The sequence below is a fragment of the Myxococcus sp. AM009 genome (genome assembly GCF_013372605.1).
Lineage (GTDB): Bacteria > Myxococcota > Myxococcia > Myxococcales > Myxococcaceae > Myxococcus > Myxococcus vastator.
In genome coordinates, this window is sequence record NZ_JABXEP010000062.1 from 1 (window position 1) to 45118 (window position 45118).

General features: G+C 70.4%; 39 protein-coding genes. 23 read left to right on the forward strand and 16 right to left on the reverse strand.

The features are described 5' to 3' along the window. On the forward strand, nucleotides 1–302 hold a 302-nt coding region (locus HV824_RS17135), incomplete at its 5' end, for a rhodanese-like domain-containing protein (protein WP_255208105.1). 15 nt (nucleotides 303–317) lie between these two features. On the opposite strand, the gene HV824_RS17140 is transcribed toward HV824_RS17135, so the two are convergent. Next, on the reverse strand, nucleotides 318–2618 hold the full coding sequence (locus HV824_RS17140) for a serine/threonine-protein kinase (protein ID WP_176415295.1): 2301 nt from the start codon (nucleotides 2616–2618) through the stop codon (nucleotides 318–320). A 254-nt stretch (nucleotides 2619–2872) separates the two neighbouring features. On the opposite strand from HV824_RS17140, the gene HV824_RS17145 reads away from it, so the two are divergent. The 14 genes from HV824_RS17145 (at nucleotide 2873) to HV824_RS17210 (ending at nucleotide 18274) form a co-directional block, all read left to right on the forward strand. Further along, nucleotides 2873–3334: a hypothetical protein gene (locus HV824_RS17145; protein ID WP_176423772.1), complete on the forward strand. Its 462-nt coding sequence runs from the start codon at nucleotides 2873–2875 to the stop codon at nucleotides 3332–3334. A gap of 176 nt (nucleotides 3335–3510) precedes the next feature. Next, the gene (locus HV824_RS17150) at nucleotides 3511–4872 is read left to right on the forward strand and encodes a hypothetical protein (RefSeq protein WP_176423773.1); all 1362 of its coding nucleotides are present in this window, start codon (nucleotides 3511–3513) and stop codon (nucleotides 4870–4872) included. A gap of 17 nt (nucleotides 4873–4889) precedes the next feature. Then, entirely contained in the window at nucleotides 4890–5603 is a 714-nt protein-coding gene (locus HV824_RS17155) for a VTC domain-containing protein (RefSeq protein WP_176423774.1), read from the forward strand. 6 nt (nucleotides 5604–5609) lie between these two features. Further along, nucleotides 5610–7310, forward strand: coding sequence for a dTMP kinase (tmk, locus tag HV824_RS17160; RefSeq protein ID WP_176423775.1), 1701 nt, complete (start codon nucleotides 5610–5612; stop codon nucleotides 7308–7310). A gap of 9 nt (nucleotides 7311–7319) precedes the next feature. Further along, nucleotides 7320–8030, forward strand: coding sequence for a DUF4956 domain-containing protein (locus HV824_RS17165; RefSeq protein ID WP_176415290.1), 711 nt, complete (start codon nucleotides 7320–7322; stop codon nucleotides 8028–8030). Continuing rightward, complete coding sequence (locus tag HV824_RS17170) at nucleotides 8027–8812, forward strand: hypothetical protein (protein WP_176415289.1); 786 nt, start codon at nucleotides 8027–8029, stop codon at nucleotides 8810–8812. The genes HV824_RS17165 and HV824_RS17170 overlap by 4 nt, the downstream gene beginning before the upstream one ends. 129 nt (nucleotides 8813–8941) lie before the next feature. Continuing rightward, the gene (locus HV824_RS17175; protein WP_176423776.1) at nucleotides 8942–10582 is read left to right on the forward strand and encodes a metallophosphoesterase; all 1641 of its coding nucleotides are present in this window, start codon (nucleotides 8942–8944) and stop codon (nucleotides 10580–10582) included. 131 nt (nucleotides 10583–10713) lie between these two features. Next, complete coding sequence (locus HV824_RS17180) at nucleotides 10714–12132, forward strand: RsmB/NOP family class I SAM-dependent RNA methyltransferase (RefSeq protein WP_176415287.1); 1419 nt, start codon at nucleotides 10714–10716, stop codon at nucleotides 12130–12132. A gap of 29 nt (nucleotides 12133–12161) precedes the next feature. Further along, entirely contained in the window at nucleotides 12162–13940 is a 1779-nt protein-coding gene (locus HV824_RS17185) for a M61 family metallopeptidase (RefSeq protein ID WP_176423777.1), read from the forward strand. Between the two features lie 11 nt (nucleotides 13941–13951). After that, complete coding sequence (locus tag HV824_RS17190) at nucleotides 13952–15418, forward strand: B-box zinc finger protein (protein ID WP_176423778.1); 1467 nt, start codon at nucleotides 13952–13954, stop codon at nucleotides 15416–15418. A gap of 116 nt (nucleotides 15419–15534) precedes the next feature. After that, nucleotides 15535–15795 carry a hypothetical protein gene (locus HV824_RS37410; protein WP_255208107.1) on the forward strand — a complete coding sequence of 87 codons (261 nt, stop codon included), beginning with the start codon at nucleotides 15535–15537 and terminating at the stop codon, nucleotides 15793–15795. A gap of 331 nt (nucleotides 15796–16126) precedes the next feature. Continuing rightward, entirely contained in the window at nucleotides 16127–17008 is an 882-nt protein-coding gene (locus tag HV824_RS17200; protein ID WP_176423779.1) for a ribonuclease HII, read from the forward strand. After that, complete coding sequence (locus HV824_RS17205; RefSeq protein WP_176415282.1) at nucleotides 17005–17640, forward strand: hypothetical protein; 636 nt, start codon at nucleotides 17005–17007, stop codon at nucleotides 17638–17640. The genes HV824_RS17200 and HV824_RS17205 overlap by 4 nt, the downstream gene beginning before the upstream one ends. Before the next feature lie 4 nt (nucleotides 17641–17644). Then, entirely contained in the window at nucleotides 17645–18274 is a 630-nt protein-coding gene (locus HV824_RS17210) for a histidine phosphatase family protein (RefSeq protein WP_176415281.1), read from the forward strand. 30 nt (nucleotides 18275–18304) lie between these two features. Here HV824_RS17210 and HV824_RS17215 read toward each other — a convergent pair whose 3' ends face one another. From HV824_RS17215 to HV824_RS17225, 3 genes are all read right to left on the reverse strand, one after another. Further along, on the reverse strand, nucleotides 18305–19657 hold the full coding sequence (locus HV824_RS17215; protein ID WP_176423780.1) for an aminotransferase class I/II-fold pyridoxal phosphate-dependent enzyme: 1353 nt from the start codon (nucleotides 19655–19657) through the stop codon (nucleotides 18305–18307). 292 nt (nucleotides 19658–19949) lie between these two features. Beyond that, complete coding sequence (gene acs / locus HV824_RS17220; RefSeq protein WP_176423781.1) at nucleotides 19950–21905, reverse strand: acetate--CoA ligase; 1956 nt, start codon at nucleotides 21903–21905, stop codon at nucleotides 19950–19952. Between the two features lie 55 nt (nucleotides 21906–21960). Then, nucleotides 21961–22455, reverse strand: a complete 495-nt coding sequence (locus HV824_RS17225) for a hypothetical protein (protein WP_176415400.1) — start codon at nucleotides 22453–22455, stop codon at nucleotides 21961–21963. Nucleotides 22456–22516: 61 nt separating this feature from the next. Between HV824_RS17225 and HV824_RS17230 the strand changes: the two genes are divergently transcribed. From HV824_RS17230 to HV824_RS17245, 4 genes are all read left to right on the forward strand, one after another. Then, a complete protein-coding gene (locus HV824_RS17230; protein ID WP_176415278.1) occupies nucleotides 22517–22939 on the forward strand; it encodes an NUDIX hydrolase in 423 nt (140 codons plus the stop codon). Nucleotides 22940–22954: 15 nt separating this feature from the next. Next, nucleotides 22955–24088 (forward strand): RIP metalloprotease, encoded by a 1134-nt coding sequence (locus HV824_RS17235; RefSeq protein WP_176415277.1) that lies wholly within the window; start codon nucleotides 22955–22957, stop codon nucleotides 24086–24088. 335 nt (nucleotides 24089–24423) lie between these two features. Continuing rightward, nucleotides 24424–25659: a CmlA/FloR family chloramphenicol efflux MFS transporter gene (cml, locus tag HV824_RS17240; protein ID WP_176423782.1), complete on the forward strand. Its 1236-nt coding sequence runs from the start codon at nucleotides 24424–24426 to the stop codon at nucleotides 25657–25659. Between the two features lie 48 nt (nucleotides 25660–25707). Further along, nucleotides 25708–26511, forward strand: coding sequence for a hypothetical protein (locus HV824_RS17245; protein ID WP_176415275.1), 804 nt, complete (start codon nucleotides 25708–25710; stop codon nucleotides 26509–26511). A gap of 9 nt (nucleotides 26512–26520) precedes the next feature. On the opposite strand, the gene moaD is transcribed toward HV824_RS17245, so the two are convergent. The 11 genes from moaD to HV824_RS17300 all read right to left on the reverse strand — a co-directional run bounded on the left by moaD (nucleotide 26521) and on the right by HV824_RS17300 (nucleotide 37618). Next, nucleotides 26521–27201: a molybdopterin converting factor subunit 1 gene (moaD, locus tag HV824_RS17250; protein ID WP_176423794.1), complete on the reverse strand. Its 681-nt coding sequence runs from the start codon at nucleotides 27199–27201 to the stop codon at nucleotides 26521–26523. Nucleotides 27202–27209: 8 nt separating this feature from the next. Further along, on the reverse strand, nucleotides 27210–29045 hold the full coding sequence (locus HV824_RS17255) for a PKD domain-containing protein (protein ID WP_176415273.1): 1836 nt from the start codon (nucleotides 29043–29045) through the stop codon (nucleotides 27210–27212). A gap of 7 nt (nucleotides 29046–29052) precedes the next feature. Continuing rightward, on the reverse strand, nucleotides 29053–29781 hold the full coding sequence (locus tag HV824_RS17260; RefSeq protein WP_176415272.1) for an MXAN_2562 family outer membrane beta-barrel protein: 729 nt from the start codon (nucleotides 29779–29781) through the stop codon (nucleotides 29053–29055). Then, nucleotides 29778–30692 (reverse strand): MXAN_2561 family MXYO-CTERM-anchored protein, encoded by a 915-nt coding sequence (locus tag HV824_RS17265; protein ID WP_255208109.1) that lies wholly within the window; start codon nucleotides 30690–30692, stop codon nucleotides 29778–29780. The genes HV824_RS17260 and HV824_RS17265 overlap by 4 nt, the downstream gene beginning before the upstream one ends. Before the next feature lie 125 nt (nucleotides 30693–30817). Next, nucleotides 30818–31852, reverse strand: coding sequence for an aspartate-semialdehyde dehydrogenase (locus HV824_RS17270; RefSeq protein ID WP_176423783.1), 1035 nt, complete (start codon nucleotides 31850–31852; stop codon nucleotides 30818–30820). Between the two features lie 52 nt (nucleotides 31853–31904). Further along, complete coding sequence (gene tsaB / locus HV824_RS17275; protein WP_176423784.1) at nucleotides 31905–32642, reverse strand: tRNA (adenosine(37)-N6)-threonylcarbamoyltransferase complex dimerization subunit type 1 TsaB; 738 nt, start codon at nucleotides 32640–32642, stop codon at nucleotides 31905–31907. Between the two features lie 11 nt (nucleotides 32643–32653). Beyond that, nucleotides 32654–33157: a septal ring lytic transglycosylase RlpA family protein gene (locus HV824_RS17280; protein ID WP_176423785.1), complete on the reverse strand. Its 504-nt coding sequence runs from the start codon at nucleotides 33155–33157 to the stop codon at nucleotides 32654–32656. A gap of 7 nt (nucleotides 33158–33164) precedes the next feature. Further along, nucleotides 33165–34796 (reverse strand): RIP metalloprotease RseP, encoded by a 1632-nt coding sequence (gene rseP / locus HV824_RS17285; protein ID WP_176423786.1) that lies wholly within the window; start codon nucleotides 34794–34796, stop codon nucleotides 33165–33167. Nucleotides 34797–34880: 84 nt separating this feature from the next. Further along, a complete protein-coding gene (locus HV824_RS17290) occupies nucleotides 34881–35711 on the reverse strand; it encodes a phosphatidate cytidylyltransferase (RefSeq protein ID WP_176415267.1) in 831 nt (276 codons plus the stop codon). Further along, nucleotides 35708–36499, reverse strand: coding sequence for an isoprenyl transferase (locus HV824_RS17295; RefSeq protein ID WP_176415266.1), 792 nt, complete (start codon nucleotides 36497–36499; stop codon nucleotides 35708–35710). Before HV824_RS17295 ends, HV824_RS17290 begins: the two co-directional genes overlap by 4 nt. Before the next feature lie 165 nt (nucleotides 36500–36664). Further along, nucleotides 36665–37618, reverse strand: a complete 954-nt coding sequence (locus HV824_RS17300; protein WP_176423787.1) for an SDR family oxidoreductase — start codon at nucleotides 37616–37618, stop codon at nucleotides 36665–36667. Nucleotides 37619–37744: 126 nt separating this feature from the next. On the opposite strand from HV824_RS17300, the gene HV824_RS17305 reads away from it, so the two are divergent. From HV824_RS17305 to dinB, 4 genes are all read left to right on the forward strand, one after another. Beyond that, complete coding sequence (locus HV824_RS17305; protein WP_176423788.1) at nucleotides 37745–38728, forward strand: YafY family protein; 984 nt, start codon at nucleotides 37745–37747, stop codon at nucleotides 38726–38728. Between the two features lie 1236 nt (nucleotides 38729–39964). Further along, nucleotides 39965–41107 carry a serine/threonine-protein kinase gene (locus tag HV824_RS17310; protein WP_176423789.1) on the forward strand — a complete coding sequence of 381 codons (1143 nt, stop codon included), beginning with the start codon at nucleotides 39965–39967 and terminating at the stop codon, nucleotides 41105–41107. Further along, on the forward strand, nucleotides 41104–42054 hold the full coding sequence (locus tag HV824_RS17315) for an RluA family pseudouridine synthase (RefSeq protein WP_176423790.1): 951 nt from the start codon (nucleotides 41104–41106) through the stop codon (nucleotides 42052–42054). The genes HV824_RS17310 and HV824_RS17315 overlap by 4 nt, the downstream gene beginning before the upstream one ends. A 122-nt stretch (nucleotides 42055–42176) precedes the next feature. Next, nucleotides 42177–43385, forward strand: a complete 1209-nt coding sequence (gene dinB / locus HV824_RS17320) for a DNA polymerase IV (RefSeq protein WP_176423791.1) — start codon at nucleotides 42177–42179, stop codon at nucleotides 43383–43385. A 131-nt stretch (nucleotides 43386–43516) separates the two neighbouring features. On the opposite strand, the gene pcnB is transcribed toward dinB, so the two are convergent. Beyond that, nucleotides 43517–45118 (reverse strand): polynucleotide adenylyltransferase PcnB (pcnB, locus tag HV824_RS17325; RefSeq protein ID WP_176423792.1); only part of this gene is annotated, 1602 nt, incomplete at its 5' end.

Below are 45118 nucleotides of genomic sequence, written 5' to 3' on the forward strand. Positions count from 1 at the left end.
TCGCCGAGCTGCTCGCCGGCCCCGCGGAGTCCCGCCCCGCCCTGCTCGACGTGCGCTTTGCTTCGGAGAATGCCTGGGTGGCCCTGCCGGACTCGCTGCTGATTCCCCTGCCGGAGTTGGAGGAACGCGCGGAGGAGCTGAAGCCCTTGCGCGGCCGGCCCGTGGTCGTCTACTGCCACCATGGCGTGCGCAGCCTGGACGGCGCGGCCTACCTGATGTCGCTGGGCATCGACGCGGTGTCGCTGCGAGGCGGCATTGACTTGTACTCCCGGCAGGTGGACCCCCGCCTGCCCCGCTACTGACGGGGCGGCACGCCGCTAGCCCACGAAGGCGGACAAGTCTTCGGTCTGCTTGTTGATGAGGCCGGGCTTGATGTCGACCTCGAACATGAAGGGCTCCTTCAGCGGCCCGCCCTGCAGCTCCAGCTTGTGGCGGCCCTCCATGAGGTCGAGCTTCATGCCCTTGTTGCCCAGATAGGGCCCCAGGTCCTGGCCATTGCGCTTCACGGAGATGCCGCGCAGACCGTCCGGCTTCAGCGTCAGCTGGAGCTGGCCCCGGCGGAACTCGTAGGTGAAGGACTTGGCCTGACCGGGCTCACCGAAGGCGAGCGTGTCGACCTCCTCCTTGTAGATGCCCTGCTGCTCATTCACCAGGATGAGCGTGTCCTGGAGATGGGCGCCCGCCGCATTGACGAGGGGCGTCTCCCCCAGCTCCGTCACCGGCTGCTGGCTGCCGCAGCGCTCGGTGTGGCGCACCGAGACCTTCACCTTCTCGTTGGTGTTGACCGACAGCGTCACCGACTGCCCGTCTGAGGCGCGACTGTTGAGCACCGCGAGGATGGGCTTGTGGAACACCAACCCCACGGCCACCAGCCCCACGATGAACCCGACCGTGGCGATGTTGCGCCTGGCCACACCCGCGCGAGCGCTCCGCGCGGACTTCTCCAGCGCCCGGTCCACCTCGGCGTCCTCGGCGCGCGAACGCGCCAGGGCCACGCTCGACGTCCTCGAACGCGGCGGGGCCGACGGCATCTCCGCGCGGCTCGACGTGCGGCGGCGCGGCTGGGCCTCGGAGGGGTGGATTCCGGACTGCATCCCTGTCCGGCGGCGAGGGGGCGGCGGCGCGGGCTCCGGCGGAGGGAGCATGGTCCGCTCGTCGTCCAGCTCCTCGTCCTCCATCCGGGTGCGCTCGTCGACCGCCGCCATGCTCGCGCGCGAGCGGGACGGAGGCGGCGGCCCTGGATCATCCACGATGGGCGCGGCGCGCGTGGCGGAGCGACGAGGCGGGGGCGGCTCGCCCACGCCGGTCCGGCTCAGGTCCGAACGGGAGCTCGTCCGCGCAATCTGCGTGGAGTTGGGGTTGGACGGACGGCGCAGCTCCGCGGACGTCCTGCTCCGGCGCGGCGGAGGGGCCTCATCGACGCCAGACGGCGCCTCCCACTCCCCCTGCTCGTCGGGCTCCACCGCGGGCGCCGCGGCCGAGGTGCGACGGGGCCCCATGGACGTCCGGGAAGACGCGCCACGCTGACGCTCGCGAACCGAGGCCTCGCCCGGAGGCGCCTCCCAGTTCATGTCCGCGGCGGCGGAGGTGCGGCTGCGGCCACGCTCCTGCGGCGGCGGCGTGGGCGGCATGGGCGTGCCGGAGTTCGCGGAGTCCTCGCCCACGGGAACGACCTGCCCCTGGGCCTTCTCCTCGGCCAGACGGTCGGCGAAGAGCGTCTCCATCAGCTCGGAGATCTGCACCGAGCCGGCCACCCAGCGCTGCCCGACGAGAATCTCCTCCAGCGCCATCTGGAACTGGCGCGCGTCCCGGTAGCGGTCGTCCGAGTTCTTCGCGATGGCCCGCATCACCACCGGGTCCATCTCCTCCGGCACGTCCGCCACCTGTGAAGGCGCGGCGATGGCGCACTCCATGGCGGCCTGCAGCGTGGCCAGCTCCGAGTCGCGCTTCAACGGACGCACGCCCGTGAGCAGTTCGTAGAGCACCAGGCCGATGGCGAAGATGTCCGCGCGGCCGTCCAGCGGCTTGCCGGCGGCCTGCTCCGGCGCCATGTACGCGAACTTGCCCTTGATGGCGCCCGACTTCGTGAGCGACGCCTGATCCGCCGCCTTGGCGATGCCGAAGTCCACCAGCTTCACCGAGCCGTCGAAGCTGATCAGGATGTTCTGCGGCGAGATGTCGCGGTGCACCACGCGCAGGGGCCGGCCCGCGTCATCCGTGCGGCTGTGGGCGTAGAACAGGCCCTCGCAAGCGGCGGCGACGATGCGGATGGCCAGCGGCCGGGCCACCCACTGGCCCGTGCTGGCGGCCTTGCGCATCACCCGGCCCAGGTCCTCGCCGTGGATGAACTCCATGGCGATGTAGTAGGTGCCGTTGGCCTCGCCGAACTCGTAGACCTGGGCGATGTTCGGATGATTGAAGCGCGCGGCAATCAGCGCCTCGTTCCGGAACATCTCCACGAACTCACGGTCCTCCGCGAGGTGCGGGAGGATGCGCTTCACCACGAGGTTCTTGTGGAACCCCTCAATGCCCGTCTGGCGCGCCAGCCAGACTTCGGCCATGCCGCCCGTGGCGAGCTTCTTAAGAAGCTGATATTTCCCGAATGATTGAGGGTTCATCCCGGGACATTGCCGGCGGGGAGCAGGCTCAGGTGGAATGCAGCAGGGCAGCGCATCTTAGAGGACAGCCACTTCGGAGGCAAAGGCACCCCGGATTCAAATCCGGGTGGGTACTGCTCGCCAGCCTCCTCATTGCAACTACCACGGTTGCGGCTCCCGCGAACGATCAGATTCGCGTCGAACGCCGGGGGGACGTCCTGGAACTCCGCTGGTCCGACGCGGAGGAGCGGCTCCAGGGGACCATCCACCCAGCCATGCCAACGGAGGGTGAGCCCATCTCCGTGTCGTTGCATGTAGGCAACTTCGAGGGCCCCGAATTCGATGGCCCCCTCACCGTCACCTTCCACCCCACCGGGTCGCCGTCCCAGCAGACGAAGACGCTGACGCGGGACGGGGTCAACTGGCACACCCAGTTCACCCCGGACGAGCCCGGGCCGTGGGATTTGGAGGTGCGATACCGCGGCACCCACCTCAAGGTGATCACCGCGCGCTTCTCCGTGGCCCGCTCGCCCCTCCCCCGCGGCATGGGCTGGGGATTGGTTCTGGTGGGTGCTGGCACGGCGCTGGCCCTGGGCCTGCGCAACGTCCTGCGGCGCGTGAAGTCGTCCGGCGCCACCCCTGTGGCAACGGTGACTCCGCCTCCACCGGCGGCGCCCTCCACGCCGGAAGCGGGCAGCCCCCCCACCCCGCCGGCCGATCCTCCGTCCAGCCAGTAACTCCTTCCAACCGACGGGCATTCGTACAGGGTCGCCTGCCGCGACATTGGGAACTTTCGTTCCCTGTCACGGCAACGTGACGGCCTGGTCACGGGTTTTCTACACCGTCAGGCCTGCTTTTCGTCCGGAACCGGACCCCACCCAGCCCTCCGCGTCCGCTCATCGAACGGGCACCCGTGTTGCAGTGGACGCGCTCCGGTGGCGGTCGGGGAGGCGTGGACATGGGCGGGTGGCGGGTGAATGAGCGGACGAGGCGGAACCTGCTCGTCGCAATCTTGATGGGCATGCCAGCGTGGGCTGTCGCCAAGACACCTGGCCCGCGGGCGGAAGCAGCTGCCGCGACCGTGAAGGATGATCCGCTCTCAGGTGGCGTGGTGGACGGTGTGGAGCCTCCGGAGCTGTTGCTGCCGGAGGAGGACGGCGCCACGCAGGCGCAGCTCGAGGGCGCCATGGCCCAGGCCCTGCCGCCGCCGTCGAGGACGTCTCCCGGCGCGCAGCCGCCCTCCGTGAAGCCGCTCCCTGGAGCGGCTGACGGGGCGAAGGCCGAGCAGGACGCGAACCAGCGCAAGCCAAAGCAGCGGCCCGGTCAGCCGCAGGACGACTCGCTGGGCGAGAATCCGGACGCGATTGACGACAAGGCCAAGGGCGGGGCGCAGGCCATCCGCGTCATCGGACGCGTGTCCGCTCGGGCCCGCGCCGACGGGCGCACCCAGTACCAGCGCAACCTCTCCATCGCGGACGCACGCGTGGGCGTGCGCACGTCGCTGGCCAACCTGGAAGCCGAAGTGACGGCGGACCTGGCGGACTCGCAGATGCTCAAGGACGCCTTCGTGCGTCTGGCGGATGACCGCAAGCGCTTCCGCCTCTACGGCGGCCAGTTCAAGACGCCCTTCCTTCAGCGCTCGCTGGAGTCGTCGTGGGACCTGCCCATCCAGGCCCGCGGACTGGTGGAGGAGTACATCACGGAGACCCATCAGATGGGCGGCCGTCGCATGGGGCTGATGGGCGAGGTCCGGCTGAAGCAGGTCTGGGGGCTCAAAATCTCCGCGGGCTTCTTCCAGGGGGCCATCGACGAGGCGGGGGTGCGGCTGAAGGAGGACGCCGCCGCGCGCGTGAGCCTGCGGCCCTTCAACTTCAAGCCGCTCACCGTGGGCGTCAGCACCTACGTCTCCGAAGCCATGGACCTGGCGCGCAAGCACGCGGTGGCCGCGGACGCGGAGCTGAAGCTTGCGGGCTTCGTCTTCACCGGCGAGGCCATCTCCGGGCGGCTGCCCCTGGGGCCCTTCACGGCGCAGATGCTGCTGGCCCAGTACCTCATCCACGTGGGCGACGAATGGGCCATCCAGCCCGTCGCGGGCGTGGAGGCCCTGCAGCTTCGCGGCGACACGGTGCGGGGGGACGGACATTCGCTGGTGGGCGGCTTCAACGTGCTGCTCGGCACTCGCTTCCGGGCCCAGTTCCAGACGGAGCGCGCGCTGCGCCCCGGCGATGAATTCCCGGGGCTGCAGCACTCCATCGAACTCGGCGCACGCTTCTGAGCACGGAGACCCAAACGATGCTGTCGTTCGCGGAAGGTGAAGTCACCAAGCTCCGGCGGGAATTCAAGCTGGTGCTGGAGGAGAAGATGGCCTCGGCCCTGGGCACGCGCCTGTCGCTGGAGCTGGAGGGGCACCTGCCGCCTCCCACGCGCATCGTGTCCGTCTACTTCGACCGGCCCGGTGGCCCGCTGGCGGCGCGGGCCCTGCTCACGCCAGACGACTGTCTCAAGGTCCGGACGAAGGAGTACGCACCGGACCTGGGCGCGGACGGCGAGGCGCGCGTGGTGCTGGAGGTGAAACGGGAGCGCCGCGGCCTCACGCAGAAGCGCCGCGTCTGGGTGCCGCGCTCGGACCTGGGCCGCGTCCTTCGCGGCGGGGCCAGCCTGCTGCCGCTCATCGCCGGAGGCAGCCTCGGCCCGGTGCTGGCGGTGACGTACACGCGCCACGTGTACCAGTCGTCGCGGGCGTGGCGGGTGACGGTGGATCGGGACATTCGCTACCACCGGATTGCGCCGGAGCAGGCGCTGTCCCAGCTTGCGTTGTCGGTGGAGCGGCTGGAGCCCGCACAGTGGGTGGAGCCGCGAGTGGTGGTGGAGGTGAAGCACCTCGGGCAGGAGCTGCCCGAGTGGCTGGCGTCGCTCAATCCGGGCGGAGCGCCGGCCTACAGCAAGTTCGCAGAGGGAATGGCAAAGGTCCACGCTTTCGCCTCGGATGGCGTCGCAGGGGGATAGGGCACAGTGTTCATCGACTTCGAGGGAATTGACGGAAGCGGCAAGACGACGCTCTCCAACCTGCTGGCCGCGAAGCTGAAGCGGCTGGGCTACCGGGTGGCGCATGCGCGGGAGGGCGGCGAGTTGCAGGCGCCCGCGGCGCGGCGCATCCGGGAGCTGACGCGAGACTCCCGGCTGCTGGAGATGTCTCCACGCACGGAGTTCTTCCTCAACCTGGCGCGGGACGCCCAGCAGTTGGATGAAGTGGTGGCGCCCGCGCTGTCCCGGGGCGAGGTGTGCATCACCGACCGCTACCTGTACTCACAACTGGCGCTCAGCGGCGGAGGCCGCGGGCTGCCCATGGACGAGCTGCGGCCCGCGTGCGAGCTGGCCTCGCAGGGGCTGTGGCCGGACCTGGTCATCCTGGTGGACGTGGATCCAGACCTCGCCCGGCTGCGCAAGCGCCTGGGCAAGATCCAGAGCAAGCGCGCCAGTGACGGGGACAGCCGGAAGGGGCTGGTGGGCGCGGGCCTGGCGGTGCGCGTGCGCGAGTCCTTCCTGGAGATGGCGCGCAAGGACCCGCAGCGGTGGCTCATCCTGGAGAACAACGAAGTCCCCCTGCGTGTGCTGGAGCAGCGGCTGGTGGACGCCGTCGTCGCCCGGCTGGAGGGGCGCGAGCAGCAGGTGCAGCGCATCGTCCCGGCGCCGGCCCGGCCGCGCCATGCCAGCCCCACCACGCTCCAGAACCTGGAGGAGCGCTTCTTCCAGACGCTGGACACCGTGGAGCAGCGCGAACCGGCGCTCGCGGTGTGGATGTTGAGCGGAATCCCGGGCCTGGCAGCGCACCAGCAGCGCCTGGCCTTCGCGGAGCGCTTCCCGGGCCTCACCGCGCGCGGCATGGTGGGCCTGGCTGACGTGCCGGCCATGGACCTGCGCGAGTTGCTGTCGGACCTGGCGCCCGCGGAGGTGGCCTTCAGCCTCACGGGCCGCACGGACTCGCGCGCGGCCATGCTCCGTCAGCGGCTGTACGCGCGGGCCCCGACGGAGGTGCTGGCCAGCCTCAAGCAGGACGGCTCGGCCCCGGCGTGGGCCCTGCGTGAGCGCGCCATGCGGGACGGGCGGCTGGCGGACGTGCTCGCGGGGCTCGCGGGCCAGGACTGCGAGGAGTCCTGGGTGGTGCGCGAGGCGGGCATGCAGCGCAAGCTGTTCGCGGAGGTGGCGCGCAGCCTCACCTGTGTTCCGGGGGCGCGGGCGGATGCGCTGCGCGAAGTCCTGCTGCCGCATGACCGGCTGGCGGTGCTGCGCAGCACCCAGGGCCTGGACACGCCGGTGGCCCGGGGCCTGCGGGAGTCCCTGGCGGGCAAGGCGCTGAAGTTGGTGCTCCGCTCGCTGACGGGCCTGGACACCGAGGAGGCCTGGGCGCTGCGCGAGCGCGGCGCGCCGCAGACGAAGGAGGCGCTGGATTCGGTGGACGGCATGGCTGCCTCGCGGGCCTGGAAGCTGCGTGTGGACCACCTGGGCCGGTGGCCCACCACCGCGCTGTCCTCCTTGAAGGGACTGCCCCTGGGGCCTCACGCGCAGGCGCTCGTCGAGCGCGTGCTGGCGGAGCATCCAGACCGGCTGCCGGTGCTGCGCAACGCCTACGCCGTGGCCGCCACCGCACGGACGCTCTCTCAGCAGCCCGCGCGCACGCCCCGCGTGGACACCTCTTCCCGGGTGGAGGCCTAGGTCACCAACATGGACGCACCATTCTCAGCCCTGTTCGAAGGCGCGAAAGCGGAGTTCAGCGCGCTGTCCGTCACCGCGATTCTGCCGCGGATGCTGGCCGCGGCGCTCATTGGCACCCTGCTGTCGCTGAGGCCCTGGCGCCTGCTCATGAAGCGGGCGCTGCCCAAGGCGGACATGATTCAGGCGCAGGTGCTGCTGTGCGCCGCGGCGGCGGTCATCACCGCCGTCATCGGCGACAGCCTGGCGAAGGCCTTCGGGCTGGTGGGCCTGGGCGGCTTCGTGCGGTTCCGCTCGGGGCTGAAGGACCCGCGTGACGCGGCCATCCTCTTCCTGATGATTGGCCTGGGCATGGCGTGCGGCCACGGCAGCCTGGGGCTGGCCTCCGTCGGGATGCTGTTCGTGATGGCCCTGCTCTTCGTGCTGGACTGCTTCAACCGCGAGGAGGCGCCCCCCGCCACGGCGAAGCAGCGGCTGGTGCTGTCGGCGCAGTCGGATGACCTGGTGGGCGCGGAGGCCACGCTGCGCCGGGTCCTGGGTGAGCGGAACGTCATGGTGAAGAGCTGCGCGCTCGACTTCGACGGGCGACGGCTGGAGCTGGAAGTCGAGGAGCCCGAGCCGGGCTCCCTCGCCGCGGCGCTGGGCCGCACGGAGGGGGCGGCCCTGCGGGGCTTGCGGTGGACGGCGGTGAATCCGAGGAGCACACGGGAGGAGCGGGTATGAGGCGCAGCTGGGTGGCCGTGTTCGCGGCGGGATGGTTGGTGGCGTGTGGCGGCAACAGCCTGCCCGCGGGAGATTCGCAGGGCCCGACGCCCGGCGGAGGACTGCCGGGAGAGCCGGTGGTGCCGGGAGGACCGGGTGGACAGGGCAACGGAGAGGAGCCCACCGGGTCGCAGTCGCTGTGGCCGCTGACCGCGGGCAGCACCTGGACCTATGACATCCAGGACCCCGTCGAGGGCAACTTCCAGAAGCAGGTGACGGTGGTGGGCCCTGGCGAGGTCCCCGGCCAGGCGGGCATCAACGCCGTCCAGGTGCACAGCCGCCAGGACCGCGTGCTCAACGGCACCCTCTATGAGGAGTACTCGTGGCAGGTGGAGCTCACCAACGGGCTCGTCGTGCGCCTGCGCGAGGACGACTACCGCGACGGCCAGCAGGTCCGCTCCACCACCTGGTCTCCGGCCACGGTGAAGTCCGTGGCGCGAGTCCCGGACGCCCTGCCCTGGACGTACAAGAGCGACGTGCTCGAGTACATCACCATGGGCGACGGCTCGAAGGACCAGAAGGACCCGACGTACATCTGGAAGGTGCTCGAATCCGGCGTGACGGTGACGACGCGGGCGGGAACCTTCACCAACGCCGTCAAGATTCAGCGCGACAAGGTCAACAACAACGGCGAGGTGAAGCAGGACAAGACGCGCCTCTACTGGCTCGTCCCGGGCATCGGAAAGGTGCGTGAGGAAGGCGAACGCACCGAGGACCTGGCGTCCTACGACATCAAGCCTTGACGCCTGACCGGGGAGGAGGCGGACACACGGGGCCCTGCCCCGCCGCCTCCTCCTCTGGGCGGGGGCAGGATGAAGGTCAGCGGTTGAACGGTTGCGCCTCCATCCCGAGCTTGTTCGGGAGGAGGCCCCATGCACCGGATGACCCCCTTTCACCTTGCCCCCTGGGTGGCCGCGCTGATGCTGGTGGCGAGCACCGCGAGTGCAGGGACGCTGTATCGGGACCCGTATCTGCAGAAGGTGGGGCCGGACACGGCGACGATTGCCTTCCGGCTCGCCGCCAACTGCCAGGCGGAGGTGCGCTACGGCGAGGGAGCAACCAACCAGGCCGCCGTCTCCCAGGACGCTGGGAAGGTACATGCGGTGGTGCTGACCGGACTGGAGCCGGGCACCGAGTACACATACGAGGTGTCGGCGTGTGGCCTGCGCACGCCGCTCACCCGCTTCCGTACCGCGCCGGTGCCGGGGACCCGCAGCGTGCACTTCGTGACGGTGGGCGACTTCGGCACGGGCGGCTCGAACCAGAGGAAGGTCGCCGCGGCCCTGGTCAAGCGGGAGGCGGAGCTGTTCGTCGCGCTGGGGGACAACGCCTACGCCGATGGCACCGAGGCGGAGATCCAGAACAACCTCTTCGTGCCCATGGAGGCCCTGCTGGCCCGGGTGCCGTTCTTCGCGGCCATCGGCAACCATGAGTACGTGACGAACCAGGGGCAGCCCTACCTGGACAACCTCTACCTGCCCTCCAACAACCCCGAGGGCACGGAGCGCTATTACTCGTTCGACTGGGGCCACGTGCACTTCGTGGCGCTCGACTCCAACTGCGCCGTGGGGCTGGCGTCGGCGGACCGTTGCACGCGGGATGCGCAGAAGGCGTGGCTGGAGCGGGACCTTGCGGGGTCGACGCAGCCATGGAAGATTGTCTTCTTCCACCACCCACCCTGGTCCAGCGGCGAGCACGGCTCGCAGCTCTCCATGCGCCGTCACTTCGGCCCCATCATGGAGAAGTACGGCGTGGACCTGGTGCTCACCGGTCACGACCACAACTACGAGCGGAGCAAGCCCATGAAGGGTGACGCCGTCGCCGGATCCGGCGAAACGGGCATCCCCTACCTCGTGGTGGGCGGCGGCGGCGCGACGCTGAGGAAGCTCCCCGGCAGCAAGCCGGACTGGAGCGTCATCCGAGACAACCAGGCCTATGGATTCCTCGACGTGACGGTGGTCGACGGCACGCTCACCGCGCAGTTGCTCGGGGTGAACGGAGACATCGTGGACCGCTTCACGCTGCGGAAGGAGCTGCCGCCCCAGGAGCAGCTTCCCGAGGGGGCGCTGACGCTCCTCGTGGAGGGTGAGCGAGGCGTGGTGCCCCACCGCGCCTTCTTCCGGGCCACGCCGTCCTTCGAGGCCGCCACGGTGACCTGGGATTTCGGTGACGGCGGCGCGGCCGAGGGAGCGGTCGCCGAGCACGTCTTCGCCATTCCCGGGCAGTACACGGTGACGGCCACCGCCACCCAGGGCTCGGTGATGCAGACGGCCACCGCCCTGGTCCAGGTGGCGGCGACAGAGACGCCCGGTGAGGAGCCCCAGACGCCGGACTCCGACACGACAGACCCGGGCTCACCGGCCCCCCGTCCGGGGCTTCCGGACTCGCCCGGCCCCCCGGATGACGGCCTGAGCAGCGCGAGCGGAGGCTGCGCCGCGGGGCCCACCGCCACCCTCCTCCCGGCGGCCCTGGCCCTGCTTGCCGCGGGGCTGCTTCGCCGGCGCCGCAAATAGGGCCTCCCCCGCCCTGGTCGCCCGCTCCCCTCCTCCTGACGTCACCTGGAGGTGGGCCGGGCGTCCGCCAGGGCGGATTTGCTTTCCGCGCTTGTCAACCCGGCCCGAGGGATGCAAAGCCGCATTCCGTCATGGCCACCCAACGCAAGTCCCGCCCGCACTCGCGGTCGGCCCCGAAGAAGTCCGGCGCCCCGTCCAGGAAGAAACTCGCCCCCTCCGAGCGGCCCGAGCGGCCCCTGCGAGAAGACCTGGTCCTCCAGGCCTGCCTGGAGGCCTACGCCTCGGTCCGGCACGAGGGCCGCATGGCGGACCGCGCGCTGGACTTCACCCTGCGCCGCAAGGCCAACCTCTACTCCAACGAGCGCCGCGCCGTGGCCGAGCGCGTCTACGGCTTGCTGCGCCGCCAGCGGACGGTGGACTTCCTGCTGTCCCGCGCCCACCCTCGCTTCGACAGCCTGGACACGTCGCGGCAGGACGTGCTCCGGCTGGCCGCCTCGCGCGTCCTCTACGGCGAGCCCCAAGGTCTGGTGGCTCGCCAGTCCGCGCTGGCGCCCCCGGATGCCCAGGCCCTGAGTGCCCTCCCCGAAGCCGCCGCCGCCCTGGAGGCCCTGCCCGCCCGCGAGCGCTTCCCCATCGCCGCGTCGCTGCCGGACTTCCTCGCCGACCGCTTCCTCCAGACGTTCGGCCGGGATGCCGCGCGCGCCGCGGAGGCGATGAACGAGCGCGCCCCGCTGGTCGCCCGCGCCAACCTCCTCAAGGGGGACCGCGACGCGCTGGCGCAGCGGCTGAAGGCGGAGACGGTGGACGTCAAACCCACGCCGCTGTCGCCCATGGGCCTGGTGCTGGAGACGCGCATCAACGCCTTCTCGCTGGAGAGCTTCCGCGACGGGCTGCTGGAGCTGCAGGACGAAGGCAGCCAGCTGCTCGGCATGCTGGTGGACGCGCCGCCCACGCGCGTGGTGGATGCGTGCGCGGGCGCCGGCGGCAAGACGCTGCAGCTCGCCGCGCAGATGAAGAACCGGGGTGACTTGCACGCGCTGGACATCGATGAGCGCCGCATGGAGGACCTGAAGAAGCGCGCGCGCCGCGCGGGGGTGCACAACGTGCGCGCCCAGCTCATCCCCCACGAGGGCCCGGAGGCCGACGGCGCGCTGGAACCCCTCAAGGGCAAGGCGGACCGGGTGCTGGTGGACGCGCCCTGCAGCGGCACGGGCACCTTGCGCCGCAAGCCGGACGCGCGCTACCGCCTCACGCCCGAGGATTTGGAGATGCATGTGGGCCGGCAGAAGGCCCTGCTGGCGCGCTTCGCCACGCTGGTGAAGCCCGGCGGCCGGCTCATCTACGGCACGTGCAGCGTGCTGCGGGAGGAGAACGAGAACGTGGTGGAGGACTTCCTCGCCAAGCACCCGGATTTCACGGTGAAGCCGGTGGCGGAGCTGCTGGGCGCGGAGCTGGCCGAGAAGGTCGGCCCCGGGCCCTTCCTCCGGCTGGCGCCCCACACCCATGGGACTGACGGATTCTTCGGCGCCGTCCTCGTCCGCGCGAAGTAACCTGCGGCCGGAGGAGGGAGACCCTGCTCATGCACCCTGCCGTCCGCTACCGCGTCTCCATGCCTCGGCCGCACACGCACCTGCTGGAGGTGGAGGCCTCCTTCCCAGGAGGCGCCAGCGAGCTGGACGCCGTGCTGCCTGTGTGGACGCCCGGCAGCTACATGGTGCGGGAGTTCGCGCGGCAGGTGCAGGACGTGACGGCCCATGCGCCGGACGGCACGCTCCTGCCGGTGCGGCGCGCGGACAAGCGCACCTGGCGGGTGGATGCGGGGGGCGTGGCCGTCACGCTGCGCTACCGCCTCTACGCCAACGAGCTGACGGTGCGCACCAACCACCTGGACGGCTCGCACGCCTACTTCAACGGCGCCGCCACGTTCCTCTACACGGAGGCCACGCGCGGGTTGGAGCACCACGTCACGGTGGACGCGCCCGCGGGCTGGCGGACCTTCTGCGCGCTGGGCCAGCGCGCCAACACCTTCGTCGCCCAGGACTACGACGAGCTGGTGGACAGCCCCTTCGAGGTCGGTCCCCACACGCCGCTCACCTTCAGCGTGGAGGGCGTGCCACACGAAGTCGTGGTGTGGGGCGACACGGTGCAGGACCCGGAGCGGCTGTGCGCGGACCTCAAGCGCATCTGCGAGCACCAGGCCCGCGTGTTCGGCGGCCTGCCCATGCCGCGCTACCTCATCCTGCTGTACCTGACGGACCGGGGCCGAGGCGGCCTGGAGCACAAGGCCAGCACCGCGCTGCTGTTCCCTCGCGTCGGCCTCTCCACCAACCGAGGCTGGGAGGACCTGCTCACCCTGGTGGCGCACGAGTACTTCCACCTGTGGTTCATCAAGCGGGTGAAGCCGCGCGCGCTGGTGCCCTTCGACTACGCGAAGGAGAACTACACGTCCCTGCTGTGGGCCTTCGAGGGCGCCACGGCGTACTACGACAACCTCTTCGTGCGGCGCGCCGGGCTGATGTCCGCGCAGCGCTACCTCACGCGCCTGGGTGAAACGTTGACCGCGCTGCATGCCACGCCGGGGCGCCGCGTGCAGACGCTGACGGAGGCGTCGCTGGTGAGCTGGGTGAAGCACTACCGCCCGGACGAGAACTCGCCCAACAGCGCCATCTCCTACTACCTCAAGGGCGAGGTCGTCTCCGCGCTGCTCGACCTGGAGCTCCGCCGCGCCACGCATGACGCCCGGAGCCTGGATGACGTCGCGCGCCTCTTGTGGCAACGCCACGGCGACGGCTCCGGTGTCCCCGAGGACGGCGTGGAGGCCGCGGCCAGTGAGGTGGCCGGCGTGGACCTGACGCCCTTCTTTGACCGGGCGCTGCGCACCACGCAGCCGCTGGACTACTCCGTCTTCTCCCACGTGGGTCTGGAATTGAACTTCCGTCCGCGCGAGGCCGCCAGCGACAAGGGAGGCACGCCGCCGCCGCGAGGCCGAACGGGAGAAGGCAAGCCCAAGGGCTGGCTGGGCGTCACCACGCGGGGCAGCGGCACCATCGCCGTGGTGATGGATGGCTCGCCCGCACAGGACGCGGGGCTCTACGTGGAGGACGACCTGGTCGCGCTGGATGGCTGGAAGGTGGACGGCGCCAGCCTGCTGCCGCGCTGCGAGGAGCGGCGGCCCGGCGAGACGGTGCGGCTCACGGTGTTCCGCCGCGACCGGCTGGTGGAAGTCCCGGTGGTGCTGGGAACGAAGCCCGCGGAGGCGGCGTGGCTGTCCCGCGTGGAGCGCCCCACCGACGCCCAGAAGGCCGCCTATCAGGCGTGGCTCGGCGCCCCCTGGGAAGAGTCCCCGGGGCAGTCGTAGGCTTGGGGGCCATGAGCCCCTCATCGCCCAACATCATTCCACCGGATGCGCCCCTGCCCCGCTGTCAGCGGCATCGGACCGCCGTGGCCGGATGGCGCTGCGAGCGGTGTGACGAAGCGCTCTGCCCTGACTGCGTGGTGGGCCGGCGGGCGCAGACGGTGGAGTTGGTGGCGTGCGCGCGCTGCGGCGACGTGGCGCAGACCCTGCTCACCGCCCGCAGCCGGGTGTCCGTGGCGCAGCGGCTCAAGGGCGCGTGGCGCTACGTCTTCACCCCGTCCGGCGTGCAGGTCATGGTGGCGGTCAGCGTCTTCCTGGCGGCGCTCCGGTGGCTGGTGGAGCTGGCCATCTCCTTCTCGGCCATCATCCCGCTGACGCTCTACGGAGGCGTCTTCTGGGGCACCTTCTTCACGCTGGCGCGGGACTCGGCCCGCGGCGAGACGGCGCTGCGCTCGCCCGACTACCGCGACTACTTCCATGACGCGGTCCTCCCCGGCCTCCGCGGCGTGGTGACCTTCGCCGTCGTCTGGATGCCCGCGTTCCTCTACGTCACGGTGCTGCGCCCGCTCCTCCAAGAGGGGCGCTCGGCGCTCGGCGCGTGGATTCGGAGCCTGGACACCCCCGGACTGCTGACTGTGGATCCAGTGCTGATGGGCCTGCTGCTGCTCGGCGTCCTCTGGCTGCCCGCGGCGCTCCTCATCACCGCCGCGCGCCAGCCACTGCTGACCCTGTTCGATGTGCCCGGAACGCTTCGCATCGTCCGCCGCCTGGGACGGGACTACACGCTGGTCGCGGGGACGCTGGTGGGCCTGGGCGTCCTCCACCTCATGACGCACGGGGTGGCGCTGCTGCTGCGCGTGCTGGACCTCTTCATCATCTCACGCGTGCTGGCCGAAGCCGTCACGCTGGTCATCCCCTTCACCGCCGCGCACGTGGTGGGGCTGCTGCTGTACACGCGGGGCGATGCGCTGGGGTATGGCCTGGAGCAAGACTACCTGGGCCCCGTGCTGGGCGACGTCCCACCGAGCCGACTGGCGCCGCCCCTGCGGGAAGCCGGGCCCCCCCCCTTCACCGGAGCGGCGGCCACCGTCACCGAGACGGGGACCTCCAGCGACGACGCCCTGGAGGCACTGGCGGCCGCGGTGAACGCCCGCGATGTTCCACTCGTGATGTCGCTGTATGCCGCCGTGCGGCAGCAACCGCGGCTGCGTGTGTCCCCTGAGCACCACCTGTTCGTCGGACAAGCCGCGGCCGTGGAAGGAGATTTCCCACTGGCGGTAGCGGCGTTGGAAGCCGCGGCGGACACGGCGCCCGATGCGCCCACCGCGCCCCGTGCGTTGGTACTTCTGGCGCGTGTGTTGGGCGAACGGATGCACGACGCGCCGCGCGCGGAAGAAGTCTACCGCTACGTGCTCCACCGTTACCCAGACACGGCAGCGGCACGCTTCGCGAGTGAACGCGTGGCTCCGACTTCCGACTGATACAGACGTTGCCGCGCCCGCACGCCAGCATCACCCTTCACGGCATGGTTCGCGCACGCTCGCTTTCGTGGCTCATGGTTTTCGGTCTCTTCGCGGCATGTGACCAGGCGCCTCGCATGGGGCGCGCGGTGGACGACTGCCAGGCGGAGCTGGTGTCGCTCAAGGTGGAGGTGCTGTCCGCGGAGGGCGCGCGCGTGCGCGGGGCGACAGTCACCGGCACCAATGTGAGCTCCAACGTGAGCATCACCGGCGTGACGGACGACCAGGGAGGGCGTCAGCACCGCCATCAACGAATCGCTCGCGCCCAGCGCGGTGCGGGTGGTGGCCACCGCGGGCGCCAAGGTGTCCGGGGCCCAGCAGGTGGAGTGGGTGTGTGACGCCTGCAACTGCCAGCCAGAGCCGGCCACCCTCCAACTCCAGCTCAATCCGTAGGACCCGCCCCCGCGCGACGCTGAAACAACCTCGGCTTCACGGATTCATCTGAATGAACGCGAGGGTGGTTGTGCTCCACCCACCCCATGGAGTACGGCTGCTGACATGCGTGACGCCCGTCAGCCTTCCCCGCGTCTGGCCCACCCTGCTTCCAGGGGGGCCCTCCAGTCGGCTTCCTCCGTGCACGGGGCCACGGGGCTGTGTTGCCGCGGTGAGCGCGTTCCCTGCGCATGGGGTCCTGTCAGCACACGTTCCAGGTAGGTCCGGGCGCTCATCATGTCCGCAGACACCGTGGAACAGTTGCTTCAGTGCGCGCTGTCCGAGCTGACCACGCGCTTCGTCACCCAGGCCCATCCCGTCCCCGCCGGCGTGCTGGAGGCGTTGGACGCGGACCCGCGCGCGGGAGCGCAGGCGCTCGCCCGGCGCATCCGTTCGCGCCAGGAGAAGAACCGCGCGGAGGGCCAGCGCCTGCGCAAGCTGCTCCGCTTCGAGACGGAGCTGTGGGAGCAGGGGCACACGCACATCGCCGGCGTGGACGAGGCGGGCATGGCACCGCTCGCGGGGCCGGTGGTCGCCGCCGCGGCCGTGCTGCCCAAGGGCTTCCGGCTCAAGGGGCTGGATGACTCGAAGAAGATTCTCGACGCAGAGAAGCGCGAGTCGCTCGCCGAGGCCATCAAGCGCGACGCGGTGGCGTGGGCCGTGGGCCGCGCGGAGGTGGAGGAGATCGACCGCATCAACATCTACCACGCGGGCCTGCTGGCCATGCGCCGCGCGGTGGAGGGGCTGTCGGTGAAGCCGGACCACCTGCTGGTGGATGCGCGCACGGTGCCGGAGTGCTCGGTGCCGCAGAAGGGCATCATCAAAGGGGACACCCTGTCGCTGAGCATCGCCGCGGCCTCCATCCTGGCGAAGACGACGCGCGACCGATGGATGGCGGAGCTGGATGCCCAGTACCCGGGCTACGGGCTCGCCGCGCACAAGGGATACCCCACGCCGCAGCACCTGCAGGTGCTGCGTGAGAAGGGCGTGCTACCCATCCACCGGCGCAGCTTCGCGCCGGTACGCGAGGCCTTGGGCCTGTCGACCGGCTCGCCGCCTTCCGCCCTCCAGGCGGAGCTGTTCCCCGTGGCGCCTTCCCGGTCGGTGGTGAAGTCATGAGCGCCGACCGGGACATCGACGAGTGGATGGCCGCGCGAGGCCTCACCCTGCCCGAGGTCCGCGCCCGCACCCGCGCGGTGCTGGAGGAAGAGGGCCTCACCCGCCCCGGCCGCCAGCGCATGAGCGAGCCCAAGCTGCTCAAGGCGGCGGAGCTGCTGACGGGGCGCTTCTTCCCGGTGTGCGCGGAGGGCGCGTGCCTCAAGGTGGCGCAGGCCAGCGGGCGCGAGCCGATTCGCGTCGAGCCGCGGCTGCACTGTGAGCGCTGCGGCGGCTCGGCCAACCGCCGCGCGGAGGTGGCCTTCGTGGAGACCTGCCAGCGCTACGGCGTGCGCCGCGTGGTGGTGGTGGGCGGCTCGCCGGCCGTGCGCGAGGAGCTGGAGGAGAAGCTGGGCCACCTGATTGACTTGCGGATGGTGGACGGCACGGAGCGCCGCACGGCGGACCGCGCCCGCAGCGACCTGGACTGGGCGGACCTGGTGCTGGTGTGGGGCGCCACGGAGCTGCACCACAAGGTCAGCGGCCACTACACGCACGGTGGGCCGGCCTACAGCCACAAGGTGGTGCACGTGGTGAGGCGGGGCGTCGCCGCGCTGCTGGAAGAAGGCATCACCCACCTGGAGCGGACGCGCTGAGTCCATGACGACCGAGTTCATCCTGCTCCGCCATGGAGAGACGGAGTGGAACTCCCTGGGGCGCCTCCAGGGACATCAGGACAGCACCCTGAGCCAGGTGGGCCTGCGTCAGGCGGACGCCCTGGCCGCGCGCCTGGCACCCGTCCACTTCTCGGCGCTCTATTGCAGCGACCTGGGACGGGCCCGGGAGACGGCGCGGCGCATCGCCACGCGCACGGGTCACACCGTCCAGTCAGACACGCGCCTGCGCGAGCGGGGCCTGGGCATCATGGAAGGCCTCACCCGGGACGAAGCACGCCAGCAGCACCCGGACGTCTTCGCCGCGTACGCCGGAGGCGCGCCGGACTACGTCGTCCCCGGCGGGGAGAGCACGTCCCAGCGGCTGCGCCACGCGGTGGAGTGCCTGGAGGAGCTGGGCGCGCGCCACCAGGGCGAGCGGCTGGTCGTGGTGACGCACGGGGGCGTGCTCAGCCTCCTGTTCCGCCACAGCCTGGGGATTCCGCACGCGGCGCCGCGCACCTTCTCCGTGCTCAACGCCGGGTGGAATCAGTTCGACTACCACGAAGGCGCGTGGCGGCTGGTGACGTGGGGCGACGTCACCCACCTGCGCGCCACCAGCCTCGACGACACCTGAGCGCCCACGCCACGCGGGCGCTCGCGGGCGCTACAGCTCCACCTGCGGGCGCTCGTCGCGGCGGGACGCGCGCGTCGCGACCGGACGGACCTCCAGCTCCGCGCGGGCCTCGTCGATGGCGTCGCACACCCCGTCGGCGGCCCGCTGGACCTGCTCCAGCGTGTGGGACGCCATCACCTGCATCCGAAAGCGCGTCTCGCGCAGGCGGACGGCCGGGTACTCCACCAGGTTGGCGAAGATGTCGCGCTCGAACACCTTCTTCGAGGCCAGGCGCGCCACCTTCGCGTCGCCCACCTGCACGGGGACGACGTTGGAGGGCTCGCCCAGGCACGTCACGCCCCGCGCCTGGAAGGCCCCGCGCAGCGCCAGGATGTTCTCCCGCGCCTTCGCGCGCAGCGCGTCGCCCTCTTCCGAGCGGACGATGCGCAGCGACTCCAGCACCACCGCCGCCTGCATGGGCAGCAGCGCGTTGGAGAAGATGTGGGGCCCGCCCATGATGCGGATGAACTGGCGCACCGCCGGCGAGCGCGTGGCCACGAAGCCGCCATTGCTCGCGAGCGTCTTGGAGAAGGCGCCCACCACCAGGTCCACCTTCCCCAGCAGGCCCTGCACGCCCAGGCTGCCCGTGCCCCGGGGACCCATCGCGCCCAGGTCATGCGCCACGTCCACCAGCAGCGCCGCGCCATACTCACGGCAGATGGACTGGAGCTCCTCCAGCCGCGGCACGTCCGAGTCCATGGAGAACAGGCCCTCGGTGACGACGAGCACCGCGTTCTGCGTGTCGCGGGCGCGAATCTCCTGGAGCTTGCGCCGCATGGCGCGGTTGTTGAGGTGCGGCACGCGGCTCACGTTCGTCGTCGCGGCGGCGGCGCCCTGCTGGAGGCACGCGTGCGACAGCGCGTCGAGCACCACATGGTCATCCGGACGCACCAGCCCGGCGATGACGCCGAAGCCCGCGCCCCAGCCGGTGGAGAACAGCGCCACGTGCGGCGTCTGCAGGTGCTCCGCGAGCGCCTTCTCCAGCATCAGCGACGGCGCCGTGTTGCCCCCCAGCATCGCCGAGCCCGCGCTGTGCAACCCGTAGTCCTGGATGGCCCGCTGAGCGGCCTCCACCACCGCCGGGTGCGTGGACAGCGACAGGTAGTCCTGCGAACCGAAGTTCAGCCCCTGGCGCGCCGTCCCCGCCTCGCTGCGGACACCACACTCCGCCTTCGGCGCCGCCTCCAGGCTTCGCGAGAACGGCCAGAGCCCGGCCTGCCGCCGCGACTCCTGCCACTCGAAGAAGGGCTCCGTCCGCCCCAGCAGGTCAGGCCCTGTCGGCTGCGCGTAATGGGAGATGAAGTGGGTGAAGAGCGGCGAGTCGAGTTGAGCTCGGAAATCCATGAAGCACGTCCAGGGGGGAAGGTCGCGCGGTCAACGAGAGGCGCGGTGCTCGTGGGGGGCGAGCCGTGCATTTAATGCCTCTGCATCTTTCCAGTGTCAACCAGCCTACCCTGACGGCTCCGCTGTATTCGTTTGTTCCGATTCAACCGGATGTGCTGCTTAGGCTGAAACCGGCGCTTAACAACAAGACAGTCACGCATTTCCAGGGTCAGAAACGACGATTCCCGCTTTTCCACCCCAGGGCAGAGGCTGCTTTTGACGCCCCCTGCCCTGAAGTGCGAGCGAGTGTCCATCAGTCGTCGTTCTGCCGCAGCGCGGCCAGGACGTTGAGGTCTTCCAGGGTCGTGGTGTCCCCGGAGGCCTGCTTGCCCGCGGCCACGTCCCGCAGCAGCCGGCGCATGATCTTCCCCGAGCGCGTCTTCGGCAGCGCCTCCGCGAAGCGGATTTCATCCGGCCGGGCGATGGCGCCAATCTCCTTGCCCACGTGGACGGCCAGCGCCTTCTTCAGCGCGTCGGAGGGCGTGTTGCCCTGCTTCAGGGTGACGAAGGCCACCAGCGCGGTGCCCTTCAAGTCATCCGGACGGCCCACCACGGCGGCCTCGGCGACGGTGGCATGCGCCACCAGCGCGCTCTCCACCTCGGCGGTGCCCAGGCGGTGGCCGGCGACGTTGACCACGTCATCCACGCGACCCATCAACCAGAGGTAGCCGTCCGCGTCCGTGCGGGCGCCGTCACCGGTGAAGTACATGCCGGGCAGCTCGTTGAAGTACGTGCGCACGTAGCGGTCCGGGTCGCCGTATACGGTGCGCAGCATGGAGGGCCAGGGGCGCGTGATGAAGAGCAGCCCGCCCTGCCCTCGCGGCACCTTGTTGCCCTCGCGGTCCAGGATCTCCGCGTGGATGCCGGGCAGCGGCAGCGTGGCCGAGCCAGGCTTCGTCGGCGTGGCGCCCGGGAGCGGCGACACCATGATGCCGCCCGTCTCCGTCTGCCACCACGTGTCCACCACGGGGCAGCGGCCCCCGCCGATGACGTCGCGGTACCACATCCACGCCTCGGGGTTGATGGGCTCGCCCACGCTGCCCAGCAGCCGCAGCGAGGACAGGTCATGCTTGCGCACCGGCTCCTCGCCCAGGCGCATGAAGGCGCGGATGGCGGTGGGCGCGGTGTAGAGGATGGTGGCCTTGTACCGCGCGATGATGTCCCAGAAGCGGTCCGGCCCCGGCTGGGTGGGCGCGCCCTCGTAGAGGACGGTGGTGACGCCGTTCATCAGCGGCCCGTAGACGACGTAGGAGTGGCCCGTCACCCAGCCCACGTCGGCGGTGCACCAGTAGACGTCGTCTTCGCGCAGGTCGAACACCCAGCGCATGGTGAGCGACGTGTTCACCGCGTAGCCGCCCGTGGTGTGCAGCACGCCCTTGGGCTTTCCGGTGGAGCCCGACGTGTAGAGGATGAACAGCGGGTGCTCGCTCTCCACCCACTCCGGTTCACACTCCGCGGGCTGTCCGCTGACCAGCGTGTCCCACGCCACCAGCCTGGGCCCGGACAGCGCCAGCGTGCTGCCCGTGCGGCGGAGCACCACCACCTTCTCCATGGTGGGCATGTTCGGCAGCGCGGCCTCCACGTTCGTCAGGAGCGGCACCACCGCGCCCTTGCGCCAGCCGCCGTCCGCGGTGAGCAGCACCTTCGCGCCCGCGTCATTCATGCGCTCCTGGAGCGCCTCCGCGGAGAAGCCTCCGAACACCACCGAGTGCACCGCGCCGATGCGAGCGCACGCCAGCATGGCCACCGCGGCCTCGGGCACCATGGGCAGGTAGATGCCCACCCGGTCACCCTTCCGGACACCCAACGACTTGAGCGCGTTGGAAAGCTTGTTCACCTCGGTGGACAGCTCGCCGTACGTGAGGGCGCGGCGGTCGCCGGGCTCGCCCTCGAAGAGGATGGCGGGCTTGTCCCTGCGGGTGGCCAGGTGCCGGTCCAGACAGTTGTAGGCCAGGTTCGTCTTGCCCTCGACGAACCACCGCGCGTGCGGCGGCTTCCAGTCGAGCACCGTCTGGAAGGGCTCCTTCCAGTACAGCTCCTCGCGGGCGCGGTCGCCCCAATACGTGTCCGGGTCCTTCGCGGCCTCATCCCAGAGCTGCTGGTACTGCGCCATGCTCCGGATGTGCGCGCGCCGGGCGAACGCCTCTGGCGGCGGAAAGACGCGTGCTTCCGTCAGGACCGAGTGAATCTCATGCTTCGAATCCGCCATGCGTTCCTCCAGCGTGGACAATGCCACCCTGTTCTAGGAACCCAGGGTGCGCGTCTCAACCCTCCGTGTCACAGCGCTTCGACTCCTTGACGGCCTCGTAGCGCAGCCACATCTCGCAGACGCATTCGTCGGGGCGGCGCGTGTCGTAGCGGACCCGCAGCACGCCATTGAACTGCGTTTCGCACTGCGTCGTGCCGTCGATGTGGATGTTGATCTGATCCAACAGGCACTCCTGGCCGTTCACCTCGGCGGCGGCCTTGACCACGCTCCCGTCGATGGAGAAGTGGTCACCGTCCTCCAGGAAATAGCCCACGAGGTGGCTGTCCAGGAAGCCGAAGTCCAGGCGGACGACGCGCCCGCTGATCTGCAAGGTGCCATAGAGCTGGCCGCGGTTGGTCTCCAGCAGCCCGCAGTCGTCGCGGAGCACTTCGACGGGCTCGAAGACGTAATCACCCGGCTCCTGGACGCGGGGCAGGCAGCCCGCCAGGCACACCAGGAGCAGGCCGGAGAGGACGAGGCGATGGCGTCTCGGAGTCGACACGGCGCGCACCATACCCCACGGCCCGCATCTAGGAAGTGCGAGCGTGACGGCAGCAGGTAGACTGGGGGTCATGCCCGAATACCGCAACCCCAAGCCCACCGTGGACTGCATCATCGAGCTGCCCGGTGAACGCATCGTCCTCATCCGGCGCGCGAATCCGCCTGTCGGCTGGGCGCTGCCGGGTGGCTTCGTGGATGAGGGCGAGCCGCTCGACGCCGCCGCCGTGCGCGAGGTCCTGGAAGAGACGGGCCTTCACGTGAAGCTGTCGGAGCAGTTCTTCACGTACTCGGACCCCCGGAGGGATCCGCGTCAGCACAACATCTCCACCGTCTACATCGGTTCGGCCGAGGGCGAACCGCGGGGCGCCGACGACGCGGCCGAGGCCCGCGCCTTCCGCGTGGAGGAGCTGCCGAAGGACTTGTGCTTCGACCACGACACCATCCTGTCCGACTACGTGACGTACAAGCGGACCGGTCAGCGGCGGAAGCTCTAGGAGCGGCGCGGGAGGATGCACTACGCGCTCGTCCTGCTCGCCCTGGGAGGCCTGCTGACCCTCCACGAGTTGGGGCACCTCGTCGCCGCGCGGCTGCTCGGTGTGCGGGTGCCCCGCTTCGTGTTCGGTTTTGGTCCCCCGCTGGTGTCCTTCCGGCTGTGGGGGACGCAGTACGTGGTGGCGGCGGTGCCCCTGGGCGCCACGGCGCACCTGCAGGGGATGAACCCACACCGTGCGGACGCGGACGAAGCGGCGGGCTTCGCGGCGCGCGGGCCGCTGCTGCGCATCCTCATCATCCTGGCGGGGCCGCTGGCCAACTACGCGCTCGCGCTGGGCGTCCTGTTCGCGCTGTACACGTCGGGCACGCACGTGGTGGTGCCGCTGACGGTGGGGACGGTGCAGCCGGGCTCGGAGGCGGCGCGGGCGCAGCTGTTGCCGGGGGACCGCATCGTCAAGGTCGCGGGGCAGCCGCTGCGGAGCTGGTCGGAGTTCGTGGAGAAGGTGGGCGCGGCGCCGGGCGTCCCGCTGGAGCTGGGCGTGGAGCGCGGCGGTGATGCGCGCTCGGTGGTGGTCCGGCCCCGGCGGGATGAGCGCGGCACGGGCCGCATCGGGGTGAGCCAGCAGTACGTCTACAAGGCGCACAGCGCGGGCGAGGCGCTGAGCCATTCGTTCACGCACACCGTCAAGGTGGCCGCGGAAGGCGTGGCGCTGTTGAACCGGATGATGCGGCACGGCCTGGAGAGCGCGGACGCGGCGAGCCCCGGAGCGATGGTGCGGCAGGAGTCCGCGGATGCGATGGCGTCCGGGACGGATGCCCTGCTGCGGACCCTGGTGGCCGCGTCCGTGGTGCTGGCGCTGTTGACGTTGCTGCCCGTGCCTGGGCTGGATGGTGGCCGCGTGGTGCTGCTCCTGGTCGAGGCGGCGAGCGGCCGGCGGATTCCCCCTCGCGTGGAGACGGTGGCGCAGACGGTGGGGTTCCTGGGAATCGCCGTGGCCGTGGTGTTGATGGCGACCGCGGAGATTCGGCGCGCGTTGCCGGCGCGGCTCGGCATGGAGGAATCGCCGGCGCAGGATGCGGGGACGACAGGGGCGGCACAGCCTCCGCCCGCGGCGTCAGGCTCCGCGGCAGGAGCTGACGCGGGGACGTAGGCAGCCACCAGCGCTGCCCCGGGTGCCGCACCGACCGGAACCAACGCAGCGGGTGCAGCCAGACGCGGCGCCTCTCGTCAGAATGGCTCGGCGTCGACGTCCTGTCCGGCCACGGCGGGCATTTGCCCGACACCGTCGTGATTGCTACACCCAGCCCCGACCTTCGAGCGCGGACGCGCCGCATGGGAGTCCGCGAGATGGGAAGCACCGAATCCGCAGATGAGTGAGCCGCGGCGACACGTCAATCGTTGCCGCGGCCCTCTGCGCCAGCTCATCCCGGTACCCGTGGAGAGGCAGAGCGCCGCCAGATGTTCCTCATTTGTGCGGATGCAATCGTGCCTGACTTCAAATCCCCGTCGTGGAATCACTCCGTGCCAGCAGCGCTGTTGCTGATGGCGCCCTTCGACCTCCTGGCCTCACTGGCCATGGACATCTACCTGCCTGTCGTTCCGGCGATGCCCGGAATCCTCAACACCTCCCCCGCCATCGTCCAGCTCACCTTGAGCCTGTACCTGGCGGTGCTCGGGCTCGGGCAGATGGTGTTCGGCCCGGTCTCCGACCGCATCGGCCGGCGCCCCGTGCTGCTGACAGGCGCCCTCCTGTTCGCGGCCTCATCCTTCCTGCTCGCGGGAACCTCGGATGCCGCGCTGTTCGTCGGCCTCCGGCTCCTCCAAGCCATGGGGGCCTCCGCGGCCCTCGTCGCCACGTTCGCGACGGTCCGCGATGTCTATGCGGAGCGCCCCGAGAGCGCGACCCTCTACAGCCTGTTCAGCGCCATGCTGGCCTTCGTCCCCGCGCTCGGCCCCATCGCGGGAGCGCTGCTCATGCAGCACCTGGGATGGCGAGCCATCTTCATCACGCTCGGCATCCTGGCGACGGCGGCGCTGCTGCAAGCCCTGCCGCGGTGGCGTGAGACGCGCCCGGCCCAGGGCCTCCAGCCGCGGCCCGCGCTCCGGCACATCCTGCGCAGCGCCACGTTCTGGACGTACACCCTGGGCTTCAGCGCGGCCATGGGCTCCTTCTTCGTGTTCTTCTCCACGGCGCCCCGGGTGCTCATCGGTCAGGCCGGCTTCTCCGAGCTCGGGTTCAGTCTGGCCTTCGCCACCGCCGCGCTCGCGATGATGCTGACGACCCGCTTCGCGAAGCGCTTCGTGGCGAGCTGGGGACTGGCGGGAAGCCTCACGCGAGGCATGGGCATGTTGCTGCTCGGCGCGGGGCTCCTGACGGCCGGACAGCTCCTGGCGACACCGTCATTCTGGACGTTCGTCGCGCCGATGTGGCTCATCTCGGCCGGCATCGTGTTCGCCGTGTCCGTCACCGCGAATGGCGCGCTCCAGACCTTTGGCGATGTGGCGGGAACGGCGGTCGCGCTCTACTTCTGCATCCAGAGCCTCATCGTCGGCGTCCTCGGCACCCTGGTGATTGTCCTGCTGGACGGCGACACGGCGTGGCCACTGGTGGGATACGCGTCCCTGATGGCAGGGGTGACGTTGACGGCGCTTCAGCGCCTCCGGCGCCGTCAAGGCGTCCTGACGGAAGCCGCGCTGGCGGAAGGCTCCGGCGAGACCTAGCAAACGTCCCCAAACCGCGCCGCGGGGCCCTTCTCCCGCGGCGCGGCGGTGGTCTCCGTCTTTCCCGCCTGGGACGGAACCCAGCCCGCCTCCCGGCTGTCCAGGGACCAACCGGGCGTCGGCCGTCTTTCGGAAGACGTCTCCTGGTCGATGAAGGAGCCGCGAGCCATGCAAGGCCCTATGCTTCCCCCCGCGATGAACACCAAGGCAGGCGGTGGAATCTTCTGTGAGCTGTACTGGGGCGACAATCTGTCCGAGGCGTGGAGCTACGGGCCGGAGCATTCGAACGTCCACGCCGCCCCGGACGAGACGGCACCGCTGCCGCTCTACGGCTTCACCCTGCCCGAAGAGCCGTTCCTGCTCGCCGAGCGCACCGCGCAGGGCTGGCGCATCCACCTGCCGCCCGCTGCCCGCGCCGAGCGCACCATCAAAGGCGACGCCTACGCCGCCGTGCCACAGACGGACCTGCGCCAGCACGACGGGCGCACCACGGTGGAGCTCGCGGAGGGCATGACGCTCCGCCTCTCGGAAGGCCAGCTCTCGCTGCGCATCCAACGCTCCGTCGTGAAGGAGCAGGTCAACCGGCTCCAGTGGAAGGACTTCGGCTGGCTCATCATCGTGAGCATGCTCTTCCTCAGCCTGCCGGTGGGCTTCCTCATCGCGGGTCCCACGCCTCAGCGCATGGAGGAATCCAAGGTCCGCGCCATGAAGATGGCCGCCGACAAGGAAGCCGAGCGCCGCAAGGCCATGGGCCTGGACACCCCCCTGCGTCCGCTCACGGAGGAAGAGCTCGGCACGCAGCCCGACGGCGGTGACGACGTCACGGTCCCCGCCTTCCTGCGCGTCCGCTGAGGCGGCGCTTCAGGGCCCCAGGCCGACCCAGACCTCCCCATCCTCGAAGAACTCCTTCTTCCAGATGGGGACGTCCTGCTTGAGCCGCTCGATGGCGTACTCGCAGCCCCCGAACGCCTCCTTCCGGTGCGGCGACGCCGCGGCGATGACGACGGCCAGCTCGCCGGGCACCAGCGTCCCCACGCGGTGGATGATGGACAGGCGCACGCCGGGAAACCGCTCCGCGGCCTCCGCGCCAATCTCCGCCAGCTTCTTCTCCGCCATGGGCGCGTAGGCCTCGTACTCCAAGCGCAACACGCGCCGGCCCTTCGTCTGGTTGCGCACGGAGCCGCTGAACGTCACCAGCCCGCCGTACGCCTCTCCGCCGACGGCCTCCACCACCTCATCCAGCCGCAGCGGCCGGTCCACCACCCGGAACACCCCAGGTGCGCCTCCCGCCACGGGAGGAATCAGCGCCACCTCCGCCCCATCACGCACCAGGGCATCTGGCCCGACGAACTCCTGGTCCACGGCCACACGAAGGTGCGGCAGGAGTGGCGCCAGCGCCGCGTACCTGGCGGTCAGCAGCCGCATCACGTCCCGCACCTGGGCGCCCTCGGGCACGTCCAGGGACTCACGCGCCTGCCTGGTGCGCTCGCGCGCCGCGGCGAAGTAGAGGACGGTGACGCGCACATGCCCTGTGTCCGCCATATCGCCGCTCAACGCGAGGCCTCCTGCGCCGCGCGCAAGGACAGGCGCCCCTTGAGCCGGCCACCGCCCTCCACCGGGCTGAAGTCGAGGAAGCCCGAGTCCAGCGGCGTAATCCGGTCCAGCAGCGCCCCCGAGAGCGCCTTCGTCGCCCCGAGCAGCGGCCCCGGCACGCCGGGCACCTTCTCCGCCGCGCGCAGGTCCGCGCGCAGCCGGCCCAGGTCCACCATCACCGACACGTGGCCCGCGCTGAAGGCCTCGCCGCCGAAGCGCTCCCGCAGCTGGGCGCCCACGTCACCGCGAGGGCGTCCCTGGAGCAGCTCCCCCGCCAGCAGGCTGGCGCGCTCGGGCATGATTCGCAGTTCCACCGGCTGCGCCCGAAGCCGCGTCCGGAAGAGCGTGCCATTCGCCTCCTGCTGCGTCGTGTAGCGCAGCGCGGAGTCCTCCAGCTGCTGCTGCACGAGCGCCCGCACGGGCTCCGACGCCGTCAAGCCCGCTTCGACCACGAGGGTCCCCTTGAGGTCGGGCCGCTTGTTCCGGATGAAGTTGCGGAAGAAGGCCGGGATGTCGAAGTACGCACGCAGCACCACGTCGCCGCGCAGCGCCTTGAGCAACGCCTCCACGTCCAGTCCTTCACGACGCCAGGACGCCACCATGCGCTCGCGGCGCTCGGAGCCCGGCGCGCCGAACGCCAGCCGCGCCAGCTCCTCGGGCGGCACGGAGAGCTGCGCCGCGGCGATGGGCCCCAGCTCCGCGTCCTGCAGCAACGCCGACGCGGGCGCGCGGGCGCCCTGGAACAGCGGCGTCGACGAGGACAGGAACCCATCCAGGTCCAACCGCTCCGGCTTCACCGCCAGCGACGCGGCGAAACCTCGAATCGGGTGGGTGCCTTCTTCATCAGGCGTCACACCGGGTTGCTGCCCGGAGAAGAGATACACGCTGCCGTTCGCCACCTTCCCTCTCAGCTCGGTCAGCAGCGCATCCTCGGAGATGCCCGGCCCCGTGAGGCTCCGCACCGCCATGCGTGCCACCTCCGCGTCGGGGATGGCCAGCACCTGCGCCTGCTGAGGCTCGCCTTCCTCGGGCTCCTCCAGCCCCTCCTCCGGCACGGCGAGATAGAGGTAACCCCGGTCCTCGAAGAGCAACATCGGAGGTCCACCCGACGCGGGCTCCACGGTGACGGCGCCGTCCGGCTGCGGCATCACGCCGTGCCCCGCCCGCTCCAGCTCAATGGCGACGGCCTTCAGGGCCGCCTCCGGCTCCGTGATGCCCAGCAGCGTCACGACGCCGTCGAACTCCGGGAGCAGGAAGAAGCCGAAGCCCTCGTCTGGGTCCACCACTGTCCCGGTGCCGTCCTCCAGGTCCGCGAAGAGCAGCGGCAGCAGCGGCGAGGACTCCACGGCTCGCCGCGCGTTCTCCGGCCCCACGAGCCGCGCGTAGAAGTCCATCAACAGGTCCACATGGCCGCGCAGCTCGGGCAGCCACATGACGGTGCGCGCGCTGGAGGGCACCGCGCGCAGCACGGGCCGCGGCACCACCGTCAACTGGACGTGGCCGACCTCTTCCCCTTCGTGCAGGGCGCGCACGGTATAAGCGCCTGCCCGGGAGAAGGCGTGGGACACCCACGGCGCCGTCTGGGCGTCGCTGCCGTCACCGAAGTCCCAGGTGACGGCGGTGGCGTCCTCGCGCTGCGAGCCGAGGTCGACCGGCACGCCCGCTTCCACCGTCCGGTCCTGCCCCAGGTCTGGCCGCACCACGCGGCGGCAGCCGGAGGCCCAGGGGCCCACGGCGACCGTCATCAGGAGGAGCGCGACAAGAGACCCAGGGCGGCGCGGAATGAGCGGCATGAGCCGCTTAGTAATCCAGCGCCAGTCCGAACATCCAGCGCCGGTTCGACAGGTTCAGCCCCGCGCCGCCGAAGTTGTCCACATCCGCATAGGTGTACTCGGCGAAGAGGTAGCTGTGGTTGACGCCCAGGTCGGAGTCGAAGTCGCGCGCGAAGCGCGGCTCCAGCACGTCCAGCATGAAGGCGATGCCACCCGTCGCGCCCCAGCCCCAGCGGGCGCCCGAGCCCCGGTTCCCATCCACCACCTCGGTGCCGGCGCCCTTGGTAATCCACCACGGCGTGTAGATGAGCCCCAGCTTGCCGTAGGGCACCAGCGGGATGCCCCACTCGAAGGCGGCGTAGTCGAACTTGTAGAAGACGTTGAAGGCCAGGGGCACCAGGCGCAGCGCCGTGCGCTCCGCCGCATCCGTACCATTGGCCAGTTTCGCCGTTCCGTACTTCTCGCCGTAACCGGCGGAGAAGCCCACGCCCGCCGTGCCCACGCCTTGGTAGAAGTACCTCTGGAGCTCCACCTCGAACGTCAGCAGTGACTCGCCACCGAAGTAGTCCTCGTACGGCGTGCCATTGAGGCCGGGCTCTTCATCAATGAGGGGCTTGTAGCCACCCATGCGGAATTGAATGCCGCCCGTACGCGGCGAGCGCAGCGAGACTTCCTCCTCCACCACTACCGTGTCCTGCCCCCAAGCGGGCAGCGCGGCGAGCAACGCCACGACCCCCAGGGCCGATGCCCGACTCATGACCGCTTCCTCCTCGACGACAACCAGATTCCGAGGGACGCCAGCACCGCGCATCCCGTGATGCCTCCGCCTGCCGCGGCGCAACCACCCGTCTCCGAGCCGCCAGCATCGAGGTAACCGCCGTAGAAACCGTCGCTCGCGATGGGCGTCCCCAACGTCACGGCGGAAGGCTCGCTCCGGTTGCCCGCCGCATCAATGGCAATCGCCCGCACGGCGTACTCCACACCGTTCTCGAGCCCATCCATGCGGAAGACCGTGTTCGACACGGCCTGCACCTTCGAGTTCACCACTTCGCCCGTGCCTACCCCACCGTCCTCACCGCCAACGAGCGAGAGCACCTCCACCACCATCGACGCTGAATCGCTGGGAACCGTCACGGTGGCGCTGAGCGCGCCGTCCAGGCCCGTCACCGCGGGAGCGGAGGGCGCGGAGGGGGGCTCCGGGTCATACACGAGGTCGATGGCTGGCGTGCCCACCGAGCTGAACGTGTCCGCGCACGTCTGGTTGCCGATAACGTCAACAGTCACACGCGGGGTGGAGGCGCAGAGCCGAAAGGTCGCGGTCGCGGTCTGCGACTCACAGGTATCCCCCCCCGCCTCCAGCGCCGCGCTCGCGCGCAGGGTCAGCGTTCCCGTGGTGGTAGTGGTATCTCCAGCGGCGACCTGCTGGAGCAACAGGTCCGCCCCCGCGGGAGCGCGCGTACAGGCGCCGTCACTGGAAAGCCAGAAGTACAGCGTCTCGCAAAGCAGACCCGTCCGGCTCCAGGTCACGGTGCGTTCCGCCGTGCAGTCCGCCTGGGAGACGACGATGCGATTGTTCTGGAGGATGTTTGGCGAGGCCGTGAACGTCACGGTCTGCTGCCCCAGGGCAGTCGACGCGAAGAGCAAGAGGCCAACGAGAATGAGGCGCATGGGTACGCCCAGGCTAGCAAGCGGGAGGCCACATGAAACGCATTCTCGTCCGCTGGGCATCACTCCGGGACGGCCGCCCCGCCGCGCCAAACAGGCAGGACGGCCCCGGGAGCTTTGCCAATTTGTCAGGCGGGGCGCTCGGCCAGGCGGAGCCCGGCCTCCACCAGGTTGAGGGCGGCGCCCCGGCTGGCGTTGTCCACGGAGGCGAACAGCGTCACCCACTCCGGGGCCTGGGGGAATGCGCGCACCCGGCCCACATGGACCGCCGGGTCGGACGTGACGAGCATGGGCATGGGGTACACGCGCTCGCCCGGCACATCCAGCACCTTCAAGACCCCGGACGTCTTGAGGGCCGCGCGCACCTGCTCCACCGGGCCCGGCTTCTTGAGCTGCACGTTGAGGGTGAGGCCGTGGCCGTAGAACGTCGGCACCTGCACCGCCGTCCCGGCGATGACGGGCACGTCCCCCTTGGACGAGAACAGCCGGGCCGCCTCCAGCGTCCAGCCCCCCTCCTCCTCCGTCCAGGGTGAGTTCACCATGAAGCCGCCCACCTGGGGCACCAGGTTGAAGCCCACGCGGTGGGGGAAGGCGTGCGGCTCCGGCTCACGGCCTGACAGCAGGTCCGCCGTCTGCTTCTCCAGCTCCGCCACCCCGCGCACCCCCGCGCTGGACGCCGCCATCAGCGCCGTCACCTGCGCGCGCGCCACGCCGAAGGCCTTCCGCAGTGGCTCCACCACGTGCACCGCGGCGGTCGTCACGGCCCCCGGCAGACACACGATGCGGCCCTTGAAGGTGAAGCCCGCGCCCAGCACGTCCGTGTTGAAGCCCGGCAGCACCAGGGGGACGTTGCCGTCACCCCGGAAGGCATTGCTGGCGTCCACCACCCACGCGCCCGCCGCCTGCGCTGCCAAAGCCAGCTTGCGAGAGGCCTCGGCGGGCGTGGCCAGCAGCACCAGCTTCACGCCCCGGAAGGCGTCCGGCGTCGCTTGCTCCACCTCGAGCGAGTCCTCGCCGTACTCCACCTCCATGCCCTTGGAGCGCTCGGAGCCGAAGGCGCGCACCTGTTCGGCGGGCACGTCCTGCGCGTACAGCGCGGCGAGCACCTCGCGGCCCACCACGCCCGTCGCGCCCACCACGCCAATCGTCAAGTCGTCTCTCATGGCGCGTCCTTTACGCCACCGGGGGCCGGGAGCGCGAGCACCACGAGGCGGCTCAGTCTTCCTTCAACCGCGCGGTGGGCGCCGGCCCTGGCAGCGGCGGGAACTTCGGGTTGCGCTCCGGCTCCGAGGCCCGCACGTAGTGCGGCTCCATGGCGAAGAGCGCCTCCAACGTCTGCGCCTCCGGGAAGCGCGCCAGGTGCGCCAGCGCCACCGCCGACGGGAAGGTCGGCGCCGCCAGCAGCCGGTGCGGCGCCACGCCGTGCGACTCCAGGGCGGCACGGTAGTCCACCAGCGCGGGCCCCAGCGCCACCGCCCGAGGCTCCGCCGCCATGCGCGCGGCCACCTCCTCGGGGGACATGGCCGTCTCCGGCTCCAGCGGCTCCACCGCCCCGCCCCGGCGCACGTAGGCCCCCAGGTACAGGTCGTTCTTGCGCGCCACGGCCAGACAGTACAGCGGCACATCCTCGGGGCCCTCCAGCGCCACCGCCGCCAGCGACGAGGCCCCGGCCACCTTCAGCTTCGTCGCGTAGGCCAGCGACTTCGCCGTCGCCAGGCCGATGCGCAGCCCCGTGAAGGAGCCTGGCCCCAGGCCCACCACCAGCCCCTCCAGGGCGGGCAGCGTGGCGCCATGGCGTTCAAGCAGCTCCCCGACGATGCCGGGCAGCAGCTCGCTCTGCTTGCGCGGCGGCCCCACCACCACGTGCTCCAGCGTGCGCAGCGCGCCACCCGGCGCGCGCTCCACCAGGGCCAGCGACAACGTCAGCGTCGAGGTGTCCAGCGAGAGAAACATGGGACGGCTCACTACACCGGCGCGGCCCACATTGCCTGCGGAATCTCCGACACCCGGTCCTCGCAGCGGTACAGCCGCACGCGCACCACGCCCTTGTCCAGCATGCCCAGCTTCCGGGCGGCGCCCTTGGACAGGTCCACGATGCGCCCGTCGATGAAGGGGCCCCGGTCATTCACCCGCACCTTCACCGCGCGCCCGTTCTCCATGTTCACCACGCGCAGGCACGAGCCGAAGCGCAGCTTGCGGTGCGCGGCCGTCATCGCCTCCTGGTCAAAGCGCTCCCCGCTCGCGGTGGGCCGCCCGTGCAGGCCGGGGCCGTAGAACGAGGCCAGCCCTTCGCCCAGGTACGAGCGCGGCATCTGCCCGCGCCGCGCCACCCCGGGTGAGCCACCGCGGGACCTCGGCGACTTCGACGGGCGGGCGGGCTCCTCCACCGGGTCGGGCCTGGCCGCGCGCGAGGCGCACGCGGAGGTGATACCCAGGCAGAGCAGTCCGGCAACGGCGAGTCCTCGCATGCGTCCTCTAGCGGGTGATGTCGTTGGTCACGGCCAACAGCATCAGCAGGACGAGCAGCGCGAGCCCCACCATGTTGGCCACCTCGCGGACGCGAACAGGGATGGGGCGGCGGCGAATTCCCTCCCAGGCGGCGGAGAGCAGGTGGAAGCCGTCCAGCACGGGGATGGGCAGCAGGTTCATCACCCCCAGGTTGATGGAGATCAGCGCCATCAGGTGGAGGAAGCTGTCCAGGCCCTGCTCGGCGCTCTTCGACGCCAGCTGGTACATCATGATGGGGCCGCCCACGGTGTTCATCGGCACCGAGCCCACCAGCAGCCCGCCGAGGACCCGCACCATCTGCCCGACAATCTTCGGGACGATGAGCGCGGCCTGCTTCAGCGCGGCGCCCGGCCCCAGGTGCACCGTCACTTCGTCCAGCACCGGCATGTCCGCCGCGGAGAGCACCCAGTTGCGCACGCCCAGGACGATGGGCGAGCTCGCCGTGCCCAGCTCGTCCTCCGTCTTCAGCGGCGCCTGTGCCAGCGTCTCCGTGCGCTCGCCGTCCGCGCCCCGCCACGTCAGCTGGAAGGAGCGCTCCTTCAGGGCGTTCAGCTTCGAGGAGAACTTGACGAAGGACTCCGGCTTCTCGCCATCCAGGGCGATGATGCGGTCTCCGGGCCGCAGGCCGCCCTTCTCCGCCGCGCTCCCCGGCGCCACGGTGGCCAGGTACAGGTCGGACGTCTCCGCGCCCACCGTCGCCAGCCCCACGCCCGGCTGCTTCGGCACGGTGAGCTTCAGCACGGAAGCCGCCCGCCCCGTCACGGCGCCCGCGGCCACGGGGTCCATGCGCCGGAGGGTGAGCTCCAGGGACGCGCCCTCCGCGTGCTTGTCCAGCTCTTGCTGGAAGCGCGCTTCCGTCTCCACGCTCACGCCGTTGACGGCCAGGATGCGGTCGAAGGTCCGCAGCCCGGCCTGCTCCGCCACCGAGCCCGGCGGCACGCCGACGATGGGCGGCTTCGACACGGCCTCCACGCCAATGGAGCCGCGCTCCACCGTGTCGATGGGGGACGTCTCCACGTTCTTCGTGGGCGTCACGTCCAGCGTCAGCTTCTGGCCGTTGCGCTCCAGGACGATGGGGACGGGCCGCTCGAAGCGGCCGACGAACGCCTCCCGCATGTCATTGAACGTGCGCACCGGCTCGCCATCCACGGACAGGATGCGATCTCCGGGGCGGATACCGGCGGCCACCGCGGGCATGCCCTCGCTCACCGTCCCCACGTAGGTGGAGGTGGCCTGGTGCGGGCCCAGGAAGACGAAGAAATAGACGAGGATGGGGAAGATGAGGTTGAAGGCCGGCCCCGCCAGGACGATGAGGCCGCGCTTCCACGGTGGCTGCGCCAGGAAGCCCCGGCTGGCCTCCTCCGGGCTGAGCTCCTCGTGGGGCATGTCCCCCGCCATCTTCACGTAGCCGCCCAGCGGCAGCAGGGCAACCTGGTACTCCGTCTCGCCCTTGGTGAAGCCGATCAGCTTGGGTCCGAAGCCAATGGAGAACTTCAGGACCTTCACACCACAGGCCTTCGCCACCAGGAAGTGGCCAAGCTCGTGCACCGTGACGAGCACGCCGAGCAGAAGGACGAAGAACCCGATGTTTTGGAGCATGGGCGCAACAGTAATCGTGGGCGCCCAGGCGGACAACGCGCAACCGGGCCCGCCGAGCAGACGGGCAGCCGGAAGGGGCGGTCCCTAGGGCAGCAGGCCCCGGATGAACTGCACGTAGACGAACACCAGGGGCGCGTTGAACAGGAGCGCGTCGATGCGATCCAACACGCCACCGTGCCCGGGGATGAGGAAGCCCGAGTCCTTCACCCCGTAGGCCCGCTTGAGCATGGACTCACACAGGTCGCCCACCGGCCCCAGGATGCCACCCGCGATGCCCAGCAGCACGCAGTCCCACACCGTGAAGACGGGGAAGAAGAACTGGCGGGCAATGAACATCCCGCCCACCGAGCCCAGCATGCCCCCGAAGAAGCCCTCCCACGTCTTGTTGGGGCTCACCTCCGGGTAGAGCTTGTGCTTCCCCAGGAACCGCCCGAAGAAGTAGGCGGCGGTGTCATTGGCCCAGGTGATGACCAGCGCGCAGATGACCCAGGCCATGCCGTCATCAGGCAGCAGGCGCAGCGCGGACATGGCCGTGAGGCCCACCGCGCCGTACAGGAAGCCGTTGACCAGGTGCGCCGTGCGGGTGGGCGCCTCCGCCAGCGGGCCCTTGAAGAGGTGGTAGATCCACGCGAAGAACGCGAAGACGATGGTGAGCCAGAAGGCCGTCTCGCCCGTGCGCGCCGCGTCCCGCAGCGGCAGGAAGGGCAGCACCGCGGCGAAGGCCATTCCGACCCAGGAGGCCACCGTCAGGCGCTTCTGGACGATGAGGTAGTACTCACCCACGCACGCGGCGGCGGCGGCGGCGAGCAGGGCCGCGCTCCAGTAACCACCGAGGAACAGCAGCAGGACGACCAACGGCAGCAGTGTCACCGCGGAGACGACGCGGATGACGAGGTTTCGGTTCTTGTCGTTCACGCCTTGGCCTGCTGAGGAGCGTCCTCCCGCTGCACCTGAGCGGACGTGAGGCCGAAGCGGCGCTCACGCTGCTGGTACTGCGACACGCAGCGGAGGAACTCGTCAGTACGGAAGTCCGGCCACAAGGCGTCGGTGAAGCACATCTCCGCGTACGCCATCTGCCAGAGCAGGAAGTTGGACACGCGCAGCTCGCCGCTGGTCCTCACCATCAGGTCCAACGGGGGCAATCCCTGCGTCCAGAGGAACTGCTCGAAGTCGCTCTCCTCCAACCGCCCCGCCGCCAGTTCTCCACGCTCCACGGCCTCGGCCAGCCGCCGCGCCGCGTGGAGGATCTCCTCCCGCCCGCCGTAGGACAACGCCAACGACAGCACCATGCCGGTGTTGTGCGCGGAGTCGGCCCGGAGCCGCTCCAACGGGTCGCGCACGTAGCGCGGCAGCCGGTCCACGTCTCCAATGGCGTTGAGGCGGATGCCGTTGTCCAGGATTTCGGAGCGCTCGCGCTCCAGGTACTCCCGCAGCAGGTCCATCAACCCGGCGACCTCTTCCGCCGGACGCGCCCAGTTCTGCGACGAGAACGCATAGAGCGTCAGCGCCTGGATGCCCAGGCGGCGCGCGGTGCGCGTCACTTCACGCACGCTCGACGTCGCCTCCCGATGCCCCTCCAGCCGGGGCAGCCCCCGGGCCTCCGCCCATCGCCCGTTGCCGTCCATGATGATGCCCACGTGGCGCGGCATCGGCCGGGCCTTGACGGCTTGTTCCAGGGTGGAAATCACTGAGGGGCGGTCCATGAAGCCGCGCACCCTAGCGATGCCGCCGCGCGCCGTCCACGGGCGCGTGCCCCAACCGTCACGGTCGGCCCCTGACCGGTCGCCCGGTGGCGGTGGGTGGCCGCTCCCCGTCAGAGGGGCTGCGTGATGTAGGCCAAGGTAGGCAGCCGTTCGCTGGAGGACCCTTCAGCCCAGCGGCCAATCCGGGCTCGCCAGCTCCATGGGGCCGTCGCGCCAGGACGTGTAGGCGTCCTCGTCCGCGACCCGGTACGGCTTGCCGAAGGCGCGCGCGAAGTAGTCGCCCCAGTGCGGCTGGGAGCCGTCGGCGTCGGTGAAGCCGTACTCCCGGGCCAGGGCCCAGGAGCTGAAGACACGGCCGGCCTTGGCCCCCACGTTCGGATCCGCCGCGAGCGCCGCCACCGCCCGGCCCACGTAGACGGGGCTCTCCGAGGCAATGAAGTGTGGATCCTTCGCCGCGCCGTCGCGCCAGTTCGCTTCCGTCACGCCGAAGTTCTCCAGCATCTCCTCGGAGCGGAGGAAACCGGGTGTCAGCGCCAGTGCGGTGACGTTCGTGCGGCGTAGCTCCCGGGACATCCCGAAGGCGAGCCGGATGACGGACAGCTTCACCAGGTCGTACCAGAGGTTGCCGCGGTAGCCGAACGAGTCCCCGTCCGTGATTTCGACGATGAGCCCTCGCTCGCCACCCAGCATGAGCGGCACGGCGTGGCGGCTGGTGAGCAGATGCGTGAAGACGGCGCGCTCGAACATCTGCTGCCCCTTCGCCGCGGACTGTTTCCAGAACGCCGGGCCGAACTCGGTGAGTCCGTCGCCGCCCCAGATGTCGTTCACCAGGATGTCGAGCCGCCCCTGCTCCCGCTGGATGCGCGCGCACAGGGCTTCGACCTCCGATTCGACGGAGTGGTCCACGCGGACGGCGATGCCGCGGCCGCCCTTGGCGTCGACGATTTCGGCCGTCTCTTCGATGGTCTCCGGCCGCGAGCCCGTCGCGGGCCGTCCGCGCACGCTGCGCCCGGTGCAGTATACGGTGGCGCCTGCCTCTCCCAGCATGGTGGCGATGCCGCGCCCGGCGCCTCGGGTGGCTCCAGCGACCAGGGCGATGCGTCCTTCGAGTGGCTTCATGGCTGGCACTCCTCCAGGCCCACGGGCGACCGTGGACCGCCGTGGGTTCGTGTTCGCAGCCTGGCTCGGGAATCATGACACCTCCTGTCATGATTCCCCGCGTAGACTTCGCTTCGGAACCTGCCCATGCGCGCCGACCGACTCGTCAGTTTGACACTGCTTCTCCAGACGCGCCCGAAGTTGACGGCGGGCGAGCTGGCACGGGAGCTCCAGGTCTCCGAACGGACCATCCACCGGGACCTGGACGCGCTCTCCGGCGCGGGCGTGCCCGTGTACGCCACCCGAGGCGCCGCGGGAGGCGTGGCGTTGATGGAAGGCTGGCGCACGCAACTCACGGGCTTCACGCGAACGGAGCTGCACGCCCTTGCGGCCGTGGCGGCGCCGGGAGCCCTGGATGACCTGGGGCTGACGTCGGCGCTGCGCTCGGGGCTGGTGAAGCTGGCGGCCTCCCTGCCCGCGCTCCAGCAGCCCGCGCTGGAGTACGCGCGTCAGCGGCTTCACGTGGATGCATCCTCGTGGTTTCCGGAGCGCGAGGCCGTGCCGCACCTGGCGACGCTGCGTGACGCCGTCTGGCAGGACCGCCGCGTGTCCCTGACGTACCGGGACTTCGAGGGCAAGCCGAGCCGCAAGGTGGTGGACCCGTACGCGCTCGTCATCAAGGCGGACCGTTGGTACCTCGTCGCGCGCACGGGCGCGGAGGAACCGCGTGTGTATCGAAGCGCGCGCGTGGAAGGCGCACGGATGCGCCCGGAGACCTTCGTCCGGCCGGCGCGCTTCGACCTGCCGGCGTTCTGGAAGGCGTGGTGCTCGCGCTTCGCGGAGAAGCGCGCGCAGTACGAAGTCACGCTGCGCTTGACCCCGGAGGCGCTGCGGAAGATTCGGCCGCGCGCGGATGGTGTACGGCTGGTCGCCGCGCCGCTCGCGGCGGATGGCAGCAAGACGGTGGTCGTGGACTTCGAGCGCGAAGCGATTGCCTTCGGGCAGCTCTGCGACGTCGGAACTGGCTTCGAGGTGCTCGCTCCGGAAGCACTGCGCACGAGGCTCCTGAAGCTGGCGACGGGCATCCTCGCCGCGCATGGAGGTGACACACCGCCGAGTGCGGCCGCGTGATACACCCACGCACGCGAACAGCGCCCATCGAACTCCTGATTGCGCCGCCGAGAGCGAAGGGCTCCCGGAACCTGTCAACGCAAGCAAGACAGCGAGATTCCCACGAAGCCGCCAGCAAGGAAGCGCGCCAGTCCTCACACGACGTCATGTTGGTCTATACCCCGCGCAGCCCCAACGCCCTCCACAGCCATTGGAACCCAGCCATGCCGGCTGGACGCCCCACCAACGAACTGCGTGTCCTTCGAATGTTATATGAAACTGACTCCAAGCGCCCTCATCAATATCTCCGCCGGGAGCTGAACGTCTCACCAATCTCCTACAATCGCCTTCGCAATGATCTCAGCACCAAGGGACTCGTCAGCGGCGAGAATTCGAGAAGAAGCACCAGGGTACGGGGCGCTCAACCAGCGAGCGAGCGCTTTATGCCTCCCTCTGTGAATTACTTCGGGACCTTTAGCCCGACGTCCTGCGAGTCATTGCTCGCCCCGGCGCGCTGGGTCTTGGAACGCGGGCGCGGCTCATCTCCTGCGAAGTCAAGCGGTGGACCTCCGCATGATCGCTTTCCAGCGTACTTGAGACGGCAGCCCATGCAGGTTTCTGCCACGAATCCTATCTCGTGCTGGAGTGGGCGCATGACATCGCGTTTTCACATGAGTATCTGGACGCCCACGGCAGTCACATTCTTGAGGTCTGCCGCCGCTTCGGCGTGGAACTGCTCGTACTTCATCCCCAGGGGAGGAACGACTGGAGACTGGAGCGTGCACTCCTCGCGAGCGAGGCCCACCCGAATGAACTCTCCTTGCACGTATCCCTCGACTACGTCCTGAGCCGACGCAGCTCAGGCCGTCCGCGGACCAACTGCGCGCCCACGCGAGCGCAACCACACATACTCCTGATGACGAGGATGACGCAGGCGAAGACACTTGAAGCGGTGGGCCCGATTCGTGCGAGTCCGACGGTCGGTTCTACGCCATCAGGGGCGAGAGAATGTCCTTGAGCACAACCGTCTTCTCCAAAGCACTTGGCCCTCGGCCTTCGCCAGCACGAGCTTCCCCATGCCACCGCCTGACGCAGGCTTTCGCGCCACTGGAACTTCCCGCCCGGGTCCAAGTCGTGCTCTCCGCGTTTTAGCCGTAAAATCAACTTCACTTGCCGCCGGTTCCGCCGTGCGCCGAGCAATCAGGCGCTGCCAACGTTGACCCTGACGTGACGTGGTCCGTAGGATTTCGGCACCCCATGCCCCCGAAGGACATTGGTCCCTACCGCGTTCTGGAGACGCTTGGCAGTGGCGGGGCAGGAACCGTTTATCGGGCCCTGGACCGCCGCACCACCGACGAGGTCGCGCTGAAGCTGCTTTCAGCCGGCCCCGCACGGGACGCGCGTGCCGCGCGCAGGCTCGCCCGCGAGTTCGACACACTCGTGGACCTGTCTCACCCCAACGTCGTGAAGGTGTTCGAGTCCGGCGTGCACCAGGGCGTGCCGTACCTGGCCATGGAGCTCATCGAGGGCCTCACCCTCCGCCACTACCTCGACCTGAGCAGCGGTGACCGGAATACCCCTCCGGGCAACCACACGCCGCGCAGCCCCTTGTCCATTCTCCGGACCGCGGACGATGACTTCGGCCCCTTGAGCCGGAGCTTCTCCGATTCGATGGATGACTCGGACGACAGCCCGCATGACGGCACCTTCGGACTGGAGGCCTTCGCGGAGGAGCCGCCCAGCGAGGAGTTGGAGAGCTTCTCCTCCGATGCCAGCCCGCACCCGGGCCTCGGCTCGGATGACTCGCTGGAGGGCTTCGACCTGCCGCCGCCCATGCCGCGCGGCCCGGAGCCCGAGGAGGAGCCGGGGCGCGGGGTGCGCGAAGAGGACCTCAACCGGCCCGAGCGCATGGGACGTCTCAAGGACGCCATGCTCCAGATTTGCGAGGCCCTGGCCTACATCCACGGCCACGGACTGGTCCACCGCGACCTCAAGCCGTCCAACATCATGGTGGACGACGACCGGCAGGTGCGGCTGATGGACTTCGGGCTCGCCAAGTTCCTGGCGGACGACGCGGCCATCACCGAGGCCGGCAAGCTGGTGGGCACCTACCGGTACATGGCGCCGGAGCAGATTCTGGGCGAGCCCCTGGATGGACGCTCCGACCTGTACAGCCTGGGGGTCATCCTCTATGAGCTGCTCAGCGGGCGGCCCCCCTTCGACGCGAAGACGCCGCACGAGCTCTGGCGCCAGGTGCTGGAGACGGAGCCGCCCCCCGTGCTGGCGCTGAACCTGCACGGGGACCCGCAGCTCGCGCGCGTCGCCCACCGCCTCATCCGCAAGGAGCCGGACGACCGGTTCCAGACGGCCGAGGAAGTCTACGAGGCCCTGTCCGAGTGAATCCCTCCAAGCTGCACACCCTCACCGTGGACGCCGACAAGGCGGGCCAGCGGGTGGACCTCTTCGTCGGTGACGCGCTGGGCCTCTCCCGCGCGCGGCTCAAGCGCCTCTTCGAGGCGGGCGCGGTCAAGGTCAATGGCCGCCCCGCGAAGAAGGGCCTCACGCTCACCGCCGGGCAGCACATCGCCGTCGAGGTGGAAGAAGAATCACGCGAGGCCGTGCCCGACGCGGACTTCCCGCTCATCGTGCTGCACGCGGACGACTCGCTCGTGTTCGTGGACAAGCCCGCGGGCCGGCCCTCCCACCCGCTGCAGTCCGGGGAGACGGGCACGGTAGCCAACGCGCTGGTGGCCCGCTACCCCGAATGCGCCCAGGCCTCCGTGGACGCGCGCGAGGGCGGCCTGTGCCACCGGCTGGACGTGGAGACCTCCGGCGTCGTCCTGGCCGCGCGGACGCGGGAGGCGTGGAACGCCGTGCGCGAGGCCTTTGGCAGCCGCGCCGTGGACAAGCGCTACCTGGCGCTGGTGACGGGGCCGCTGACGGACGAGGGCGATATCGACCTCCCCCTGCGTCATCACCCCCGGCACCCGGACCGCGTGGAGCCCGCGCCCCACGAGGCCGAGGACGCCCGGGAGGCGGTGTCGAAGTTCACCGTGCTGTCGCGCGCGGGTGAGTTCAGCGTGGTGGAGGTGAAGATTCTCACCGGCGTGCTGCACCAGGTGCGCGCGCACCTCGCGGGCATTGGCGCCCCCATCGTCGGTGACACCCTCTACGGCGGTCGCGAGGCCCCGGAGCTGGGCCGCTTCTTCCTCCACGCCCGCTCCCTGGGCCTGACGCACCCGCAGACGCGGCGGCCCCTGACGGTCCACAGTCCCCTGCCCTCGGAGCTGCGCGCCGAGCTGGAGCGGCATGGCCTGCCCCTGCCCCACGGAGAGCAACGGGACTGAGGGCTTTCCACGATTCGCCCATCACCTGTTGCCAGGGTCCCAGGTCCAGCTTCCCGCCGCGGTGCCTCGAACCCCAGGTGCTCCGCCAGGCGTCAGAGTGCCCCGCTAAAGTGACTCACACGATGCGAGCCATCATCCACGTGGACATGGATGCCTTCTATGCGTCCGTGGAGCAGCGGGACAACCCAGCGCTGCGGGGCAAGCCGCTCATCGTGGGCGGGCATGCCCAGCGCGGTGTCGTGGTCGCCGCGTCCTACGAGGTGCGCCCCTTCGGGGTGCGCAGCGCCATGCCCATGGCCCGCGCGACGAAGGCCGCGCCCCATGCGCTCGTCGTGAAGCCCCGCTTCGCCGCGTATGCGGAGGCCAGCGAGCAGGTGTTCGCCATCTTCGAACGCTACACGCCGCTCATCGAGCCGTTGTCGCTGGACGAGGCCTTCCTGGACGTGACGGCGTCGGTGGGCCTCTTCGGCACGCCCGCGGACATTGCCCGGCGCATCCGCAAGGAGATTGCCGACGAGCTGGACCTCCCCGCCTCCGCGGGCGTGGCCACGGTGAAGTTCGTGGCGAAGATTGCCTCCGACCTCGCCAAGCCCAATGGCCAGCGGGAGGTGCGCGCCGAGGAGACGGTGGCCTTCCTCGCGGGCCTGCCGGTGTCGCGCCTGTGGGGCGTGGGGCCGAAGACGGAGGAGGCGCTCCGGCTCGCCGGGCTGAAGACGATTGGCGACGTGGCCCACCGGGAGTTGGACTGGCTGGAAGACAGGCTGGGCTCCAGCGGACGGCACCTGTGGGAGCTGTCCCAGGGCATCGACACGCGCGAGGTGGTGCCGGACCGGGCCGCCAAGAGCGTGGGCGCGGAGGACACCTTCGACGAAGACCTCGTGGGGGTGGACGCGCTCAAGCCACACGTCCACGCCCAGGCCCTGCGCGTGGCGCGGCGGCTGCGGCGGGCGGCGCTGAAGGGCCGCGTGGTGCAGCTCAAGTTGAAGTTCGCGGACTTCACGCTCATCACCCGGCGCACCACGCTGCGCGAGGCCACGGATGACGGGCAGGCGCTCTACCGCGCGGCGCTGGAGCTGCTGGACAAGTCGCACCAGGGAAAGCCGCTGCGGCTCACCGGCGTCAGCGTGCAGTTGGATGAAGAGCCGCCCCAGCTGGGCCTCTTCCCCGCAGCCGCGCCGCGCACCGCGAAGCTGAACGCGGCGCTGGACAAGATTGCCGAGCGGTTCGGCAGCAAGGCCATCACCACCGCGGACATCGCCGGCAGCGAGGCCACCGACAGCGCCGAACACCGCTCCGAGCGCCCGGTGGAAAAAGGCGGTCCCAGGGACTGAGGCCCCGATACGGGCGGGGCCTCACGCCTGTTGGCGGGGCGGCCCCATGCCTGACGGACGCGACCTCGACGCAGGCGTCACCCGGCTCGGAGGACGAGCCGGCGCCCTCACCTCACGGACACGACTTCGGCTCAGGCGTCACCTGGCTCGGAGCTCTCACCGGTCGAGCCGCTCGCCGAGGGGCGACGGCGACGGCGGCGGCGGCGGCGCTTGCGCTGGCCTCCCGCGTCGGACTCCTCGCCGTCCGCGGCGGCGGCGCGAGGCTGCGGCACCTCGCCGGCCTTCCACGCCTCCAACTGGTCGCGATTCTCTCCCGTGGCCTCCACCGTCATCTCGAACACGGTGAGGGCCTCGCTGAAGAGCGGGTGCCGCTTGAAGGCGGCGCTGCGACGGCGGCGCTCACCGGACAGCGTCCGCTGGGCCAGCAGCAGCATGCGGCAGCGCTCGGCGATGCGGCGCGGCAGCCGCGCGGACTGCACGAAGCCCGCGAGCAAATCTTCCACCACCTGCGACACGGACGGGCGGCCCTCCTGAGACTCCTCGGGCCCCGTCGAGCGGCTGATGGGAATCAGCAACATCGCCAGGAGGATGGCGTCATCCAACGCCTCGCCCGCGGACACGCGCCGGTCCAGCGACTCCGCGAAGGCGTAGAACGTCTTCTCCCCCTCCTTGCCATGCTGCTTGAGGTACGCGTTGACGGGCGGCAGCAGGATTTTGAGCGCGTCCAGCGCGTCCAGCAGCTTCAGCGCGGGCGCGGACACACCGCCGCGGATGAGGCGGAACGTCTCCTCCAGCAGGCGCGCGGGCGCGCAGCGGGGCAAATCCTCCACCGCGCCTTCCATGGCCGCGTACGTCCGCGACTCGATGTCCAGGTCCAGCTTCGCCGCGAAGCGCACGGCGCGCAGGATGCGCACCGGGTCCTCGCGCATGCGCACTTCCGGGTCGCCAATGGTGCGGATGAAGCGCTCGTCCAAATCACGGCGGCCACGGACGTAGTCGATGACCCGCCCTTCGGCCACGTCGTAGAACAGGCCGTTGATGGTGAAGTCACGCCGGCGCGCGTCCTGCTGCGCGGTGCCGAAGACGTTGTCGTGGGTGATGAGCAGGTCCTCACCCTCCCCGTCCTCCTCACTCCCGGTGGCCGCGGGCTCCAGCTCCGTCGGGTTCGCGCGGAAGGTGGAGACCTCGATGATTTTGCCGCCCTTGAAGTAGACGTGCGCCAGCCGGAAGCGCCGGCCAATGAGGCGGCAGTTGCGGAAGATGCCGCGCACCTCGTTCGGCGTCGCGCTGGTGGCGATGTCGAAGTCCTTCGGCTTGCGCCCCAGCAGCAGGTCGCGCACGCAGCCGCCCACCATGTACGCCTGATGACCGTGCTGGTGCAGGCGGAGCACCACCTTGAGCGCGTCCGGGTCCAGCTCGTCGGGGTCGATTTCCGCCGGCTCGCCAGTGGGCCGGACGTGGGGCGCTCGCAGCGCGCGCTCATCGGGCGTCGGCTCCGGCTCGGGCTCCAGGACGATGGGGACTTCCTCGACGTCCTCGCCCCGGGCCTCGGCGGCGTCCTCGGCCTCCGCGGCGGCCAGCGCGGCCTCGGCGCCCAGGACGACGTCGTCCAGGCCCGCCTCGGCCAAGTCTACCTCGTCGTCGTCTTCCTCGTCGTCGTCCTCGTCGTCCTCGGCATCCGCGTCAGCGGGGGCCGGAGGCGGCTCGGGGGAGGGGGCGGCTTGAATCGTGGG

Coding starts and splice junctions, on each gene's coding strand:
- HV824_RS17140 (WP_176415295.1), bottom strand. CDS start 2,618: ATGAACCCTCAATCATTCGGGAAATATCAGCTTCTTAAGAAGCTCGCC.
- HV824_RS17145 (WP_176423772.1), top strand. CDS start 2,873: ATGCCAACGGAGGGTGAGCCCATCTCCGTGTCGTTGCATGTAGGCAAC.
- HV824_RS17155 (WP_176423774.1), top strand. CDS start 4,890: ATGCTGTCGTTCGCGGAAGGTGAAGTCACCAAGCTCCGGCGGGAATTC.
- HV824_RS17165 (WP_176415290.1), top strand. CDS start 7,320: ATGGACGCACCATTCTCAGCCCTGTTCGAAGGCGCGAAAGCGGAGTTC.
- HV824_RS17170 (WP_176415289.1), top strand. CDS start 8,027: ATGAGGCGCAGCTGGGTGGCCGTGTTCGCGGCGGGATGGTTGGTGGCG.
- HV824_RS17175 (WP_176423776.1), top strand. CDS start 8,942: ATGCACCGGATGACCCCCTTTCACCTTGCCCCCTGGGTGGCCGCGCTG.
- HV824_RS17180 (WP_176415287.1), top strand. CDS start 10,714: ATGGCCACCCAACGCAAGTCCCGCCCGCACTCGCGGTCGGCCCCGAAG.
- HV824_RS17185 (WP_176423777.1), top strand. CDS start 12,162: ATGCACCCTGCCGTCCGCTACCGCGTCTCCATGCCTCGGCCGCACACG.
- HV824_RS17190 (WP_176423778.1), top strand. CDS start 13,952: ATGAGCCCCTCATCGCCCAACATCATTCCACCGGATGCGCCCCTGCCC.
- HV824_RS37410 (WP_255208107.1), top strand. CDS start 15,535: ATGGGGCGCGCGGTGGACGACTGCCAGGCGGAGCTGGTGTCGCTCAAG.
- HV824_RS17200 (WP_176423779.1), top strand. CDS start 16,127: ATGTCCGCAGACACCGTGGAACAGTTGCTTCAGTGCGCGCTGTCCGAG.
- HV824_RS17205 (WP_176415282.1), top strand. CDS start 17,005: ATGAGCGCCGACCGGGACATCGACGAGTGGATGGCCGCGCGAGGCCTC.
- HV824_RS17210 (WP_176415281.1), top strand. CDS start 17,645: ATGACGACCGAGTTCATCCTGCTCCGCCATGGAGAGACGGAGTGGAAC.
- HV824_RS17215 (WP_176423780.1), bottom strand. CDS start 19,657: ATGGATTTCCGAGCTCAACTCGACTCGCCGCTCTTCACCCACTTCATC.
- acs (WP_176423781.1), bottom strand. CDS start 21,905: ATGGCGGATTCGAAGCATGAGATTCACTCGGTCCTGACGGAAGCACGC.
- HV824_RS17230 (WP_176415278.1), top strand. CDS start 22,517: ATGCCCGAATACCGCAACCCCAAGCCCACCGTGGACTGCATCATCGAG.
- HV824_RS17235 (WP_176415277.1), top strand. CDS start 22,955: ATGCACTACGCGCTCGTCCTGCTCGCCCTGGGAGGCCTGCTGACCCTC.
- moaD (WP_176423794.1), bottom strand. CDS start 27,201: ATGGCGGACACAGGGCATGTGCGCGTCACCGTCCTCTACTTCGCCGCG.
- HV824_RS17255 (WP_176415273.1), bottom strand. CDS start 29,045: ATGCCGCTCATTCCGCGCCGCCCTGGGTCTCTTGTCGCGCTCCTCCTG.
- HV824_RS17260 (WP_176415272.1), bottom strand. CDS start 29,781: ATGAGTCGGGCATCGGCCCTGGGGGTCGTGGCGTTGCTCGCCGCGCTG.
- HV824_RS17265 (WP_255208109.1), bottom strand. CDS start 30,692: ATGCGCCTCATTCTCGTTGGCCTCTTGCTCTTCGCGTCGACTGCCCTG.
- HV824_RS17270 (WP_176423783.1), bottom strand. CDS start 31,852: ATGAGAGACGACTTGACGATTGGCGTGGTGGGCGCGACGGGCGTGGTG.
- tsaB (WP_176423784.1), bottom strand. CDS start 32,642: ATGTTTCTCTCGCTGGACACCTCGACGCTGACGTTGTCGCTGGCCCTG.
- HV824_RS17280 (WP_176423785.1), bottom strand. CDS start 33,157: ATGCGAGGACTCGCCGTTGCCGGACTGCTCTGCCTGGGTATCACCTCC.
- rseP (WP_176423786.1), bottom strand. CDS start 34,796: ATGCTCCAAAACATCGGGTTCTTCGTCCTTCTGCTCGGCGTGCTCGTC.
- HV824_RS17295 (WP_176415266.1), bottom strand. CDS start 36,499: ATGGACCGCCCCTCAGTGATTTCCACCCTGGAACAAGCCGTCAAGGCC.
- HV824_RS17300 (WP_176423787.1), bottom strand. CDS start 37,618: ATGAAGCCACTCGAAGGACGCATCGCCCTGGTCGCTGGAGCCACCCGA.
- HV824_RS17305 (WP_176423788.1), top strand. CDS start 37,745: ATGCGCGCCGACCGACTCGTCAGTTTGACACTGCTTCTCCAGACGCGC.
- HV824_RS17310 (WP_176423789.1), top strand. CDS start 39,965: ATGCCCCCGAAGGACATTGGTCCCTACCGCGTTCTGGAGACGCTTGGC.
- dinB (WP_176423791.1), top strand. CDS start 42,177: ATGCGAGCCATCATCCACGTGGACATGGATGCCTTCTATGCGTCCGTG.